The organism is Streptomyces sp. NPDC013317 (assembly GCF_055563155.1).
Genome location: NZ_JBVHDX010000022.1, coordinates 1 through 57,671, shown reverse-complemented (window position 1 = coordinate 57,671; position 57,671 = coordinate 1). Strand labels below are relative to the sequence as shown.

The following is a 57,671-nucleotide window of genomic DNA, read 5'->3' as shown; positions in this document are numbered from 1 at the left end:
TAGCGTGGCGGGCATGGACGAACAGCGCAGAGACGGGTCCGGCGGTCCGCCCCGGGAGCGGGGCGGGTCCGGCGGGCCGCCCTGGGCGCTGCGCTGGGCCGACCGCGATACGGGCACCGGTCTGCCCTGGCGGTCCACGCTCCTCATCGCCGTCTTCGTGATGGTCGGCTCCGGCTTCGCGGCGCGCAACCAGTCCGACCGGGAGGCGCTGGACGCCCTCGGCCGGTCGCTGCTCCTCCTCGGCTCCGCGCTGCTCCTCCTGCGCCACCGCCACCCCGTGCCCGTGGTCTTCGGCACGGCGGCGATCACCCTCGGCTACTTCGCCGCCGGATACCCGTACGGTCCGGTATTCCTCCTCATCGCCGTCGCCTGCTACGCGGCGATCGTCCACGGCCACCGGCGCGCCGCCTGGTGGGCGCTGGGGCTGCTCTGGCTGGGGCATCTGCTGTTCGCCCACTGGCTGTACGCCCACCTCCCCCCTGATGGCGACTCCGCCGCGCCGTGGGGGCAGGAGATCCCGGTCGCCTGCTTCGTCGTCGCGATCGTCGCCGCCTCCGAGATGGTCCGCGTCCGCCGTGAGCAGTGGGCGCAGCAGCGCGCCGAACGCGCCGCAGCCGAACGGCGCCGCGCCGACGAGGAGCGGTTGCGGATCGCCCGTGAACTGCACGACGTCCTCGCCCACTCGATCTCCGTCATCAACGTCCAGGCCGGCGTCGGTCTCGCGCTGCTCGACACCGACCCCGAGCAGGCCCGCACCGCGCTCACCACCATCAAGGCGGCCAGCAAGGAGGCGCTGGGCGAGGTGCGGCAGGTGCTCGACACCCTGCGCGCCCCGGGCGAGGCCCCGCGCACGCCCGCGCCCGGCCTCGACCGGCTCCCGGAGCTCGTCGACCAGGCGGCGTCCGCGGGTCTGACCGTGGAGACCTCGACCGAGGGCGAGCCCGTGGCGCTCCCGCCGGGCGCGGATCTCGCCGCCTTCCGGATCGTGCAGGAGGCGTTGACCAACGTGGTCCGCCACTCGGGTTCGCGCGCCGCGCGCGTCGTCGTCCGGTACCGGCTCGGCGCCGTGGAGCTGTGCGTCGACGACGACGGACCGGCGACCGGCGGCGACGCCGGCGGCAGCGGCAACGGACTCGCCGGAATGCGGGAGCGGGCTGGGGCGCTCGGTGGCACGATCGAGGCGGGCACCCGCCAGGACGGCGGATTCCGGGTACGCGCCGTCCTTCCCGCCCGGCTGAAGGAGACCCCGTGATCCGTGTGCTGCTCGCAGACGACCAGTCGCTGGTACGGGCGGGATTCCGCGCGCTCCTCGACGCCCAGCCGGACATCGAGGTGGCGGGCGAGGCCGCCGACGGCGAGGCGGCGGCGGCCATGACCCGTGAACTGCGCCCGGACGTCGTCCTCATGGATATCCGGATGCCCCTGCTCGACGGTCTGGCCGCCACCCGCAGGATCACGGGCGATCCCGGCCTCGGAGCGGTGAGGGTGGTCATGCTGACCACGTTCGAGCTCGACGAGTACGTCTTCGAAGCCATCCGCTCCGGTGCCTCAGGGTTTCTCGTCAAGGACACCGAACCGGAGGAGCTGCTGCGGGCCGTCCGGGCCGTCGTCCACGGCGACGCCCTGCTCTCACCGGGAGTGACGCGGCGGCTGATCGAGGAGTTCGCGGCCCGCTCGAAGCCTCCGGCGGCGGTCTCCGGGCTCGACGAACTCACCGAGCGGGAGCGGGAGGTGATGGCTCTGGTGGGCATCGGCCTGTCGAACGAGGAGATCGCCCGGCGCCTCGTGGTCAGCCCGCTGACCGCGAAGGCGCACGTGAGCCGCACCATGGTGAAGCTCGGTGCCCGCGACCGTGCCCAACTGGTCGTCCTCGCCTACGAGTCGGGTCTGGTGCGCCCCGGCTGGCTGGGCTGACCGCCCCGGCCCGACCCGCCCCGCCGCACCGGGGACGGACGCGTCGCGGCACGCGAGGAGCGCTGCCGTCACGGCCGGATGCCCGTCGCGGCTGGGTGCCCGTCACGGCCGGATGCCCGTCGCGGCCAGGTGCCCGCCGTGGCCAGGTGCCCGTCACGACCAGGTGATCGCCGACTTCTCGCGCCAGAGCCGAGCGAGCGACGGGTCGCCCGCCACGGTCACGTCCCCCTCGGGGAGACGGTTCCAGAGCGTCAGGTAGAGCCGCTCGGCGGGGCCGCTCAGCTCGCAGTCGGCGGTGGTCCCCGGATCCTCCTTGCCCCGCTCCGCGCGCGGCGGCTCCGGTGACAGCCGTACGGTCCACACGTCCCCGGTGTCCGTGGCCCGGACGCGCAGGATCCGCGGCTCCTGCGCGCGCACCCGGCTGTGCGCACGGGAGTGGAAGGAGAGCAGCAGCTCGTCGATCCCGTCCGCGGCCAGTGCGGGGTCCACCGTCCCGGGGCGCCCGGACGGGGTCAGGGCTGACTCGGCGTCCGCGCGGTGCACGGCCGTCTCGTGCGCCTGCCGCCGCGCCCAGAAGGCCAGCGGGGAGGGCGCGGGCAGGAAGGTCCAGCACTCCAGGGACCCGGGCGCCGCCCGCAGCGCGTCGACGAGACCGGCGTGGCCCTCACGGAAGTGGGCGAGGAGCGCCTCGCCGTCGAGATCGGGCTCGCCGCCGTCGGGGTGGTAGGCGGTGTGGCCCTCGGCGACGAAACCCGTCGCCCAGCGGTGCACCATCGTCGTGTGCCGCAGGAGGTCCCGTACCCGCCAGCCCGGACAGGTCGGCACCGCCGCGTCCGTCCCCGCCTCCGCCGCGGCGTCCGCCAGCATCCGGCCCGCCACGTCCACTGCCCTGATGTGCTCGTCGATCGTCATGATCCCCATAGGCGGATTCTGCCCCGTGCCACGGACTGGCGTCCCGTCAACCGGAGGTCGAGGCCTGGACGTTCCGGGCGGCGTAGCCGATCACCGCGGCGCCCGCGGCGAGGACGGCGACCGTGGTGAGCGCGACGGGCAGCGAGAACCAGTCGGCCAGGAAGCCGATCGACGGCGGGCCGAGCAGCATGCCGCCGTAGCCGAGCGTGGAGGCCGTGGCGACTCCGCTGGGACCGGCGAGCGCGCCCGCCCGAGCCACCGCGACGGGGAAGATGTTGGCCAGACCGAGCCCGGTCACCGCGAAGCCGAGCAGGGCGGCCCAGACGCTCGGGGCGAGGGCGCCGAGAAGCATGCCGGCGGCGGCCGTCGCCCCGCCCGCGACGAGGGTGCGGGTCTGCCCGAGCCGTTCGAGCAGCGCGGTGCCCGACAGCCGTCCGACGGTCATCGTCAGCGCGAAGAGCGCGTAGCCGGCGGCGGCGACGCCGGGGTGCGCGTCGAGGTCCTGCTCCAGGTGGAGCGCGCCCCAGTCGGCCAGGGCGCCCTCGCCGTACGCCGTGCAGAGCGCGATCACCCCGAAGACGACGACCAGCCCGCGCGAGCCGGCCCTGCTCCGGCTCCGGCCGGCGGCCGGGACCGCCTCCGGAGGGGCGGGGGACGGGTGCCGGAGCAGCACGGGACCGGCCGCGGCCGTCAGGAGAAGCCCGACGACCGTGAGCCCGAGGAGATGTGGCGTGGGGGACAGGCCCGCGGCCACGAGCCCGCCGAGACCCGCGCCGAGCATTCCGCCGAGGCTGAACGCCGCGTGGAAGGAGGGCATCACGGGGCGGCGCAGAGCGGCGACGAGGTCGACGGCGGCGCTGTTCATGGCCACGTTGATGCCGCCGTACGCCGCGCCGAAGACGAGCAGCACGAGACCCAGGGCGAGCGGGGAGCGGGTGAGCGCGGGCAGGGCGATGGAGAGCGAGAGCAGGACGGCGGTGGCGACGGTGACGGCGTGACTGCCGTGGCGCCGGCAGAGCCGCCCGGTCAGTGTCATGGTGACCACGGCTCCCGCGGACACGCCGAGTAGCGCGAGGCCGAGGTCGCTGGCGGAGGCGCCGGTCTGCTGCTTGATGGCCGGGATGCGGACCACCCAGCCGGCGAAGAGGAAGCCGTCGAGGGCGAAGAAGAGGGTGAGGGCGGTGCGGAGGCGGGACAGGGAGGGGGCGGTGTCTCCGCCAGGTCCCCCCGGAACGGCCGTCCGTACTTTGTTTAGTAGCGGCACAAACTCAGGATAGGGGTCCGCCGGTACGGATTTCAACCGGAGTCCAGGCGGCCCCGTCCCGCCCGGACCGCCTAGGGCGTGTTGCGAAAGTCCCGCCTGCCCCGCGACGCCTGGCACGCACGCTCGCTGCGTTGTCGGGATCGTCCGAGTACACCCGGTACGAGGACGACCCTCCGCCTTGCGGTCGCACGCACCAGACGCCGCGGGGCCCGCCCTTCGGGCGGACGGCGCTACTTTCGCAACACGCCCTAGGCGCGGACCTTGCCTGTCGAGGCGCGGACCAGGGCCGCCGCCACGGCCGGAAGCTCCTCACGGGGCACGAGCCGGGCGAGCGCGGCCGCGTCGGTGGGCAGACCGGTGCGGCGGGCGCCCTCCAGGACGCGATCGTCGAGGTAGGGGGCCAGTTCCGGCCAGATTCCCTGAGCCTCGCGGAGGAAGATGTCCGCGCCCGCCGGGCCGATGCCGGGCATCTCCTGGAGCGCCTCGCGCAGCGCGTCCGCGTCGCCCCGCGCCGACTCCCGCATCCGGCGCAGATCACCGCCGTACCTCTCCAGGACCAGCTCCGCCTCCTCGCCGAGCTGCGTCGCCGTCCGCTCGTCGTACCGGCGGTATCCGCCCTCGCCCAGGGCGTCCACCCGCTGCTGCCAGGTCGCCTCGAGCATCCTCCGCGGGGTGCGCATCCCGGCCTCGAACAGCGCCTCGGCCGCCGCGACGGCCGTCTCCGCGCGGATCCTGGCGCTCAGCAGATGGGCCAGGACCAGTAGCTGGTACAACGGCTGCGGGGTGTCCTTCAGTCGTATGCCGGCCTCCTGCGCGTACGTCCGGGAACTCTCGTCCTCCAGCAGCTCCCGTACACGGGCCGTCGTCGCGGTGCGCGTCATGACACCTCCCGATTCCGCCGCGCCGCTACCCGCCCTCGGACCGCGCAAACGGGTGCACCGCCCGATCATGGGAGACTCGCCCACATGAACGGCAAGGCGACCACCACCAAGACACGGCTGGACAGAGGGCGCGGGGCGCTCGGGCCCGCGCTGGAACTGGTGCACACCGGCCGTGCGCCGACCCGTGCCGTGCTCACCGCCGAACTGGGCGTCACCCGCGCCACGGCCGGTGCCGTCGCCGCCGAACTCGAGGCGCTCGGCCTCATCCGCGTCGACTCCAACCCCGGCGCCGCAGCCGGATCACAGGGCCGCCCCTCGCACCGGCTCGCCGTCGACGAGAAGGGCCCTGTCGCCCTCGCCGCCCAGGTCCACGCCGACGGCTTCCGCGCCGCGCTCGTCGGGCTCGGCGGCACGATCGTCGCCACGGCGCCCGGCTGCGTCACCGTCTCCGCCGACCCCGCGCAGGTCCTCGGCGCCGTCGTCGACGCGGGCGCCGCCCTGCTCCGCGAGAGCGGGCGGCGCTGCGTGGGAGCCGGACTCGCCGCCCCTTCGGCGGTCGCCGAGCCCGAGGGCACCGCCCTCAACCCGCTCCACCTCGCCTGGCCGGCCGGAGCGCCGGTACGGGAGATCTTCGCCGAGCGCGTACGGGCCGCAGGCATCGAAGGCCCCGCCCTCACCGGCAACGACGTCAACCTCGCCGCCCTCGCCGAACACCGGCACGGCGCCGGCCGAGGCGCCAGGGACCTGCTGTGCGTGGCCACCGGCCACCGGGGTGTCGGCGGCGCCCTCGTCCTCGACGGGCGCCTGCACACGGGCAGTTCGGGCCTCGCCCTGGAGGTCGGGCACGTCACGGTCAACCCCGAGGGCCGCCCCTGTCACTGCGGCAGCCGCGGCTGCCTCGACGTGGAGACCGACCCGCTCGCCTTCCTCACCGTGGCGGGCCGTGACCCCGGCCCGGAGGTGTCGCTGCTGCAGCAGTCCCGCGACCTGCTCCGCACCAGCCCCGACGACCCGGGGGTACGCGTCGCGACGGCGGAGCTGATCGACCGTCTGGGCCTCGGCCTCGCAGGCCTGGTGAACATCCTCAACCCCGACCGGATCATCCTCGGCGGCCTCCACCGCGAACTGCTCGACGCGGACCCGGACCGCCTGCGCGCGGTCGTCGCCGACCGCAGCCTGTGGGGGCGCAGCGGTGGTGTACCGATCCTCGCCTGCACCCTGGACCACAACAGCCTGGTGGGCGCGGCGGAACTGGCCTGGCAGCCGGTCCTGGACGACCCTCTGGCGGCCCTGGGCCGGCCGGCGATCTGATCACGCGGCCGGGCTCCGCCCGGCCATCCCGTCGCGCGCCCGTCCAGCCCGCCGATCCGATCGCGCGGCGGCCCCGCCCGGCCCTCAGTCCGGTCGGCCGGCCAGCGACGCCCGCTGCGGCGCGGACACGTGCAGCACCTGGAAACGGTCGCCCGCGCCCGCCGGCGGCTCGGCGTCCTCCGCCCACAGCGTGAAGAAGAGCAGCTCCCAGTGGCGCGGGTCGATCGCGAGCGCGCTCGCCACCACGCCGTCCCCGCCCGCCACGCGCGCGTGGCGGGCGCGCGCCTCGGCGACGGCGGCGCCCGGCGCGTCGAAGTCCCCCAGCCGCTCCTTGCGGCGCGTCGCGGTGTGCGGCACGGCCGGTGCCGCCGGCCCCTCCTCGTACGCGAGCCCTGTCCAGTGCTGCACGACGGGCCGGCCGAAGTCGTTCACGATGCCCTGGAGACCGGGACCCCAGAGGAAGGAGTCCATGCCTTCCGGCGTCGCCCACAGATAGAACGGCGCGTACTGGTTCACCGGAGATCCGTCCGCTCGCTCGCGGATCAGATACGCCTTGAGGCCGAGCCCGGGGAAGTCGTCCAGCAGATGTCCCCTGGTCGCCACCCGCCTGCGGATGATCTCCATGTCGTAGTCGGCGGGGAGGGTGATCTCGTACTGCATCGCATGCATCGGGAGTCTCCGGTCTCTGATGGTCCGAGGGCGCGCCTGCTCAGGCCGTACGGGGCGACAGCAGCGCCAGCAGGCCCCGTGTCGCCGCGTCGAAGGCGCCGGGGGAGCCGGAGGCGCGGGCCAGGACGTAGCCGCCCTGCACGGTCGCCACGATCGTGGCCGCCAGCTCGGCGGGGTCCAGGGGGCCCGTCAACTCCCCGCTGTCCAGGCCCTCCTGGACGATCCCCGCCAGTCGTCCTCGCAGCCAGTCGAGGGTCTCGTCGACCGGGGCGCGCAGCTCCTCGCTCCCCATGACGTCCGGGTCCATCGTCAGACGGCCGACCGGGCAGCCGCGCAACACCGCGCGCTCACGCAGCAGATACGCCTCCACGCGCGCGTACGCCGTTCCTCCGCCGCTCAGGACCGACTCGGCCGTCGCCCGCGTCTCCTCCGCCGTGCGGCGGATCGCGGCCAGCGCCAGATCCGGCTTCCCGGCGAAGTGGTGGTACATGCTGCCCTGGCCCGCGTCGGCGGCCTGCTGGATCGCCTTGGGGCTCGTCCCCACGTACCCGCGCTCCCAGAGCAGCTCCCTGGTGGCCTCGATCAGTCGCTCGGACGTCGTCATACGACGAGTGTACATACCAGTAGGTACAGAGGTGTGAGTGCGCGGCGGGAGGCTCCGTACTCCCCACGTCGTACGGACGGAGCCGCTGGCTGTACGACGACCCGGACCCCCCTCGCGGGCGACGCTCGAAGCATCGACTCGCGATACACACGCTCGAGGAGCTGAGAGCAATGAACACACTCGCCCACGCGGGCCCCGGCCCGTGGGTCCTGTTCTTCCCCTTCGTCTGGGCGGCCGTGATCCTCACCGTGGTCACCGTCGCGCGCCGCGCCGGATGGCGTGGCAGGCGTGGCTCCGGACCCCGCCCCGTCTACGACGAGCAGTCGCCGATCGCGCTCCTCGGCCACCGTTTCGCCGCGGGTGAGATCGACGAGGACGAGTACTGGCGCCGGCTGACGGTCCTCGAGGAGCAGTTCGGCCGCGCCGCCGGGCCCAAGGGGCGTGCGTCATGACGGGCACAGCCCGCGACACCCTCCCGCCCACCGCCCGTGCCGCCGCCCGGGTCGTGGACGCCGTCAAGGTCTACGGCGGCGGGGACACCGAGGTCAGGGCCCTGGACGGGGTGAGCGTCGACTTCCCGGTCGGCCGTTTCACCGCGATCATGGGCCCCTCGGGGTCCGGCAAGTCCACGCTCATGCACTGCGCCGCCGGCCTCGACACCCTCACCTCGGGCTCCGCGCTCATCGGCGACACCGATCTGTCCACGCTCGACGACCGTCGGCTGACACGGCTGCGCCGTGAACGGATCGGATTCGTCTTCCAGGCGTACAACCTGCTGCCCACGCTCACCGTCGCCGAGAACATCACCCTGCCTCTCGACCTCGCCGGAGCCGCCCCGGACCGGTCGTGGCTGGACGCGCTCGTCGACACCGTCGGGCTGCGCGACCGGCTGCACCACCGGCCCGGACAGCTCTCCGGAGGCCAGCAGCAGCGCGTCGCCGTGGCCCGGGCCTTCGCCGGCACCCCCGACGTCGTCTTCGCCGACGAGCCGACCGGCAACCTCGACTCCCGCTCCGGGGAGGAGGTGCTGCGGCTGCTCGGCCGCACCGTCCGGCAGACCGGCCGCACGGTCGTCATGGTCACTCACGACCCGGTCGCCGCGGCCCACGCCGACCAGGTGGTCTTCCTCGCCGACGGTCGGCTCGTCGACCGCATGGAGGAGCCGACCGCCGAACGCGTCCTCGACCGGATGAAGGCCTTCGACGGGAGGCAACGGACCGAAGGGCCGGTGCCGTCATGAACGCCTCCCTCAAGCTCAGTCTCTCTGGGCTGCGCGCACACAAGCGGCGGTTCGTCGGCACGTTCACCGCGATCCTGCTCGGGGTCGCCTTCCTGACCGGCACCCTCGTCATGGGCGACACCCTGCGATCGAGTTTCGACTCGCTCTTCGGCAACGCCACCAGTGGTACGGACGCCGTGGTGCGCAGTACGAGCGTCGTGACGGTCGAGGGGGAGAGCCAGGGCACCCGGCGCTCCGTCGAGGCCACGCTCGCCGAACGGATCGCCCAGGTGCCCGGCGTCGCGGCGGCCGTTCCCCGGATCGAGGGCGCGGGCCAGCTGGTCGGCGCCGACGGTGATCCGGTCGGAGGTCAGGGCCCGCCCACACTCGCCGGATATTGGATCCAGGATCCAGAACTCAATCCTTACACCCTGGCCGAAGGCAGGGCGCCGGAGAGGTCCGGCGAGGTCGTCGTGAACCGCGGCGCCGCGAAGACGGGCGATCTGGCGGTGGGCGACTCGACGGTGCTGCGCACCCCCGACCCGGTGAAGGTCACCGTCGTGGGTCTGGCCACCTTCGGCGGTGAGGACGGAATGGGCCAGATCACCTACACCGGCATGACCCGCGCCGACGCGGAGAAGTACCTGACGCCCGAGCCCGGCGACGCGTCCGCCGTCCTCGTGCGGGCCGGTCCCGGCACGTCGCAGCAGGAGCTCGTCGACGCGCTCGCGCCCGTCCTCCCCGACGGCACCGAGGCGATCACCGGAGAGCAGTCGGCCCAGGAGAACACCGACATGATCTCCGGTCGGTTCCTCACCCTCTTCACCACGTTCCTGCTGGTGTTCAGCGGGGTGGCGCTGCTGGTCTCCGTCTTCTCCATCCACAACACCTTCGCCATCGTCGTCGCCCAGCGCACGCGCGAGAACGCGCTGCTGCGCGCGCTCGGGGCCTCCCGCCGCCAGGTCGTCGGATCGACCCTCGTCGAGGCCGTGGCCGTCGGCATCGTCGCCTCCGCGGCCGGGCTCCTCGGCGGCATCGGCGTGGCGGCCGGACTCCAGGGGCTCTTCCCGGCGATCGGCTTCCCCTTCCCCGAAGGCGCCCTGGTCGTCAGCGGCCTCTCCCTGGCGCTGCCGTTCGCGGTCGGCCTGGTGGTCTGCGTCGGCTCCGCTCTGCTGCCCGCCGTGAAGGCGGGGCGGACCGCGCCGCTCGCCGCGCTGCGTGAGACCGCCGTGGACGAGTCGGGCGCCTCGCGCACCCGGGCGCTGTCCGGCGTCGGGCTGCTGCTCGCCGCCGTCGCCGTGGTGCTCACCGGAGTCCTCGCCGCCCCCTCCCTCTGGCTCGCCTCCGCCGGCGCCGTGCTCGCGCTCGCCGCGTTCGTCGTCCTCGGCCCGGTAGCCGCTTCGTACGCCGTACGGATCCTCGGAGGGCCGCTCCGCGGGGTCAACCGGGCGCTCGCCCGGCGCAACGCCCTCCGCAGCCCCAGGCGGACGGCCGCGACCGCCACCGCGCTGATGATCGGCGTCGCCGTCGTCTCGCTCTTCACGGTCTTCGGCGCCTCGCTGAAGGCGACCATGGACCAGACGGTCTCGCGGTCGTTCGCCGGTGACGTCGCCGTCAGCACGCCGGCCTTCGGCGCCGGCGGCAGTGGGCTCAGTCCGCGGCTCGCCCCGGCGCTCGCCGAACTGCCCGAGGTGGAGACGGCCGTCGGGCTCGGCCAGGGCGTGGCCGAGGTCGACGGCGAGGGACGGGCCCTGACCGTCACCGACCCCACCGCCCTCGCCCGCTCCTTCGACCTCGGGGACGTCCGGGGCTCGCTGGACGGACTCGGCACGGACGGCATCGCCGTCGCCGACACGGAGGCGGACAAAACCGGTCTCGCACCCGGCAGCAGGACCGAACTGGCCTTCACCGACGGCAGCCGGCACACCTTCACGGTCAAGGCCGTCTACGAGCAGTCCGAACTGGCGGGCGACTACGTCGTCACGCGGGAGGCCTGGGCGCCGCACCACACCCAGGACTCCGACACGCTCGTCGCCGTGACGTTCGCGGACGGTGTCGCCACGGAGGACGGCAGAGCGGCCGTGGAGAACGTCACCGGGAAGTACGGCAACCCGGAGGTGCAGACACGCGACGAGTACGCCGAGGCCTCGGCCGGGGGCATCGACATGATGCTCACCCTCGTCTACGCGCTGCTCGCCCTCGCCGTCCTGATCGCGCTGCTCGGGATCGCCAACACCCTGACCCTCGCGGTCCACGAGCGCACCCGCGAACTCGGGCTGCTGCGCGCGGTCGGACAGACCCGTGCCCAGCTCAGAGCCATGGTCCGATGGGAGTCCGTCCTGGTCGCCGCGTTCGGCACGGTCGGCGGCCTCGCGCTCGGGGGCTTCCTCGGCTGGGTCCTGGTCAAGGCCTCCGACGGGGCGAGCGACAGCGCGTTCGCCTTCGCCGTACCTCCGGTACAGCTCGTGATCGTCGCCCTGGTCGGCCTGGCGGCGGGCGTGGTGGCGGCCTGGCGCCCGGCGCGACGGGCGGCCCGCCTGGACGTGCTGCGGGCGATCGCGACCGAGTGACCCCGACATCGGATCCGGTGTGCCCGACCGCTCGAATCGGATCCGATATCCATGATCCAGGATCGGATATCCAGGATCCGATCTCCGCCCCGGCGGTCGTCCGCTCAGCCCGCCAGGGCCGAACGGGCGACCGCCGGGGTGCGGGCCGGTGCCTGGGGCGCGCCGAAGGGAACACCCTCCAGACTCGTGGCGTGCGCACCCCGGAAGCGGGTGTGGCCGACGAAGGGGCCGTCGGTGGTCGCGCCGTAGACGGCGTGCGAGCGCGTCGGCACGGTGACTGCGGGCAGGGGTGCCGGCAGGGTGAACCAGACGATCTTCCCGCTGTCGTGCGGACGGATGCCCCAGCTCTCGCTGACGGCCTCGATGATGGCCAGGCCACGCCCCGACGTGGCGAAGTCCTCGACGTTGTCGGGGTTCGTTCGCCCCGACCGGCAGTCGACGTCCGGTATCCGCGGGTCGTGGTCATGGACGGAGACGGTGAGACGATCGAGCAGCAGCTCGATCTCGACGGTGCACATCTTGTCCGGCTGTGCGTGCCGGTGAACATTGGTCAGCAGCTCGGTGACACCGAGCGCCGCATGGTCGATCAAGGCATCGAGATGCCAGTAGCGCAGATGCGCCGATACGATCCTGCGGACCTGACCGATCCGCGACGGCAGGGCCTGGAGCTCCACCGTGCAGTGCCTGCTTGGCTCGCTGATCACGGCTGCGACTCCCCGAAGTTGAGTTCCGGAAGAAGACGAAGATGCGGATCTGACATGCGTACAGCAGGGCGGCGGGCTGGGTCACAGCGTCACCACCGGTGAACCCTCAGTGAGGTGGTTCCAGGGTGAGCCAGCGGTGACCGGCCCGCAACTCGCGGAGACCTTGCGCAGGTCACCGGCGTCTCGGCGCCTCCAAGGCGCCGTCGTCAACGCCGGGCCGCCCGCTCCAGGGCTTCGAGGAAGCCCCCGGGCCCGGACACCCGGTCGCGCGGCCCGCGGGCGGGGCCGTCCATGGTCAGCCGGTAACGCGTGCCGTTCACGGTCGCGACAGTCTCGTCCGGCTTCGCGAACCAGGGGCGCCCTGCCCGCACCGAAGACACCGGGGCGCTGTCGATCTCGCTGCCGTAACTCGTCAAGAGGGAGAGTCGGCCGTCCTCGATGCGGACCTCGCCGGCCCGGGTCAACGACCGCGGCCAGCGCTCGATCCGTACGCCCGTGGCCGTGAACTCAGGCTTCGCCGTCCCGGGCTCCGTCGCCTCGGGCCAGGACCCCTCGCGCTCCGCCATCTCGATCCGCCCCCTTCGCACCGGTTGTTCCCTCCAGTGTGCCGGGCAGGCCGCGACGGCACCAGAGCCCCCTGCTGCAAGGGACTCCTATGGACCCCCAAAGCGAACGTTTGTGCAGGTGAGGGAGTTATCGTCGGCAGTGGGGGATCTGCCGGGCCGGACGAGGAGAGGCACCTATGAGCACCACGGAGAAGACGGCGCGAGCCTCGGTCGCGGTCGCGACCGTCGACATCGACCACAGCGACACGGCGTACCGCGCCTGGCTGAAAGAGGCGGTCCGGAAGGTCCAGGCCGACGCCAACCGCTCCGCCGACACCCACCTGCTGCGCTTTCCGCTGCCCGACTCGTGGGGCATCGACCTCTACCTCAAGGACGAGTCGACCCACCCCACGGGCAGCCTCAAGCACCGCCTCGCCCGCTCCCTCTTCCTCTACGGTCTGTGCAACGGCTGGATCCGGCCGGGCAAGCCCGTCATCGAGGCCTCCAGCGGCTCGACCGCCGTCTCCGAGGCGTACTTCGCCAAGCTGATCGGCGTGCCGTTCATCGCCGTGATGCCCCGGACGACGAGCGCCGAGAAGTGCCGGCTGATCGAGTTCCACGGCGGTCGGTGTCACTTCGTCGACGACTCGCGCACGATGTACGAGGAGTCCGCGGCCCTCGCCGAGCGGACCGGCGGGCACTACATGGACCAGTTCACGTACGCCGAGCGGGCCACCGACTGGCGAGGCAACAACAACATCGCCGAATCGATGTACCAGCAGCTGAGGCTGGAGCGGTACCCCGAGCCCGCGTGGATCGTCGCCACGGCCGGCACCGGCGGCACGTCCGCGACCATCGCCCGCTACGTGCACTACATGCAGCACGACACCCGTATCTGCGTCGCCGACCCGGAGAACTCCTGCTTCTTCGACGGCTGGACGAAGAACGACCCCGACGCGACCTCCGACTGCGGATCGCGCATCGAGGGCATCGGCAGACCCCGGATGGAGCCCAGCTTCGTGCCCGGCGCCATCGACCGGATGATGAAGGTCCCGGACGCCGCCAGCGTGGCCGCCGTCCGCGCCCTGGAGGGCGCCATCGGCCGCAAGGCGGGCGGCTCCACCGGTACGGGCCTGTGGAGCGCGCTGAAGATCGTGGCCGAGATGGTCGAACAGGGCCGCACCGGCAGCGTCGTGACGCTGCTCTGCGACCCGGGCGACCGCTACCTCGACAAGTACTACTCCGACGCCTGGCTGGCCGAACAGGGCCTGGACATCACGCCGTACGCCGCCGCTATCGACCGGTTCCTGGAGACGGGTGCCTGGCCGGAGTGAGCCGGAGGTCGAGGCGGCGCATCGCGTCGCGGAAGGACCTGCCCACGCCCGGGCGGGCCAGTCGCATCGCGAACAGGTACGGCGCCGTGCCGTCGACCGCCATCGTCCAGCGGACCCGGGTGCCGGAGCCGGCGGGGGAGAGGCTCCAGTCCTCCACCATGGCCGATACGCCCGGTGCGTTGGTCTCGTCTATGCGGTACGCGTAACGGGTGTCCGGATCGTGGGCGAGGATAGTCTCCCGGAACACGATCCCGCCCCGCAGCCGGACCGCGCGCCCCGCGCCGCCGCCGGTCGGGGCCGCGGAGGCGACCGCCCTGAACCAGGAGGGCATGGAGCCCAGTTCCACGGCGAGCGAGCGGAACACGGCTGCGGGCGGCGCCGCGAGCTCGGCCGTGAACGCCGGCCGTACCGGGGCGGTCGAGGCGAAGTCGAGCTCCACGAGCCTGAGTCGGTGCGTCATGGACCGTCCCTCCCGGAGCGGAGATCTGAGGCCCGCACACCCTAGCTGACGTACCGTCAGTTGCCCAGCAGTCCGTCCAGCGCCCGGCCGAACACCCGCCGCCCGGCCGCCGCCAGTACGGGATCCAGCGCGCCGGGGAGTCCCCGCAGGCGCAGCTCCTCCACCCACACCACGCGGGCGCCCCCGCCAGGGTTCTCGCACACCTCGATCGTCGCCCGGCCGAGCACCACACGCCCGCGCTTCTCCAGTCGGCACCGCCCGGGCCGGCCGGGTCCGGGGGGCTCCCAGGCCACGACCTCCATCGGGTCGTCGAACGAGAGACGTCCGATGCCGGTACGGGCGACGAACCGCGTCCCCACCCCCGTCGGTCCGGGGGACAGCACCCGGCTCCTGGTGAGCGGAACCAGCCGGCCGTGCGCCGCGAAGTCGGTGAGGCGCCGCCACGCCTCCTCCACCGGCAGCTCGGTCAGACGCTCGATTCGGAAGTCGCTCACGCCCGCCCGCCCGCCGTGTTCGCGCCCGCCGTGTTCCCGCCTTCGGCGCGCCCGTCGCCGGCGTTCTCGCCGCGGTGGTCCCCGTCCTCGTGTTCGTCCGGATCCTCGCCGGCCACCATCAGGTCCGGCAGATGCTCCGCCATCTCCGCCCGGGTCTGCGCCGACAGGCCCGCGTCCGTCACCAGCGTGCCCACCTCGTCGAGCCGCGCGAACGAACTCAGACCCACCGTCCCCCACTTCGTGTGGTCCGCGACCACCACCACCCTACGGGCCGAGCGCATCAGACGCCGGTTCGTCTCCGCCTCCGCGAGATTGGGCGTCGAGAGACCCGCCTCCACCGAGATGCCGTGCACGCCCAGGAACAGCACGTCGAAGTGGAGCGAGCGGATCGCCTGGTCGGCCACCGGCCCCACCAGCGCGTCCGACGGGGTCCGCACCCCGCCGGTGAGCACCACCGTCGCCGCGCCCGGCCGTGCCGCCTCACCTGCCGCGCCGGTCGGCCGCGCGGTGTGGAAGACGTCGGCGACCCGGACCGAGTTGGTCACGACCGTCAGATCCGGGACGTCGAGCAGGTGCTGGGCCAGCGCGAACGTCGTCGTACCGCCCGAGAGCGCGATCGCCGAACCCGGCGCCACCATCCGCGCCGCCGTCCGGGCGATCTCCTCCTTCGCCCCCAGTTCGAGCGCCGACTTGGCCTCGAACCCCGGCTCGTGCGAACTGGTCTCGACCAACGGCACCGCACCGCCGTGCACCTTCTCGACCACACCCTGGCGGGCCAGCGCGTCCAGGTCCCGGCGGATCGTCATGTCCGAGACGTTGAGCCGCCGCGTCAGCTCATTGACGCGTACACCGCCGCGCCGCCGCACCTCGTCCAGAATGAGTGCGCGCCGCTGCTCAGCGAGAAGATTCTGATGGTCGCTCACCACAGGGGCCGGTCCTTCCGAAGGGAACTGGGGGATGGCGGGCGGATTCCGTGAGAGCCCGTGCCCGGCGCACGGCCTTCCGCGATCCTGGTTGCCTGCCGTCGAATCCTCCCACCCAGAGAGTGAGACACCGAAGTGCCCCCTGCCACACCCGCCCCGAAGAGCGGTGGCGCGGCGCTCGAACTCCTCGTCCACGGGGTCGGCGGAGCCACGCCCCAGGACATGCTGGGCGATCCGCGTACGGTACGGGTGACCGGCGACACGACCGCCGCCGTGCACCGCCGCACCGACGACGCCGACGCGGAGGACCACCCCGAGCGCTACGCCGAACGGCCGGTCGCGGAGGCGTACGTCTGGTCCAACCTCACCTCCGGCAACGGCGCGCGCGCCCTGTGGCTGCTGCTCCTGCCGTTCATGGTCGCCAACCTCGCGCACTGGATGCGCCCGCCTGCGAAGGGCCACCCCCGGCTGGTGCGGGCGTACGGGATGCTGGTGCGGCTCGTGGCGCTCACCCTCACGGTGCTGCTCACGGCCGCCGCCTGCGAGGTCGCGCTCGATCTGACCGCCTGGCAGTGCGCGGGCTCTGCCGTCTGCGCGGAGGACCGCTCGTGGCTCGGCTTTCTCTCGGCCGAGCGGGGCGGCTGGTGGTCGCAGCCCGGCCGCAGGCTCGCGCTCGCCGCCGTGATCCCGGCCGCGCTGGTCGGACTGCTCTGGTACCTCTCCAACCGGACGTGGAGCGCGTACGAGGCCCAGCGCCCGCCCACCGGCTACGACGAGGACGCGTACCAGGACCCGGCCGAGGCGCCCGGGCCCGACGACGCGGAAGCGGGGCCCGAGGACACGGACGTCGAGCCCCAGGACGTGGGCGTCGGCGTTCCCGCCCCCGAGGTCCGGCCCGCACTCGGCCGGCCCGGGTTCTGGTTCGGCCGGCGCCTCGTCGCCCGGCTCCGTGCCGCGCACACCGCCGCCGGGTTCCTGACCGTCGCCGCCGCCGTCACCGGAGCCGCCGCCCGCCACGACCGCGAAACCACCGGCGTCCTGCTCGACGCCTTCGGCCGGTCCCTCCAGACGGCCTACGTCGTCCTCGCCGCCGTCGTCCTCTGGGTCGTCTGCCGCCGGGGCCGCAGCGAGAAACGCCTCGACCTGCGCCTCGAACGGGCGTTGGTCTCCTGGCTCCCCTGCACGTCGTTACTCCTGCTCGCCCTCGCCTTCGTGCACGCCGGCTGGTCCCGGCCCGGCTGGCGCTCCAGCGGCACGCTGCCCGGCAACGCCACCTTCGGCGTCCTGACCCTCGCCCAGGGCGGACTGGTCGTGGCGCTGGGCGCGGTCGCCCTCCTCCTGCACCGCCGCCGCCACGATCCGCGCACCGCGCTGCACGGCCTGGGCGGCCCCGCGGTCGCGATGCTCGCCTGCGCACTGGGCGGCGTGATGTCGGGCGGCGTCGCCCAGCGCGTCGCCGACTGGCTGGACGGCAAGCCCACCCCCGGGATGGGCGCGGGCTCGACCGTCGCCCCGCCCGTGCTCCTCAGCTGGCAGGCGTCCGTCATCCCCGTCCTGCTCCTGCTGCTCCTCGCCCCCGTCGTCCTCCTGGTCCTACGGACCGCCCGCGCCGCCCGCCGCCTCGGACCCGTCGTCGAGGCCGAGTACGGCACGCAGGATCCGGACCCGGTCCGTACCGGACGGATCGCCGCCACCCGTGCCACCGCCTCCCTCACCGACGCCGCCCCCGCGCTCGTCGGGACGGTGTCCGGTGCCACCCTGCTCCTCGGAGCGGGTTCCGTCGCGGGGGCGTGGGCCAGCGGCAACGTCCCCGGACGGGCGTTCGACGGCGCCCATCCCGTCCTCGCCTCCACCGCCGCCACCGCCCAGGCACTCGGCTCCTGGATGATCGGCTTCGGTTTCCTCCTCTTCGTCACCTGGGGCCGCCGCGCGTACAAGGACGCCTCCGCCCGCCGTACGATCGGCATCCTCTGGGACGTCGGCACCTTCTGGCCGCGCGCCGCCCACCCCTTCGCCCCACCCTGCTACGCCGAACGGGCCGTCCCCGACCTCACCTGGCGCATGAGCTCCTGGACCCGGCACACCGGCGGCCGGCTCGTCATCTCCGGCCACTCCCAGGGCAGTGTGCTCGCCGCGGCCGCCGTCTGGCAGCTGCCGCCCGCGACCCGGAGCCGCGTCGCGCTGCTGACGTACGGATCGCCGCTGGAACGGCTGTACGGGCGCTGGTTCCCCGCCTACTTCGGCCCCGGCCCGCTGCGCGCCCTGTACGGGACGATCCACTGCTGGAGCAACCTCTACCGGGCCACCGACCCCATAGGCGGGCCCGTACGGGTACCCGCCTCCGGGGACAAACCGGCCGTGGACAACCCTCCGCTGCTCGACCCGGTCGCCTACGGCCGGACCCCTCAACACCCGCTGCCCGAACCGATTCTGGGGCACTCCGACTATCAGGCCGACCCCGTGTTCGCCGCGCAGCGCTCCCTCCTCCTCGACCGGTTGCCGCCCGCACTGCCGCGCCAGCGCGGCGGCGAAGGGCGGGACGACGCGAACGCGCAGGCGGATCAGGGAAGTTCCGGCAGGTCCTCCGGATAGAGGAGCGTCAGGTCGTCCGTGCTCGCGTCGGCGAGCACGGCGACCCGGCCCGCGTGCCGCTCCACCATCGACTCGAACGTCTGCCGGGCCGTGCGGCCGTTGCCGAACGCCGGTCCCTTCGGCAGCTCGGTGAAGTACTTCCGCAGAGCCTCGCCCGTGCCGTCGGCGAGCCGGTACTCGTGCTCGTCCGCCTGCTGCTCCACGATCCGCAGCAGCTCGTCCGGTACGTAGTCGCTGAAGGTGATGGTCCGTGAGAACCGGGACGCGACGCCGGGGTTGACCGTCAGGAAGCGTTCCATCTCCGCGGTGTACCCAGCGACGATGACCACCACCGCGTCCCGGTGGTCCTCCATCAGCTTCACCAGCGTGTCGATCGCCTCGCGCCCGAAGTCCCGCCCGGAGTCCTCCGGCGACAGCGCGTACGCCTCGTCGACGAAGAGCACGCCCCCGCGCGCCCGGTCGAAGGCCTCCTGCGTACGGATCGCGGTCGAGCCGATGTGCTCGCCGACCAGGTCCACCCGGGAGACCTCGACCAGATGACCCCGCTCAAGGACCCCGAGCGAGGCGAGGATCTCACCGTACAGCCGGGCCACCGTCGTCTTGCCCGTGCCCGGATTGCCGGTGAAGACCAGATGGCGGCGGACCGAGGCCGCCTTCAGGCCGGCCTCCTGGCGTCTGCGCCCGACCTCGATCATGTTCGTGAGCGTCCGCACCTCGTGCTTGACGCTCTCCAGGCCCACCAGCGCGTCCAGTTCGCCGAGCACGTCCTGCGAGGAGCGTGCCTCGGGGCCCGGCTCGGGTGCCGGCGCGACCGGCGGGACGACCGGCGAGCGCGGCGGGGGAACCGTGCCGAGCAGCCCCGGCGACTGCGTCGCCGTCAGCACGGTGCCGGTGTCGGCGGGCGGAGGCGTACGCACCGCGCTCTCGTCGCTGGTGCAGTCCTCCGCGACCGGGCCGTCCTCCGGCAACTCGTACCCGCCGCGCGCGCACCGCTCCGTACGGCACGTGCGCAGGCTGGTGCGGCAGCCGTCCATCACATGGAAGCCGTAGCCGCCGCTCCCGGTCACCCGGCAGCCGTGGAAGGAGCCCCGCCCCTCCGCGGACACGTAGAAGCCGGCCTCGGCGGGCGAGGTGACCGTGCACCGCTCGATCGTCGGGTCCGCGCCCTTGGTGACGATCACGCCGGTCTGCACGGAGTCGATCGTGCACCCCCCGAGCGTGCCGCCGCTGCCGTGGTCCCGGAACCAGGCGCCGGTCGAGGCCTCGCGGATCCGGCAGTCGTCGAGTTGCGCCGTCGCGCCGTCGCTGACCGACACCGCCGTGTTCCGCACCTGCGACAGATCGCTGTCGACGACGTCCACGCGCGAGCCGCGGTCGAGGACGAACAGCGCGTCCGGCACGTCGTGCACCCGGCACGCGTCGAGGACGCCGGTCGCGCCGTCGCTGATCCAGACCGCCGGATAGTCGCCCGTACTGTCGTGGATCTCGCACTGGTTGGCGTCCACGCGCGTCCCCGGGTCCCACACCGAGAGCCCGTTGCGGCCGAAGCGGCGCACGGTCGAGCGGGTCAGCGTCAGCACGGAGCGGGAGCGCAGATCGACCGCGTTCTCGGGAATGTCGTGGATGTCGCAGTCGGAGAGGGTGAGCACGGCATCCGTGTCGAGCGTGATGCCGTCGGCCGACGTGCGGTGCACCGAGGAGTCGGTGAGGTGCGCGGTGGCGCGCGACGCGATCTGGAGGCCGGCGCCCTTGATCTCGTACACCTCGCAGCCGATGCCCTCCAGGCCGCTGCCCTCACCGGTCACGGAGATGCCCGCGCCGGAGGCGTGGTGGACCCGGCAGCGCTCCAGGCGCGGATGGGCGCCGCCGCGTACGGAGACCCCGGACTGACCCGCCGCGACGATCTCGCACTCCTCGAACACCCCGCCCGCGCCGTCGAGCACGGCGATGCCCACGCCCGCCGGGTTGTCGACCGTGCAGCGGCGGACCGTGGGACGGGCCGCGCCGCGGACCTCCAGGCCGGCGGCCGAGCGGGTCACGATCCGCAGATCGAGCAGCTCGGGGGTGCCGTCCTCGACCAGCAGCGCGGGCGCGGCGGAGTCCTGCCCCTCCACATGCAGATCCTGGACCGTCGCCGACGCCCGGACCGTCAGCGGTACGCCGTCCACGGGCGCGATCCGGACCGAGCCGATCCCGCCCTCGGGGCCCCGCAGGGTGACGGCCCGTTGGATGACGAGGTTCTCCCGGTACGTGCCGGGGGCGACGGTGAGGACGTCGCCGTCGCCGGCCGCCTCCAGGGCCGCGGCGAGGGAGGCGTACTCGCCCGTGCGGCGTCGCCACCGCGATGTGCCGGTGTGCGTCACCTGGACCGTGCCCTGTGCCATGGGTGTGTTCTGCCCCCGCCTCATGCGTGCTGCTGATCCGATGCCCCACCGTAGCGCGCGCGGCGCCGCCGGGTTGACGGGTCAGCTGCCCGCGCCCGTACGGCCCCAGTCGGGACCGGCCTTGGCCCACGCGCGGTCGAGACGCCGGTACCGCCGGTGTGTGAGGCGGCGTACGACCAGTCTCCTCGCCGCCTCCACGAAGACCGCCGCAAGGGCGGCCGCGAGCAGTCCGACGATGGTCGCGTGGGCGCGGGCGGTCTCGGGCCGCATCGGCGTGGTCACCGGCCGCCCGTCGAGGTCGGTCCAGAGCCGGAAGGTGTCGCCCGGATCGGACAGTTCACGCCGGGTGGCCACCGTGCCCGTACGGGTCGTGCCGTCCGGGGCGGTCCAGGTCGCGACCACGGCGCGGCGGGCGGGCTGTTCGCCCGCGGACTCGGGGCTCTGCATGTCCGGGGTTGGAGCCTCGGCGAGCCGTACCACCCGGGCCGTCGTGACGGGCCGCTGCCGGGTCTGGGCCTGGACCGCGCGCTGGAGGGAGGCGTCGGTCCGGGTGCCGGAGATCCAGCCCGCGGCGGGGACCGCGAGCACGAGGAGCGCGACCGCGACGAGCGCGACCCAGGCCTCCACGAGGTCCGTGGTGCGGCGCAGGGGGTTGCGCCGCCAGCGCCAGACTCCGATGGCTGCCCGCATGCCACACCCCCTCGTCGTTCCCGGTCTCCCAACGAGTCTGCCCCCGGGGCGGGTTCCCCGCCTGCCGGGACGCGGAAGTGTGACGCGATCGCGCATGCGTACGTGTCCGTGACGCTGTGTGAGTGAGGTCGGCGGTGCGGGGCGCGGGGCGCCGGGCGGGGGTGCTCAGTCGAGGAACTTGACCTCGTCGCCGACGCGGATCGTGCCGGGGTGTTCCGGGACGAGGTTCTGGCCGAAGACCAGCTTGCTTCCCTGCCTGCGGTGCTCCGCGAGCGTCCGCAGGGGCTCCTTGCCGCGCTCGCCGGTGAGCTGGTCGGTCGTGGTCACGACGCAGCGGCCGGAGGCCTTGGCCGCCCGGAACATGACCTCGCCGATCGCCAGCAGGGTCCAGCCGTCCTCGGCCCACGGCGCGGTCCCCTCGATGACCACGTTCGGCCGGAAGCGGTTCATCGGCAGCGGACCCTCGTCGGCGTGATCCCCCTGGGCGATCAGCGAGTTGAGGGCGTCGAGCGAGGAGGTGGTGGTGGCGAGGAGCGGATAGCCGTCCGCGAAGCTCACCGTCTCGCCGGGCAGGGCGTGGTCCGGGTCGATCGGACGCCGGCTCGCCGGGTCGTCCATGTGGACGAGACGGACCTCCGTCTCCAGGAACGCGCTGAACCACGCGTCGGCCTCCGGCCCGGCCGGGACCGCCTCCACCGGAGTGTCGAAGACCTCCACACGGATCGTGGAGGCCGGCCGTGGCACCTCGACCGCCAGCGCGGCCAGCCCGGGTGCGGTCACCGTGATGCCACCGCCGGGCAGCGGCTCGGCCGAGGCCAACGTCATCCGTGCGTGACGGCGTTGGGTCACGACCTTGCCGGACGCGTCCACGACGGTCCAGCGGCGGTCACCGGCCAGTCCCCATGGCTCGACCTCCGCCTCGGCGGGCGCGATGCCGCGCAGCGCCTTGACCGGGTGGATGTGGACGGAGCGCAGGCGAGGATTCGGCATGTGGCCATCCTGCCAGTCGCTCCGCGCACGCGTCTGTCAGTACCCCTGGCCCTGGTAGGGACGGTTGTAGGGGTCCTGGTACGGCGCGGGGGACGGGGCGGGCCGGGCGGCCGCCGGGCGCATCGCCTCGTACCCGGTGGACATCGGCCGCTGCGGCTGCGGCTGCTGCATCCCCGGGTAGCCGCGCGGCGCGGCGGGCTGCTGCGGGATGTACGGAGCGGGGGCGTGCTGCAGCGGCACGGGGGCCATCTGCGGCGCCGGCTGGGGGTAGCCGTACGAACCGCCGCCGCCGTAGGTGGGGGAGGGGCTGGGTGCCGCCGGAAGGGCGGGCAGAGCAGCGGGCAGGGCCGGCAGGTAGCTGTTGCCGGTGTCGTACGCGGCAGGCACTCGGATCGGGGCGATCTGAGGCGTGCCCCGCTCCGCGACCAGGGAGTCGTAGATCGGGGTGTCGGGGAACGACGGCGCGGTGTAGTAACCGCCTCCGTAGGTGGAGCGGGGGGAGGTCATGGCCATAAGTTAAGCCCACGATGTGCTGGTTGGGGAGACCGATAAGAGGGTTGTTTGACGGGTTCTGAGTGACTGCCGATCCACAATGCGAGCGAACGTGACAAAAACGGTCGCGCCCAGAAGGCCCGAAGGACCGTCGATCTTGAAAACGCGAGCTGGGGAGGGGGTTACCCACGGGTCGCCCCGACGGGTCGACGTGTCCGGCATTAGCTTGACGTAAAGAAATCTTGATACGCGGAACCCAGGTTGGGGGGCGAGCATGTTCATGCTTAAAGGGGCCAATGTTCCGGTGTCGGCGCGCGGGGTGCGCGTGGAATTGGGCTGGCGTTCAGGGAACGGAGTGCCGGACGTGGACGCGTCGGCGCTACTCCTTGTGTCGGGGAAAGTGCGCTCCGACGCCGACTTCGTTTTCTACAACCAGCAGACGCATGCCTCGGGCGCGGTACGGCACGAGGGGAAGACCTCCGCGGCGGGCCCCGACGGCCTCGTCACGGACGTGCTCGCCGTGGACCTGGACGCCGTGGAGTCGGAGGTCGAGCGGATAGTCGTCGCGGCCTCGGCGGACGGCGGCGACTTCGGACGCGTGCCCGGACTGTTCGTCCGGTTGCTGGACGCGGACGGCGGGGCAGAGCTGGCCCGCTACGACAGTACGGACGCGACCGTCGAGACCGCGTTCGTCCTTGGGGACCTCTACCGCCGCGACGGCGGCTGGAAGTTCCGGGCGGTGGGGCAGGGCTACGACTCCGGCCTCGCGGGCCTGGCCACGGACTACGGGATATCGGTCGACGAGACGGAGAACGTGGAACCCGCCGTCACGGCACCGGCACCGGCACCGGCCGCGGTGGTCGTGGCACCGGCCGCCGCGACTCCGACGGCGCCCGCACCCGTCGCCGCCGGGCAGCCGGTACGGCTCACCAAGGTCACCCTCACGAAGGACTCGCCGACGGTCTCCCTCACGAAGGGCACCGGCACGACCGGCGGCGTGATGCGGGTGAACCTCAACTGGGAGCTGCGCGCGGACGCGGAGAAGACGGACGACGCTCCCGCCCGGCGCTGGGGCCTCGGCCGCCGCCGGGCGGCGGGGGTGCCGGCCGCGGGCGGCCTCGATCTCGACCTGTGCGTGCTCTACGAGTTGGCGGACGGCAGGAAGGGCGTCGTGCAGGCGCTCGAAGGGTTCGGCGCGCTCCATGAGCCTCCGTACATCCAGCTCGACGCGGACGACCGCACGGGCGCCCGCGCCGAGGGCGAGAACCTCACCGTCAACCTCGACCACAAGGACCAGTTCCGCAGGCTCCTCTTCTTCGTCGTCATCTACCAGGGCGCGAGCGACTTCGGCGGCCTGCACGCGACCGTGACCCTCCAGCCGCACGAAGGCGCTCCCATCGAGTTCGCGCTCGACGAGTGCACCGTCCCCGCGCGGACATGCGCCCTCGCGCTCATCACCCGGGAGGACGGCGACCTGGTCGTGCGGCGCGAGGCCCGTTTCCTGGTCCACGCGCCGGGGATCTCCATGCAGCAGACCGCGGACGAGGCCTACGGCTGGGGCCTCACCTGGACCCCCGCCGTCAAGTGAGCCATCCGCCCCCGGGCGTCGGTGGTGAAGGCGTCCGCCTCCCGACCGTCAGCCGGTGGAGACGTCGGCTCGCCGCGCCTCAGCGGTCGGGTGCCGCCTCGGGGCGGGCATAGGTCCGCCCCTTCCAGGCGGCGCCCCGGCCCCGGTAGTGCTGCACCGCCGAGTCCACGGTCATGAAGAGGTAGAGCAGGGCGGTGAGGGGGAGCGTGGGCGCGAGCCAGAGGGGCTGCCGGTAGTAACGGAGCATGGGGAGGTACGTCCCGGTCATCACCGCCCACGCGATCCCGCCCGCCCAGCCTGCGGCCGCGTCCCCACCGGACAGCCCGACCGCCAGGGCGAGCGGGGGGACCAGATAGACGACGGCGAGCCCCACGACCGTTCCGGCGAGCACGAGGGGGTTGTGCCGGAGCTGGGCGTACGCGCTGCGCGAGACCATCCGCCAGAGGTCGGAGAGGTGCGGATAGGGGCGGACGGAGTCCACGCGCTCGGCGAGCCCCAGCCAGATGCGGCCGCCCGCCCGCCGTACGGCACGGGCCAGGGACACGTCGTCGATCACGGCCTGCCGGATCGACTCGGGCACCCGCGCCCGCTCGGCCGCCCCGGTGCGCAGCAGCACACAGCCTCCGGCCGCGGCGGTGGCGCGCGGGCGGTGACGGCGGTTGATCCAGCGGAACGGATAGAGCTGGGCGAAGAAGTAGACGAAGGCGGGCACGACGAGCCGCTCCCATGCGCTCGCGACCCGGAGCCTGGCCATCTGGGACACCAGATCCAGCTCGCACGCCAGCGCCGCCTCCACCAATCGGCGCAGACTGTCCGGCTCGTGAGCGATGTCCGCGTCCGTCAGGAGCAGGAACTCCGGCCGGCACGGCCCGGCCGGATGCCCCCCTTCCGTGCCGCCGGCCGCGGGGAGACCGGTGCCGTCGTCGCCGTGATCCGGACGTCTCCGCCCCGGGGTCGCCGGGGCGGAGACGTCCGGATCACGGGGGTCCGGGCCGCGGGTGCGGGCCAGGGTGATGCCGTGGCGAAGGGCCCAGAGCTTGCCCGTCCAGCCCGGCTCCGGCTCGCCCGGGGACGTGACCGTCAGCGGCAGCCCGCCGTAGCGCTGGGCCAGCTCCTCGGCCAGTTTCCCCGTCCCGTCGGTGCTGCCGTCGTCCACGAGCAGGATCTCCGCCTCACCCGGATAGTCCTGCGCGAGGAGAGACGGCAGGCTCAGGGGGAGCACCTCCGCCTCGTCCCGCGCCGGTACGACGACGGCGACCCGGGGCCACACGTCCGGCTCCACGCGCGCGTGGCCGGGCGGTGACGGCAGCCGCTGGTCGGTACGCCAGAAGAACCCCTGACCCAGCAGCAGCCACCCCCAGGCGGCCAGCGAACCCATGGCGATCCAGGCAATGGCGCTCATTCGCCGCAGTCTGCCCCAGATCGGCGGGGACGCAAGGGTGGTCGGCTAGGGTGACCGGGTGAAGATCGCGCTCATGGACTCCGGAATCGGCCTGCTCCCGGCAGCGGCCGCGGTTCGCCGGCTGCGGCCGGACGCGGATCTGGTCCTCTCCAGCGACCCCGACGGGATGCCCTGGGGCCCCCGTACTCCCGAGGACCTCACCGGGCGTGCCCTGGCCGTCGCCCGCGCGGCCGCCGCCCTGGAGCCCGACGCGCTGATCGTCGGCTGCAACACCGCCACCGTGCACGCCCTCCCCGCCCTGCGCGCCGCGCTCGAGCCCCGTATCCCGGTCATCGGCACCGTGCCCGCGATCAAGCCCGCCGCCACGGGCGGCGGCAAGGTCGCCATCTGGGCGACCCCGGCCACCACCGGGAGCCCGTACCAGCGCGGACTGATCCGCGACTTCGCCGACGGCGCCGAGGTCACCGAGGTGCCCTGCCCCGGTCTGGCCGACGCGGTGGAGCACGCGGACGCGGACGCCGTGCGGCGTGCCGTGGAGGCCGCCGCGAAGCTCACCCCGCGCGATGTACGTGCCCTGGTCCTCGGGTGCACCCATTACGAACTCGTCGCCGAGCAGATCCGCGCGGCCGTGCAGGCCGCCGACCTGCCGCCGGTGGTTTTCCACGGCTCCGCAGGGGCAGTCGCAGCACAGGCGCTGCGTCGAATCGGTGCCGAGCCCAAGCCCGACGCGGCCCCGTCCGGCGGTCTGACGGTCCTGCTCAGCGGGCGGACCGGGGAACTGACGGCCGCCGCTCTGGAGTACGCCGAAGGGCGACTTCTCCGGGCCGCGGCCGCCGCCCGCTGACGGCGTCCGGGACGGCGCCGAAGAGGCGCCGTACGAGCGGATCGTGAGTAGGCTGCGACCCATGAGGGACGATTCCCGACATCCACGGCATCACCGACACCATCGGCACCCGGACACGGGTGCCCCGGTACCGAAGGTGTGGATCGGCCGCGCCACCAACCGCATGCAGTGGGTCGCGGCCGTCGCGGGCGCCGCCTGCATGGCCCTGGGCATCACCATCGCGGTCGACTCGGCGTGGACCTCCGGCATCGCCGCGCTGCTCATGGCCGTGATCGGCTGTGTGGCGGCGGGGCTGCTGGTGCTCTTCGGCACGCTCGCCTTCGTCCATGTCGAGGTGAAGGTGGACGACGAGGCCATGGAGGTCCGCTGTGGCCACATCGGCGTCCCGCGGTGTCGCATCCTCCTCGCCCAGGTGGTCGGCGCCGACTACATCCCGAGAGTCACCCCGCACGAGTGGGGCGGCTGGGGGTACCGCTGGCGGCCCGAGAAGGGCAAGGGGGTCATCGTCCGCCGCGGCGAGGCCCTGATCCTCCGGATGGCGGACGGCCGTACGTTCACGGTGACCGTAGACGACGCCGAGTTCGGCGTACGCGTCATCCGCGACCGGCTCCTCCACCCCGGCGCGCCGACGGAGCCGACGAGCGCCTGAGGCCGACCCGCCGGACGTCAGTCCCTCGGTCCGTCCTGCTCCGCGGGAGCCTGGGACGGGGTGGCCCGGGCCGCGGCGAGACCCGCGAGGAGCCCCGCGCCCGCCGTCACCGGTGTGAAGCTCAGCGCGTTGCCGACCGTGGCCACCGCGGCGAGCGCGGCCAGGCCGGCACCCGCCGTGAGCGCGATCGCCGTCGTGCGGGGCGAGGACCACAGGCCCCAGAGCAGCCAGCCGTACGCCGCCCCCAGGAGGACGACCCCCGGCACCCCCTGCTCGGCCGCCTGCTGGAGCACCGCCGAGTGGGGCTTGCCGTCGGAGGAGAACGTCTCCCGCGCCGTGGGGCTCAGCGCTCCGAACCGGTCGGGACCGACCCCCAGCACGGGGTTCTCCTCCGCGAGCGCGACCGCGTCCCGCCACAAGTGGACCCGGTGCGGGGTCAGCTGCCCCTCCAACGAGACCGCGAGCCCTTCGGGCAGCCTCTCCTCCGCCACGGCCCACGCGGCGCCCACGGCCAGACCGGTCGCCAGGGCGAGCCCCGCGATCCCCAGGAGCCGGCGCCGCATCCGTACCGCCGCGAGCGAGCAGAGCAGTACGCCGATCGCGGCCACGAAACCGGCCAGAGAACCCAGCACCAGCGCCGAACCCGCGACGGTCAGGGCGAGAGCCCTGAGCGCGAGCCGGCCCGGGCCGGGCCGGGCCGCCGAGGCCGCGCAGCAGGCCGCGCCGGCGGCGAGCACGAGCAGGGCCACGGTCGCTCCCGTGTCTCCGGGGCGTACGGAGCCGAACGGCGTGGCGCCCGGGACACCGGGCCCGGAGGCCAGCGCGAGGCAGAGGGCGGCGAGGGACGCCACCGCGGCGGCGGAGACCGGAAGCAGCGTGCCGGAGATCCGCCCGCAGGCGTACCCGGCACTGAGCGCCAGGACGGCGAGCAGCACGCCCTCGGGGCGCGCGTCCCGCCCCGTGGCGCTGACGAGCGACCAGAGCACGCAGGCGCCGAGGACCAGAACTCCGGCCACGTCCGCGGCGCGGCCGCGCTCGCGCACGACGGCCACCTGAGCCGCAGTTGCCGCCATCCCCCTGGACCCCCGCTCCGTCTTGCGGACACGCTAACGGCGGGGCGGCGATTTGGGGAGCACATGCGCAGAAACGTTGCGGCAGAAGTGAAGAACACGTGAGGGCCGCAGGTGCGGGCGTGGATGACGGAGGAGCCCCACGGACGCCCCGCCACGCCGTACGCGCCGCGCCGCCCGGGCCTCCGCCCGGCATGCTGGGGGCGTGGGCGCGCGCCGTAGACTCCGCAACGTGAGCACCACCATGACGCCCGTCGACGCCTTCGGCCCCGCCGCCACCCCTGAGCCCGGCCCCGCCCGGCTGCGACGCCTGGTGCGGCCCGGCGCCGCCGTGCTGGCCGGAGTCCTGCTCTTCCTGAGCTTCCCGCCCCGCCCGCTGTGGTGGCTCGCGCTGCCGGGCTTCGCCCTCCTCGGCTGGACCCTGCGCGACCGCCGGGCGCGCGCCGGCTTCGGCCTCGGCTACCTCGCCGGGCTCGGCTTCCTGCTGCCGCTGCTGATCTGGACCGGAGCCGAGGTCGGCCGGTTCCCGTGGATCGCCCTGTCGGCCGTCGAGGCGCTGTTCGTCGCCGCGGCCGGGCTCGGGATCGCGGCCGTCTCCCGGCTGCCCGCGTGGCCGGTGTTCGCCGCGGCGGTGTGGATCCTCGCCGAGGCGGCACGCGCGCGTGTCCCCTTCGGCGGCTTCCCATGGGGCAAGATCGCCTTCGGGCAGGCCGACGGCGTCTTCCTGCCCCTCGCCGCGGTCGGCGGCACCCCGGTGCTCGGCTTCGCCGTCGCCCTCTGCGGCTTCGGACTGTACGAGGTGATCCGACAGGTCCGCGCCTACCGCGCGACCGGCACCGTCCCGCGCGGCCCGCTCGCCGCGGCGGCCCTCGCCGTCCTCGTCCCGGTCACCGGCGCCCTCGCCGCCCTGCCGCTCGTCGACGACTCCGCCGAGGACGGCACGGCGACCGTCGCCGCCGTCCAGGGGAACGTGCCGCGTCTCGGACTCGACTTCAACGCGCAGCGGCGGGCGGTCCTCGACAACCACGTCGCCCGTACGGAGGAGCTGGCCGAGGCGGTCAGGCAGAAGAAGGAGCCGCAGCCGGACTTCGTCCTGTGGCCGGAGAACTCCTCGGACATCGACCCGTACGCGAACCCGGACGCCGCGGACGCCATCGACCGGGCCGTGAAGAAGATCGGCGTGCCGACCGTGATCGGCGCCGTCGTCGCTCCTCCGACGGGCAAGCTGCGCAACACCCTCATCGAGTGGGACCCGCAGAACGGCCCCGTCACGACCTACGACAAGCGGCACGTCCAGCCGTTCGGCGAGTACATCCCGATGCGGTCCTTCGTACGGATCTTCAACAGCAACGTGGACCGTGTCAGCCGCGACTTCGGCCCCGGCGACAAGATCGGTGTCTTCGACCTCGCCGGTACGAAGGTCGGCCTCGCCACCTGCTACGAGGCGGCCTTCGACTGGGCCGTGCGCGACACCGTCACCCACGGCGCCCAGCTGATCTCCGTCCCCAGCAACAACGCCACCTTCGGCCGCAGCGAGATGACGTACCAGCAGCTCGCCATGTCCCGGGTACGCGCGGTCGAGCACAGCCGCGCCGTGGTCGTGCCGGTGACCAGCGGGGTCAGCGCGATCATCGCGCCGGACGGCCGGATCGTGGAGCAGACGCGGATGTTCACCCCGGACGTCCTCGTCGAGAAGGTGCCGCTGCGCTCCTCCCTCACTCCCGCGACGCGTGTGGGCACGCTGCCCGAGGCACTCCTGGTGGCCGTGGCGGCGGCGGGGCTGGGCTGGTCACTGCTGCGTACGGTCCGCGCCCGCCGGAGCCGCGAAGCCTGAGTCCGCCTGCCCGGGAGCCGCGACGTCCGAGTCAGGCTGCCCGGACGGCGAAGCCGCGGTCCGCCGGCCGGGAGCCGCTGACGACCCGACGCCGGCGACCGTCGGAGCTTGATCCACCGGGACATAGGGTCGTGGCATGGGTACTCCTGACTTCATCCGCGAACTCCGGGTCGACATCGGCCACCGGCTGCTCTTCCTCCCGGGCGCGAGTGCCGTCGTCTTCGACGACCGGGGCCGGGTGCTGCTCGGCAGGCGCGCCGACAACGGCCTCTGGTCCGTCATCGGCGGCATCGTGGAGCCGGGAGAGCAGCCGGCCGCCTGCGCCGTGCGCGAGGTGTACGAGGAGACCGGCGTGCGCTGCGAGGTCGAGCGCGTCGTGATCGTCCAGACGCTTCGGAGGCCCGTCGTCTACCCCAACGGCGACCGGTGCCAGTTCATGGACGTCTCCTTCCGTTGCCGCGCCGTCGGCGGGGAGGCGCGGGTCAACGACGAGGAGTCGACCGAGGTCGCCTGGTTCGACGTGGACGACCTGCCCCAGATGAAGCGGTTCGCGCACTTCCGGATCGAACAGGCACTCCTCGACGAACCCACATGGTTCGACCCCATGCCCAGCAGCTGAAGTGTGGGTTCGGAACACATCGGTTGAGGGTGAGACGCTTCATAAGGTGCGGAGCATGAGCGCCCCCACCACATCAGGGCCCGTACCGGCGCAGGTACCGGCACCACCCGTCCAGGCTCCTGCGCAGGGCCCCGCAGCGGTCCCCGCGCCCGGTTCCGTGCTGCTCGACCTCGCCGGCCGCACGGCGCTCGTCACCGGCGCCGCCGGAGGCATCGGCCGGGCCTGCGCGCTCCGGCTCGCGGCGGCGGGGGCCCGGGTCAGAGCCGTCGACCGGGCCGCCGAAGGGCTGGAGGAGCTCGCCGCGGCGGCCGACGGACTGCCCGGCGCGGTCGAGCCGCGGACCCTGGACCTGACGGACCTCGACGCAGCCGAACAGGCGGCCGCCGGCACCGACATCCTCGTCAACAACGCCGGGATCCAGCTCGTCCGCCCCATCGAGGAGTTCCCGCCGGACGTCTTCCACACCGTCCTGACCGTGATGCTGGAGGCGCCCTTCCGGCTGATCAGGGGCGCCCTGCCGCACATGTACGCCCAGGGCTGGGGCCGGATCGTCAACCTCTCCTCCGTCCACGGACTGCGCGCCTCCGCCTTCAAGTCCGCGTACGTGGCCGCCAAGCACGGCCTCGAAGGGCTCTCCAAGACCGCCGCCCTCGAGGGCGCCCCGCACGGAGTCACCTCCAACTGCGTCAACCCCGGCTATGTGCGTACCCCTCTCGTCGAGCGCCAGATCACCGACCAGGCCACCGCTCACGGCATCCCCGCTGAGCGGGTCCTGACCGAGGTCCTCCTCAAGGACTCCGCACTCAAGCGGCTGATCGAGCCGGAGGAGGTCGCCGAGGCGGTGCTCTACCTCTGCACCCCACAGGCCTCCTTCATCACCGGCACGTCCCTGACCCTCGACGGCGGCTGGACCGCGCACTGAGGGTTTTCCACAGGGGTGGTGCTCCCACCCGTTCGGCAGGTATCCCTGTGTCCATGTCCCAAGAACAGGTCTCCTACCTGGAGCTCCTCGCACGAGGCGCCGCGGCGGAGGCGTACGACCGGCCCGTGCTGCTCGCCCGTGCGAGCGGCGCGGGCCCGGAGGCGCTGGCCGAACTGGAGCGGGCCAAGCAGCACGCCCTGCGCGTCCGCGCCGAGCTGGAGGGGCGGCGGCGGCGCGAGGCGGAGCTCTCCGCCCTCTTCGAGACCGCCCACGACCTCGCGGGACTGCGCGACCTCGACGCGGTGCTCCGGGCCATCGTCCAGCGGGCCCGCTCCCTCCTCGGCACCGAGGTCGCCTACCTCAGCCTCAACGACCCGGGCGCGGGGGACACGTACATGCGCGTCACCGAGGGCTCGGTCTCGGCGCGCTTCCAGCAGGTCCGGCTCGGCATGGGCGAGGGGCTCGGCGGTCTCGTCGCCCAGACCGCCAGGCCGTACGTCACCGAGAACTACTTCGACGACCCCCGCTTCCAGCACACGGCCACCATCGACTCCGCCGTGCGCGACGAGGGCCTCGTCGCCATCCTCGGCGTGCCGCTCAGCCTCGGCAGCCAGGTGATCGGCGTCCTGTTCGCCGCGGACCGGCGCGCCAGGGTCTTCGAGCGGGAACAGGTCGCGCTGCTCGCCTCCCTCGCCGCGCACGCCGCCGTCGCCATCGACACCGCGAACCTGCTCGCCGAGACGCGCTCGGCCCTCGCCGAGCTGGAGCGGGCCAACGACATCATCCGGGAGCACAGCGGCGTCATCGAACGGGCCTCCGACGTCCACGACCGGCTCACCGAACTGGTGCTGCACGGCGGCGGCGTCCACGACGTGGCGGAGGCAGTCTCCGAAGTCCTCGGAGGGAGAGTCGAGTTCGTCGACGGCGGCCTCGAAGCGGGCCGGCTCGCCGACGGCCACGCCCTGCGTGACGGCGACCGCTGGGTGGCGGCCGTGTCGGCCGGCGGCGAATCCTTCGGCGCCCTCGTCCTGCACGGGCAGCCCGACCTCGACCCCGTCGACCAGCGCACTCTGGAGCGCGCCGCCCTGGTGACCTCGCTCCTGCTTCTCGCCCGCCGCTCGGCCGGCGAGGCCGAACAGCGCGTACGGGGCGAGCTGCTCGACGACCTCCTCGACGCCCCCGACCGCGACCGCGGGCTGCTGCGCGAGCGCGCCGCCCGACTCCGTACCGACGTCGACGCGCCCCATGTCGTCCTCGCCGCGCGGATGGACCGCGGCGGGACCGGGGAAGAGACGGACCACGCCGGCGTACGGGAGAGCGCCGACCGGCAGCGCCTCTGGTCGGCGGCCTCGCACCTGGCCGCCACCCGGCAGGGCCTGGCCTCCGCCCGCGACGGCGGAACGGTCCTGCTGCTTCCCCTCGGCCCCGGCGAGGACGCCGCCGAGGTGGCCCGGCAGACCGCCAAGCACCTCGGCGGCGCTCTGCGCGAGCCCGTCACCGTGGGCGCCTCCGCCCCCGTGGCCTCCCCCCTCGCCCAGCCCGGCCAGGTCGCCACCGCGTACGAGGAGGCCCGCCGCTGCCTGGACGCCCTGCGCCTGCTGCACCGCTCTGGCGAGGGCGCGGCGGCCGAGGACCTGGGATTCCTCGGCCTGCTCCTCGCCGACACCCGGGACATCGAGGGGTTCGTCGACCGCACGATCGGCCAGGTCGTGGCGTACGACCGCCGCCGCGGCACGGAGCTGGTGCGGACGATGGACGCGTACTTCGCGAGCGGGATGAGCCCGGCGCGTACGAAGGACGACCTCCACGTCCACGTGAACACGGTGGCTCAGCGCATCGAGCGGATCGGTCGCCTCCTCGGCACCGACTGGCAGTCCCCGTCCCGCGCCCTGGAGGTCCAGCTGGCCCTGCGGCTCCACGCGATGTCGGCGGCGGTCGCCCGCTGAACACGCCGAAGGCGCCGGCCCCCTTCCGGGACCGGCGCCTTCGGCGTGTGGTGCGCCGCGGGGATCAGGCGTCGGCGCGCACGGGTGCCGGGGCCTGGGCGGAGTCCTCGACTTCCGACAGATCGCGGTTCCGGGTCTCGCGGGCGCACGCGATCGCGACGACCGTGAGAAGCGCGGCGCCGATCACGTAGAGGGAGATCGGGGTGGAGGAGCCGTAGTCGGAGAGCAGCGCGGTCGCGATCAGCGGGGCGGGCGCACCGGCGGCGACCGAGGAGAACTGCGCGCCGATGGAGGCTCCCGAGTAGCGCATCCGGGTCGCGAACATCTCGGAGAAGAACGCGGCCTGCGGCGCGTACATCGCCCCGTGCAGGACCAGGCCGACGGTGACGGCGAGGAGCAGCGCACCGAAGGTGCCGGAGTCGATGAGCATGAAGAACGGGAACATCCAGGCGCCGACACCGACGGCGCCGATCAGGTAGACCGGCCGGCGGCCGATCCGGTCCGAGAGCGCGCCCCAGGCGGGGATCACGGCGAAGTGGACGGCGGAGGCGATGAGGACGGCGTTGAGCGCGGTCTGCTTGGAGAGGCCGACCTGGGTCGTCGCGTAGACGAGGATGAACGCGGTGATCACGTAGTACGAGATGTTCTCGGCCATGCGGGCGCCCATCGCGATCAGCACGTCCCGCCAGTGGTGCTTCAACACGGCGACCAGCGGCATCTTCTCGACCTGGGCGGCGGCCGCCTTGCGCTCCTCGGCGGCGGCCAGGGCGGCCTTGAACACGGGCGACTCGTCGACGGAGAGCCGGATCCACAGGCCGACGATCACCAGCACACCGGACAGCAGGAACGGTATGCGCCAGCCCCATGACAGGAACGCGGCGTCGGAGAGCAGCGCGGTCAGGGCGGACAGCACACCGGTCGCGAGCAGCTGCCCGGCGGGCGCCCCGGTCTGCGGCCACGAGGCCCAGAACCCGCGCCGCCGCGCGTCCCCGTGCTCCGAGACGAGGAGCACGGCCCCGCCCCACTCACCGCCGAGCGCGAAGCCCTGCACCAGCCGGAGCGCGGTGAGCAGCAGGGGAGCGGCCGATCCGACGGTCGCGTGCGTCGGCAGCAGACCGATCGCGAAGGTCGCCCCGCCCATCAGCAGCAGGCTGAGGACGAGCAGCTTCTTCCGCCCGAGGCGGTCGCCGTAGTGGCCGAACACCAGCGCGCCGAGCGGCCGCGCGGCGAACCCGACGGCGTAGGTGAGGAAGGAGAGGAGGGTGCCGACGAGCGGGTCGGAGTCGGGGAAGAAGAGCTTGTTGAAGACCAGCGCGGCGGCGGAGCCGTAGAGGAAGAAGTCGTACCACTCGATGGTGGTGCCGATGAGGCTCGCGGCGACGATGCGCCTGAGATTCGACTCGGCGGGTGGAGCGGTCGCGGGGGAGGACATCGGCACCACTTCCTGGCGTGTGACGGGGACGTGTTCGTGTCGCCACACCGTAGAAACATGCAGGTCAGTGGCGTATGTGGTGGGACACCATAGTTCAGGGGTCTGGCATGCGCGCGGCCACCATGAGGACGGCTTCGGGGGATCCGTGACGGGCTCTGCGCGGCCGGGACGAAGACTGTCCGAGTTGGCGCGGACCCCGGCCGTACGGCGGACGGCTCCTCGGCCGCGGACGGCTCGGCCGAGGGCGAGGAGGGGAGCGAGCGGATCACCGGCGCCACCTGCCTGTACGTGATCTACGACCCCGCCGACGGCCGCTGCCTCATGGCCGGGGCCGGCCATCCTGGAGGTCGGCGGATCCGGCACCGTCACAGCCGAGTTCGCCACCCAGTACGCCGCGGTCGTCACCCTCCTCCTGGAGGTGCACGGCAAGACCGTGGTCGCCGTCGGCGGCGCGGCGGTCGGCTTCACCACCACGGCCAACAACTTCCGGCAGGCGGACGCGGCGACCCACCCGCTCAACCCACCCTTCACACCACAGTCGCCGCCGCAGGTCATCAGCGCCCCGCCGGCGTACTCGGCCCCGCCACCCTTCGGCGTGCGCGACGGCAACCCCGTCGACGACTTCGCCGACGTCTTCGACGGCGACATCCCCGGTTCCCTGATGCGCACCGTGATCGAGGAGGCCCTGCGGGCGGGCCGCGCACTGGAGATCCTGCCGCTCCCGAACTACCTCAGGGTCAACGAGCTCTCACAGGCCTGGCTGCCGTACCAGACGAACATCGGCACCATCCAGGGACAGCTCACCGGCACGATCGACGCCATCACGGACAATGCCAACGGGGACTGGCTGGGGGCGATGCTTCAGTTCGTGTCGTCGCTCTGGGGCACGACCGCCTGGGGCAAGAACACGGCCGGCTACGAGTGGGCCCACAAGCCGCCGACGGGCGCGGGCACGAGCCTCCCGGTCTTCGGCGTCCTCAGCACCACGGCCCAGATCCTGGCCCAGGCCATCCGCTCGTACGCGGAGGCCGCGGAAAAGGTCCGTAGCGAGCTGCGCGAGATCCTGTACAAGGCCATCAAGGACGCGCTGGCCATCCTCGACGTCACCGACATCAAGAGCTTGGGGGACTTCGTCGAGCGCCTCAAGAAGGCGTGGAAGGGCCTGGGCGCGGCGGTGCTCGTCGCCATCGACACGGACGCCGTCAACGCGGCGGTCGACACCTACGAGACCGAGCTGCGGACGCAGATCCAGAAGGTGAAGGCCCTGCTGGACCCCCTGCGCGAGGCCTCGCGCGCGGTGCCGACGTTCCAGTCGCAGTCGGCGAGGGCAGAGGCGTTCGGGGCACGCTCGCTCTTCGAGTTCGACCGCTCGATCGTTCCGCTCAACGAGCAGTCACGGGACCCGAACAGCCGGTTCGGCATTGACCTCGCCTCGATGGAATGGGAGCGCAACGACTTCCAGCCCCAGCCTCCCGAGGCCCTGAGGCCGGGGAAGGAGGCCCACACGATCGACAAGCACATCGGACTCACCCCGGAGCAGCTGATGCACCGGCTGCGTGACCAGGGCGGCGCCGACGCGTCGACGTTCCGTGACCTTCCGTCCGCCGAGCAGTACGTGCAGACCGCGGTGAACGACCCCGCAAAGAGGAACGAGCTGGAGACCTGGATGCGCAACCAGGAACAGAAGGTCGCCAACGGCACCTTCAAGCCCGGCTCCGTCAAGGCCTGGGACTTCCCTGTCACGGACGCGAACGGGCAGCCGGTGGCCGTCGGGACCTCGGTGAGCCAGGCGGACTTCTCCGCGTCGGGCTTCTCGGCCCAGCCCAAGAACCTGCACACGGTGCATGTGGTCCTCGCCTACTCGCCGGAGTCGAAGTCCTTCTACGTGCTGACCGCCTATCCGAAGGCCCCATAGCATGCCTCAGGTGACCGAACCGACTGACGCCGTCCTCACCAGCGGAGTGCTCGCCCGCCTCGTCTCCCTCGCCTTGGCCTCACGGAACCCGGGGGCCGCCCCCTTGGAGGACGAACTCCAGCGCTTCTCCCGGCTGATGCAGGACTCTCACACGATCGCCTGGGTCATGCCCTTCGACGCGGTGGCCTCGCTCCTCGACGGACTGGCGGACGAGTACGGCACGGAGCGGTTCGCCACGCGGCCCGCCGTGTTCCGTGATCGGCTCGCCCGGGCGGCCGGCGACGAACCCGTCGACGCCTTTCTGCGCTCCCTGGCGGAACTCGTCCGCGACCCCTGGTTCGGTGTCGTTCCGGGCTACGACGAACTCCCGTTCTCGCAGTGGGAGGCACTGGCCCGATTCGACGTCGTCAACGAGTTCGCGTCACAGCTGCCCGCCGGTGAGTACGGCAGTGACCCGGAGGCCGAGGCACGTGACCTGGTCTCCATGGACCACCCCGACTGCCACGGCAGAATCGCCGACCTCGCAGGCCAGCTCCAGCGCGTGCTGTACATGTTCCGCTCGCCCGCCGAGCTCGACGAGGCCTTCGCGCCCGTCATGCCGTCAGTGACGTACTCCCGGCTGCGCCTCCTCCTCGACGCCGTCCACGCCCACTTCGCCGAGCAGCACTGACCCACCCCGATCCCGGAAGGAGCCGCCGTCATGCCCATCGAGCCCACCCTCGCCGTGTCGGAGGAGGACCTGAAGCGTCTTGCCGACGACCTGGACGCCATGCGGGAGCACATCGACGGGGTGGTGCGCCGGATGGACGCGCTCGTGGACCGGGCCGAGGCGCGGTGGCGCAGTGAGGCGGCGACGGAGTACCGGAAGCTGCATCGCGAGGCCGGGGCCGACGCCGTGCGGGTCCGGGAGATCCTGGGCGTGCTGGCGAGCGCCGTCCGGATGAGCCGGGACGGGTTCACGCGCCAGGAGCTGGACGTCCTGCGGGGGTTCCGGGCCGAGATGGGGAAGGTCGACATCGACGCCGAGGTACGCGAACTGTCCGGTGAGGGACGGAGCGGCGCGGGCCCGGCCGGCGCAGCGGCGCCGACCAGCAGGATCAACGACATCTGAACGCGTACCTGAAACAGACGTACGGCAGGGGGAAACGTGAACGACGACGGCTCGATATCCGTCGACGTGGTCGCGCTGCGCGAGATAGCGGGCGACCTCGAGGACATCGTGAAGAAGCTCAACGAGCGACTGAGCGCGCTGTACGACCGTACGGTGCCGGTCGTCCTCACCTGGGAGGGGGAGGCCCGCGAGGTGTTCGTGGACGAACTCGACCGCTGGGACCGGCGGATGGAGGACCTGCAGGCCGCGCAGAAGTGGCTGCACGCCGTCGTCACCACCGGCCAGGCCAACTACTCCGCCGCCCAACGGGCCACGCTGCGCGGCTGGGGCGGGGCCTGACATGACGACGCCTCCCGCACCTCCCGTACCCCCCGCGTCGCCCGTCCCGGCCCGCGCCGACCGCGCCGCGACGTACCCGGACCGGGTGACCGCCCAGTGGGCCACCCAGCAGGTGATCGCGCTGAACGAGCAGGTCATCCACCGCTGGCTCGCCCAGTCCACGCGGCAGCGGCTCGTGATCGAGGCCGCCTGGCCCTCGCGGCCCGATCCGGTGGGCACGCTGCTCACCACCGGGATGGCGCTGGCCGGCCAGGAGCCGATCCCGGTGCGCGCCGCCCGGGTCGTGCTCCGCCGGACCGTGTCCGGCGAGCCCGGCGCGTACCCCTTCACCGTGCACTCCTCGCTGCCCGTCGACCTGTAAGAGGCCCGCGTGTCCCTGAACCCTGCCGAGCACGACCGCAAGTACGGCGAGCTCGACCAGGTCGTCCGCGCCCACCTGGGCCTCGGTCCGCACGCTCCCGAGGCGGTGGACGGCTATCTGAGGCAGACCTGGCGCACCCGGCCCTGGGCCGTCGCCGTCGCGTCCGAGCAGCTCCGCGTCTACGCCGCCAATCCGCCGGGGCGGCTGCGTTTGAGGCTCGGCGAGTACTACCGGCTGCCCGACGTGGGACTGCCGCCAGAGGAGATCCGGGACTGGCTCACCGGCATCGCCGACCGGCTCGACGAGAGCCTGGCAACCGGCCAGGCGCCGACGCCTGCCGCGCCCACGACGCCCTGGGAGTGGCGGGCCCGCTTCCCCGAGCTGGCGCAACTGCTCGGCGGCTGGTTCACGCAGGACCTGCCGGACGAGTTCGGCGACCACGAGGCCGCGCTCGCCGACTACCTGGAGGGCACCGACACGGGGCTCGTCGCCCAGCTGACGGGGGAGTTGCACGACCTCCTCGCCCTGGGCCTCGACGAGGACGGCCTGGCCCTCGCGCTGGTGACGCTCGGCGCGGAGGTCGAACCCCCCGCACCCTTCACCCCGGGCGCCTGGCTCGCCGCCCTCGCCGTACACCTGCGCGGCTGACCCTCCGGAGGCGTACGGCGGTCGAGCCGGCCCGGCCCGGCCAGCGTCGTGCCGCTGTCTCGCCTGCTCGGCCGGCCCGGCTTCGGGTCCCGTCTCCGGTTGCCCGGTGGACCGCCGGACCGGCTCCTGTTCGACGGCGCTGACCGGACCCGTCTCGTAGGCGACGATGACGGCCCGGTTACGCGCGGTCCGCGAGGACGGCATCGAGTCGCGTCATCGAGTCGACGCAGCCGGCTGGTGGAAGCGGGTCGTCGCCGTGCCTGCCACCCCGCGTGCAACAGTCGCCTCATGACCGCAGACTTCCCCCGCCCGGCCCGCATGACGGTGCTGGGCGTCCTGCCTGGCAACCCGCCCTTCCGTCCCGTCGAAGTCGACGGGGAGCTCGTCGGCATGGCGACGTCGTTGGCGGACGTGGTGCTGATCGCCAGGGATGTGGGGATCGCCGTCCAGGATTTCGACGACCCGGCCGAGGTCCGGTGGGTCGGGGGAGACCAGCACACCTGGACCGTGCGCTGACGACCGGCGCGCTGGTACGCGGTGTTCACGCCGGACGACGTGAAGGCGGTCCAGCCGGTGCGCCTTGGCGTTACCCCGATGGGCTAGGCCGAAAAGGCCTGTGAAGACATTCCGTGCGTTCCTGGTGGAGGTCTGTTCATCCCGATTTCGAGGAGCGTCACATGTCCGGTTCGAAGGACAAGGCCAAGGGTCTCGCCAACGAGGCGATCGGCAACGTCAAGCGGGGTGTCGGCAAGGTCACCGACAACGACAAGCTGCGTACCGAGGGGAAGGAGCAGGAACTCAAGGGCGAAGCACAGCAGGTCAAGGGCAACGTCAAGGACGCCGCGAAGAAGCGCTAGCGGCGGATCCTGAAAGGACGCCACCCGATGGTGGCGTCCTTTCCCGTGCGTGCGACGTGAGCGAGCCGTCGCCGAACGTCTAGCTGTGGCCGTGCCTTGCCCTGGCGTGCTGGGGCAGAAACTCTCCACCCGTGAGTCGTTCGCCGCCTGGCGCCGGCTCCCGTGCGGCTACGGCCAGACACCGCGCGGCACGGTGCCGGCCGGCATGCGCATCCCGGGCGCCCGCCCCGCGGCCACCGGACGCTGATCCCGTCCTGGGAGTGGCACCGGGTGGGGTCGACGACAAGCGTGCATCGATGACCCTGCCTGCCTGCCCCCTGCGCGGGGTGTGGTCGAACAAGGATCCCTGGACCCCATGCGACGACTTCCCCCGTGCACCGGATATCCGCCGGAGGCGGAGGGGGCGCGGTGCGGGGCGCGGTGCCGTTCCGCCTTCCGACGGCCGCGGCGAGGCCCCCTAGGGCGTGTTGCGAAAGTAGCGCCGTCCGCCCGAAGGGCGGGCCCCGCGGCGTCTGGTGCGTGCGATCGCAAGGCGGAGGGTTGTCCTCGTACCGGGTGTACTCGGACGATCCCGACAACGCAGCGAGCGTGCGTGCCAGGCGTCGCGGGGCAGGCGGGACTTTCGCAACACGCCCTAGGGGCTGTCCGGGTTGCGCTGTGCGGGCAGTTCCGGCGTTCCCGATGCCCGCACCGGCCGCGTCGCCGCCCACGGCATCGGCTGGTGTGGCGACGTGGACGGACCCGCCGAAAGCCCTGGTAGAGCCGCTGCGACGACGGCCGGACGCTTCGCGACCCTCCGTACCGGCCCACCTCGCCGGCGGGCCGACATCGCCGGGCGGGGCAGCAGCCGCCCGCGCCTTCGTTCTGCGGGGTCGGCCAAGGCTCCTTAGTGTCATGGGGTGGAGGACACCGACGGTGCCCGGCCCATCGACCCGGAGGTGCGCGATGCCGGAACTGTTCATCGGAGGCACGTGGGCCGCCGCTGCCGACGGTCGCACGCGGGAGATCCGCTGCCCGGCAGACGGCACCCTGGTCGCCACCGTGGACGAGGCCGGTCCCAAGGACGCGTCAGCGGCCGTCGCCGCCGCCCGCGAGGCGTTCGACCGGGGGCCGTGGCCCGCCACGCCGGCCGCGGAGCGGGGACGGCTGCTGGTGCGCGTCGCCGATCTGCTGGAACGTGACAAGGCGACCTTCGCCCGGGCCGAGTCCCTGGACACCGGCAAGCGGCTCGTCGAGTCCGAGTACGACATGGACGACATCGCGGCCTGCTTCCGCTACTTCGGCAACCTGACCGCGTCGGGCGGCAACGACCGGATCGTCGCCACCGGCAACCCGGAGGCGGACAGCCGGGTGGTGCACGAACCGGTCGGGGTGTGCGCACTGATCACCCCTTGGAACTATCCGCTGCTGCAGACCGCGTGGAAGGTCGCCCCGGCGCTCGGGGCGGGCAACACGTTCGTGCTGAAGCCGAGCGAACTGACCCCGCACACCGCGATCCTGCTGATGCGGCTGCTCACCGAGGCGGGGCTGCCGCCAGGGGTCGGAAACCTGATCCTGGGGACGGGCGCCGAGGCCGGCGCGCCGCTCACCGAGGATCCCCGCGTGGATCTGGTGTCCTTCACCGGTGGCCTGGCCACCGGACGCCGGATCATGGCGGCAGCGGCGCCCACGGTGAAGAAGGTCGCCCTGGAGCTCGGCGGCAAGAACCCGAACATCGTCTTCGCGGACGCGGACTTCGAGGCGGCTGTCGACCACGCGCTGATGGCCGTCTTCCTGCACTCCGGACAGGTCTGCTCGGCAGGCGCCCGGCTCCTCGTGGAGGACTCCCTGCACGACGCCTTCGTCGACGAGATCGTGGCCCGGGCGCGAGCCATCCCGATGGGCGGCCCGTTCGACGAGAACGCGCGGACCGGGCCGCTGATCTCGGCGGCCCACCGCGACAAGGTGGAGGCCTACGTGGCCGCGGGCCTGGCCGAGGGCGCGGTGCTGCGCTGTGGCGGTGCACGGCCCACGGACCCGGCACTCGCCGAGGGCTACTACTATCCGCCGACCGTACTGGACGACTGCACGCCCGGGATGTCGGTGGTCCGGGACGAGTCGTTCGGCCCGGTGCTCACGGTCGAGCGGTTCGGCAGCGAGGCCGAGGCCGTCGCGGTCGCCAACGACACCATGTACGGCCTCGCGGGTGCGGTCTGGTCGCAGGACACCGGCCGCGCACACCGGGTCGCGTCCCGGCTCCGGGCGGGCACGGTATGGATCAACGACTTTCACCCCTACGTACCGCAGGCGGAATGGGGCGGCATGAAGCAATCCGGTTTCGGCCGTGAGCTGGGCCCGGCGGGACTCGCCGAATACCAGGAGACCAAGCACATCTGGCGCAATCTCGCCCCCAAGGCGCAGAGGTGGTTCGAGTGACCGCCCAGCCGACGGGCCAGGAGCGGCCCGGCGCCGGCGACGGCGCCGCGCACGACGACGACTCGGTGACCGAACTCGGCTACCGGCCCGAACTGAAGCGCACGCTGGGCAACTTCCACACGTTCGCCGCGGGGATCAGCTACATCTCGATCCTCACCGGCACGTTCCAGCTGTTCTACTTCGGCGTCGCCTTCGGCGGTCCGGCGTACTGGTGGTCGTGGCCGATGGTGTTCGTGGGCCAGCTGATGGTGGCCCTGTGCTTCTGCGAGCTGGCGGCGCGCTACCCGGTCGCGGGCTCCGTCTACAACTGGGCGAAGAAGATGGGCGGCCCGCACGTGGGCTGGCTCGGCGGCTGGATGATGATGACGGCCACCATGGTCACCCTGTCGGCCGTGGCCCTGGCGTACCAGATCACGCTGCCGCAGATCGACCCCTGGTTCCAGTTCGTCGGCGACGGCAGCGGCAAGAACGACGCCGCGGCCAACGCGGTCCTGCTGGGCTCGGTGCTGATCCTCTTCTCCACGCTGGTCAACGCCTTCGGCGTACAGCTGATGGCGCGGATCAACTCGGCGGGTGTCTTCATCGAGCTCATCGCCGCCGTCGCTCTGATCATCTTCTTCGCCGCGCACATCACCCGTGGACCCGCCACGGTGCTCACCGACACGTACGGTCTGGGCAGCGGGGACCCGCTCGGCTACTTCGGGGCGTTCCTCACCGCGTCACTCGCGTCGGCGTACGTGATGTACGGCTTCGACACGGCCTCCTCGCTCGGCGAGGAGTCCCACAACCCGAGCCGGAACGCGCCGCGCGCGATTCTGCGGGCACTCGTCGCGTCCTTCGTCCTCGGTGGTCTCATCCTGCTGTTCGCGCTGATGGCGGTGCCGGATCTGCAGGCCAAGGAGCTGAGCACGGGCGGCCTGCAGTACGTGGTGCTGGAGACGCTCGGGGCGACGATCGGCGAGATCTTCCTCTGGTGCGTGGTCGTGGCGATCACCGTGTGCGTGCTGGCCGTCCAGGCTGCGGGCATCCGCCTGATGTTCGCGATGGCACGGGACAACAACCTGCCCGCCGGATCGGTTCTCGCCAAGGTGAGCCCGCGCTTCCGGACCCCGGTGATCCCCGCCGTCGTGATCGGCGTGGTGGGTGTCGTCATCCTGGTCATCAACATCAACCAGCCGCAGATCTTCTCGGTGATCACCAGCATCGCGATCATCATGATCTATGTGGCGTACCTACTGGTCACCGTCCCGATGCTGATCCAGCGCCTGCGGGGGAAGTGGAAGCCCCGTGAGGGAGCCTTCTCGCTCGGCCGCTTCGGACTGCCGATCAACATCCTGGCGGTGCTGTGGGGTGCCGCCATGTCCCTGAACCTGGCCTGGCCCCGTGCCGACGTCTACAACGCGACCGGGCCCCAGCACTGGTACCTGCGCTGGGGTGCGTTCCTGTTCGTCGGCATCGTGGCGCTCGGCGGCTTCGCCTACTACTGGTTCGTGCAGCGGCACCGCACCGGCGTGCTGGCCGAACACCGCGCAGACGTCTCCTGACCCGCGCTCCCTCCCCCCACGGGGACATCTCGTACTGGAGAGACCATGCCCGCACAGCCCTCTGAGCCCGAGTTCGACTATGTGGTGGTCGGCGGCGGCACCGCCGGGGCCGTCGTCGCGGCCCGCCTGTCGGAGGATCCCGGCGTGAGCGTCTGCGTGCTGGAGGCGGGCCCCTCCGACGAGGGCGACGAGAACATCCTGAAGCTGGACCGGTGGATGGCGCTGCTGGAGTCGGGCTACGACTGGGACTACCCGGTGGAGCCACAGGAGAACGGCAACAGCTTCATGCGACACGCCCGGGCCAAGGTGCTCGGCGGTTGCTCGTCCCACAACTCGTGCATCGCCTTCTGGGCGCCGGCCGAGGACCTCGACGAGTGGGGCGCGATGGGGTGCTCGGGCTGGAGCGCGGCCGACTGCTTCCCGCTGTACCAGCGGCTGGAGACCAACGACGGCCCCGGCGAGCACCACGGCCGCTCCGGTCCCGTGACGATCCGCTCGGTGCCGCCCCGGGACCCGTGCGGCCGGGCGCTGCTGGAGGCCTGTGCGGCGAGCGGCATCCCGACGACGCCGTTCAACTCCGGCCGCACGGTCGTGCGCGGCGCGAACTGGTTCCAGATCAACTGCCGCGAGGACGGGACCCGTTCGTCCGCCTCGGTGTCGTACCTGCATCCCGTGATGGGCAAGCGGCCCCAGCTGGAGGTGCGCACCGGGGTGCAGGCGAGGCGGTTGCTCTTCGACGGCGCGCGCTGCACGGGTGTGGAGTACCTGCGGCCGGACGCCCTGCATGTCGACTCCGTACGGGCACGGCGCGAGGTGATCGTCTCCTGCGGCGCGATCGACTCGCCGAAGCTGCTGATGCTCTCGGGAATCGGGCCCGCCGCCCATCTGCGCGAGAACGGCGTGGACGTACGGGTGGACTCACCCGGCGTCGGCTCGCACCTCCAGGACCATCCCGAAGGGGTGATCATGTGGGAGGCGAAGCAGCCCATGGTCACCTCGTCCACGCAGTGGTGGGAGATCGGGATCTTCGCGGACACCGAACCGGGTCTCGACCGGCCGGATCTTATGTTCCACTACGGTTCGGTCCCGTTCGACATGAACACCTACCGTCGTGGCTATCCCACCACCGACAACGCCTTCTGTCTCACGCCGAACGTCACGCGCGCCCGCTCGGAGGGCACGGTCCGGCTGCGCAGCCGGGACTTCCGGGACAAGCCGAAGGTCGACCCGCGCTACTTCACCCACGAGCACGACGTCAGGGTGATGATCCACGGGCTGCGGCTCGCGCGGGAGATCGCGGCGCAGGCGCCGCTCGCCGACTGGAAGGGTGCGGAGCTGGCGCCCGGACCGGACGCCACGACCGACGAGGAGCTGTTCTCCTACATCCGCCAGACGCACAACACGGTCTACCACCCGGCCGGCACCGTGCGGATGGGGGCCGAGCACGACTCCGCCTCCCCCCTCGACCCGCAGCTGCGGGTCAAGGGGGTGCAGGGGCTACGCGTGGCGGACGCCTCGGTCATGCCGTTCCTGCCCGCGGTCAACCCGTGCATCACCACGATGATGATCGGCGAGAAGTGCTCGGACATGATCCGGGCCGGACGGTGACCGTGCTGGGGTGCTCCCCCTTCTGACGGGCTGCTATTCGGGGCGGTCGAGGAGTGCGAAGAGCTCCTCGTCGGTGGCGTCGTCGAGGTCCGTCATGGGGTGGGTTTCCGGGGCGGTGCGCTGTTCCGTGGCGTGGAGGAGCTGTTTGAGGTGCTCCGCGACGGTGGCGCGGGCGGGGCTGTCGGGGGCGAGGGCGTCGATGAGCGCCCTGGTGTCGTCGAGGGTCGTGAGGAGGGGTTCCAGCGAGGGTGTCGCGGGCGTCGTGCCGGGTTCCGGCTCCGGCACGATCAGGGTGGTCAGATGGCGGGCGAGAGCCTGCGGGTTGGGGTGGTCGAAGACGAGCGTGGTGGGCAGGCGCAGACCGGTGGCGACATTGAGCTTGTTGCGGAGCTCGACCGCGGTCAGCGAGTCGAAGCCGAGGTCCTGGAAGGACTTTTCGGGATCGATCGTGGTCTGGGCGTCGTGGCCCAGGACGTCGGCGACGTGGGTGTGGATCAGGCCGGCCAGTGCCTGTTCGCGCGCCACGGGGTCGAGAGCGGCGAGTCGCCGGGGCAGGTCGGTCGTCTGCTGCGCGTCACCGGCGGTCCTGCGCTGCCGGGGGACGGGCGCGAGGCCGCGGAGCAGGGGATGGGTCTGGTCGGCCTTGCGGCGCAGTGCCGCGGCGTCGACCCCGGTGGCGGCGAGCAGCGGCTGCCCGTCGGCCAGGGCCGCGTCGAAGAGGGTCATGGCGTGGTCGGTGGGCAGCGGGGTGAGACCCAGACCGGCGAGGCGGCGGAGGTCGTTGGCGTCGAGCTCCCCGCTGATGGTGCTCGACTCCTCCCAGAGCCCCCAGGCGAGGGACGTGCCGGGCAGTCCCTCGGCCTGGCGGTGCGCGGCGAGTGCGTCGAGGAAGGTGTTGCCCGCGGCGTAGTTGGCCTGCCCGGCGTTGCCGATCAGCCCGGCGATCGATGAGTACATGACGAACGCGGTCAGATCGGTGCCACGGGTGAGCTCATGGAGGTTCCACGCGGCGTCGATCTTCGGGCGGACGACGGCGTCGAGCCGCTCGGGGGTGAGCCTGCCGATGACGGTGTCGTCGAGCACGCCCGCCGTGTGGACCACGGCCCGCAGGGGTGTGCTGAGGCTCGCCAGCGTACGGGTCAGTGCCTGGCGGTCGGCGGCGTCGCAGGCCGCGAAGGTGACCGTGGCGCCCAGTTCCTCCAGCTCATTACGGAGTTCGGCGGCCCCCGGGGCCTGTTCGCCGCGCCGGCTGAGCAGCAGCAGCGTGCGGGCCCGGTGCTCGGTGACCAGATGACGGGCCAGGATCCGGCCGAGGGTGCCCGTCGCGCCGGTGATCAGCACGGTGCCGTCGTCCCAGCGCCCGGGCCCTTCATCCGTCACCGTTCCGGCACCGTCAGGGGTGGGCGTACGTGTGAGGAGGGGCGTGAGGATCCGTCCGGCGCGCAGAGCGGCCTGGTGCTCACCGGTACCGACCACCTGGGACAGCAGCCGCGTGTGCGCCGGGTCCTCGGGGGCGAGGTCGGTGTCCACGAGGACGATCCGCCCCGGGTTCTCGGTCTGTGCCACGCGCAGCAGGCCCCAGAGCGCCGCGTGCACCAGGTCCGGCACCCCTTCGCCCTCTCCGGCCGCCACGGCACCGCGCGTGACGACCACCAGCCGCGAGGAGGCCAGCCGGTCGTCGCCCAGGAACTGCTGGACGCGCTCCAGCACCCGGCACAGCTCGACCCTGGCCAGCGCGGCGATGGCCTCCCCGTGAGCCTGCCCCGGTTCGGCGCTCAGCGACCACGCCACGGTCCGCGCACCGGAGCGGGCCAGCCCGTCCAGATCGGCATGAGCCTGGATCCGCCCGGCGGGCCACGTTCCCCAGGCGGCCCACCCCGAGAAGTCCTCCACGGTGCTGTCCGGGGCGAGGTCACGAGCCGGGATCTCGGACCAGGTGACGGAGAACAGCCCGTCACGGCCCGTATCGGCCGCCCGCAGGGCCTCCGGCGACAGCGGTCGCAGCGCCAGGGACTCCACCGACATGACCGGTGCGCCCTGCTGGTCCGCCACCGTCAGCGACACCACGTCAGGCTCGTTCCCGGAGCGCGCGATGCGCACGCGCAGGACCGACGCGCCCACGGCGTGCAGCCGTACGTTCGACCAGGAGAACGGGAGGACGGCCGCGCCCTCGTCGTCGACGACCCCTGGCAGCAGCGGGTGCAGCGCCGCGTCCAGCAGCGCCGGGTGGAGGAGGAACCGGCCCGCCTGATCGGCCATGCCGTCGGGCAGCGCCACCTCGGCGAAGAGCTCGCCCGTGCCGCGCCACAGCCGGCGCAGCCCCCGGAACGCGGGTCCGTAGGCGTACTCCCCGGCCGCCAGCCGCTCGTACACGCCGTCGAGACCGACCTCCGTCGCGCCCGTCGGCGGCCAGATCGGCAGCCCCGCCTCCGCGTCACCGAGGTCGGTGCCGTCGGTGGCGTCGTCCGGTTCCGGAGCCATGGTGCCGTGGGCGTGGAGCAGCCAGTCACCGTCGTCGACGCGGGAGTGGATCTCGACGGCGCGCCGTCCCGCGGGGTCGGGCGCCGCGGCGATCACCTGCAGCTGTACGGCTCCTGTCCGGGGCAGCGTCAGGGGCGCGGTGAGCGTCACCTCCTCCAGAACGGAGGCGCCCGTCTGCTCGCCCGCCCGGATGCACAGTTCGAGCAGTCCGGTCGCGGGCAGGAGCACCGTTCCGGCGACCGCGTGGTCGGCGAGCCACGGATGCGTACGCAGGGACAGCCGCCCCGTGAGTACCGTCTCGTCGCGGCCGGCCATGGTGACGGCGGCACCGAGGAGCGGATGCCGCACCGCGCTCAGCCCCAGCCCGCCTGCGTCCGACGCGGAGGCCGGCGTGTCGAGCCAGTACCGCCGGTGCTGGAAGGCGTACGAGGGAAGCGGAACGCGCCGGGCGGAGGGGAGGGCGGCGCCCCAGTCCGGTCGGGCGCCGGCGAGGTGGAGCCGGGCGAGTGCGCCGGTGACGGTCTCGGTCTCGGACCGGCCCTTGCGCAGCGCAGGTACGACGACGGCGGCCCCTCCGGCTTCGGTGGCCTCGCTCGACTCGCCTTCCTCGTCCGCCAGCGTGTTCCGCACCAGAGAGGTCAGGACGCCGTCGGGGCCGAGCTCGACGAACCGGGTGACCCCCTGGGCGGCGAGATGTCGTACACCGTCGTGGAAGCGCACGGCCTGGCGGATGTGACGGGCCCAGTAGTCGGGCGAGGTCAGTTCCTCGTCCGTCGCCAGGGTGCCGGTCACGTTGGACACGACGGGGATCCGCGGCGGGTGGAACGTCAGCCCGGCGGCGATCTCCCGGAACTCCTCCAGCACCCCGTCCATGTGGGCGGAGTGGAAGGCGTGGCTGACGGTCAGCCGCCTGGTCCGCACACCCCTTTCGCGCCAGAGCGCCACCTGCTCCTCGACCGCTGCGGCATCGCCGGAGACGACGACGGCCCGGGGCCCGTTGACGCCCGCGATGTCGACCGTGCCGGTGCTGCCGTCCGGGCGGGCGAGCAGCGCTTCGCGCACGTCCTCCTCGCGCGCCTCGATCGCGGCCATCGCACCGCCCTCGGGGGCGGACTGCATCAGGCGTCCCCGTTCGGCGACCAGCACGGCCGCGTCGGCGAGGTCCAGGACGCCGGCGACGTGCGCCGCCGTCACCTCGCCGATCGAGTGGCCCAGGAGGTGGTCGGGGCGCACTCCGTGGTGCTCGAACCAGCGGAACAGCGCCACCTCGACGGCGAACAGCGCTGCCTGTGTGAAGGCGGTCTGATCGATGAGCGCGGCGTCCGCCGTGTTCTCGCGCGCGAACAGCACGTCCTTGACCGGGCGCGTCAGTTCGGCGTCGAGGTGCGCGGCCACATCGTCGAGGGCTGCGGCGAACACCGGGGACGAAGCGTACAACTCACGTCCCATGGAGAGGCGTTGACTGCCCTGCCCGGTGAAGAGGAACGCCGTCTTCCCGTCGGCCTCACGGCCGCGCACGATACGGGGCGAGGACCCGCCCTCGGCGAGGACGTCCAGCCCTTCGAGGAGCGCCCCGCGCCCGGCGCCGACGACGGCGGCGCCGAGTCCCATGGCGGCCCGGGTGCCGACGAGCGAGACTGCCACGTCGGCGGGGCCGAGTTCGGGATGCCGGGTCAGGTGGCCGTGCAGACGGCGCGCCTGGGCCCTCAGCGCGTCCTCACCGCGCGCCGTCAGGATCCACGGCACCACGGTGTCGGGGTCGGTGTCGGTGTCGGCGGCGACAGGTGCACTCACCGGCACTGGCACCGGCGACGTCGGCGGGGCCTGCTCGATGATCACGTGGGCGTTGGTGCCGCTGATCCCGAAGGACGAGACGCCGGCACGGCGAGGCCGGCCGGGGTGGGGCCAGGAGCGGGCCTCGGTGAGCAGTTCCACCGAACCCGACTCCCAGTCGACGTGCCGCGACGGCTCGTCCACGTGCAGGGTGCGGGGCAGCACCTCGTGACGCATCGCCTCGATCATCTTGATGATCCCCCCGACCCCGGCCGCCGCCTGGGCGTGACCGATGTTCGACTTCAGGGAGCCGAGCCAGAGGGGACGGTCGTCGCCCGCACGCTCCTGCCCGTAGGTGTTGAGCAGCGCCTGCGCCTCGATGGGGTCGCCCAGGGTGGTGCCCGTGCCATGCGCCTCGACCGCGTCCACGTCGGCCGGACCGAGCCCCGCGTTGGCCAGGGCCTGACGTATCACCCGCTCCTGCGAGGGACCGTTGGGCGCGGTCAGGCCGTTGCTCGCGCCGTCCTGGTTGACCGCCGTACCCCGTACGACGGCCAGCACCTGGTGGCCCTTGCGACGGGCGTCGGACAGCCGCTCCACGAGCATGACGCCGACGCCCTCGGACCAGCCGGTGCCGTCGGCCGAAGCGGCGAACGCCTTGCACCGCCCGTCCGCCGACAGACCGCGCTGACGTGAGAACTCCACGAACGTCGTCGGCTGCGCCATCACCGTCACACCGCCGGCCAGGGCGAGATCGCACTCGCCGGAGCGCAGCGCGTTCGCGGCCAGGTGCAGCGCGACCAGGGACGACGAGCACGCGGTGTCGACCGTGACGGCGGGACCCTCCAGGCCGTAGGTGTACGCGACCCGGCCCGACAGCACACTGGAGAGGTTCCCCGCCAGGAGGAAGCCCTCGAACTCGCCGGGCGCCGCGTTGGCACGCACCGGATAGTCGTCGTACATCGCACCCGTGAAGACCCCCGTGGAGCTGCCGCGCACGCTGCCCGGGTCGATGCCCGCGCTCTCGAAGGCCTCCCAGGTCGTCTCGAGAAGCAGGCGCTGCTGGGGGTCGGTGGCGGTGGCCTCGCGCGGCGACATCCCGAAGAACCCGGCGTCGAACAGGCCGGCGTCGTACAGGAATCCGCCGTTGCGGGTGTAGCTCGTGCCGGCCTGCTCCGGATCGGGGTCGTACAGGCCCTCCACGTCCCAGCCCCGGTTCGTCGGGAACTCGCCGACCGCGTCGACGCCCTCGGAGACGAGGCGCCACAGGTCCTCCGGCGAGGACACCCCGCCGGGATAGCGGCACGCCATGCCCACGATCGCGATCGGCTCGTCCGCCCGGCTCGTGGTCCGGGCCGGTGCGACCGCGGCCACGGGTGCCTTCTCGGCCACGACCCGGCTGAGCAGGTACGAGGCGAGTGCGCTGGGCGCGGGGTGGTCGAAGACGAGGGTGGACGGCAGGCGCAGGCCCGTGGCCGCGTTGAGCCGGTTGCGGAGTTCGACCGCGGCCATCGAGTCGAAGCCGATGTCGTTGAAGGCCCGGTCGGGGGCGATGGATCCGGCCCCCGCATGACCGAGCACGGCGGCGACCTCGCCGCGCACGAGGTCGAGTACGGCTTCCTGCTGCTTGTCGGTGCTCAGCGCGGAGATCCGGCCCGCCCAGGCCGACTGCTCGGTCCCGGCCTTCGCGGCCTTCTCGGCGCCGACGGTCCGGCGGGCGCGCGCGGGAACCAGCCCACGCAGGACCGCCGGTACCGGCCCGGCGGTGAGGCGAGCGGGCCGCAGGGCCAGGGGGGCGAGCAGCGGCTCCGGGCGCCGCAGCGCCGCGTCGAACAGGGCCAGTCCCTGCTCGGGGGTGAGGGGCGGCAGACCGGCGCGCTCCCAACGGGCCACCTCGGCCTCGGTGAGGGTCGAGCCCATGCCGTGGGTCGCGTCCCACAGCCCCCACGCCAGCGACGTCGCCGGCAGGCCGATCGCGTGACGGTGCTGGGCGAGTGCGTCCAGATAGGCGTTGGCGGCGGCGTAGTTGGCCTGGCCGGCGGTGCCGATGAGGCCGGAGACGGAGGAGAAGAGCACGAAGGCCCGCAGGTCGAGCCCCTGGGTGAGTTCGTGCAGGTGACGCGCGGCGTCAGCCTTCGGCCGCAGTACGCCCTCCAGCCGGTCCTCGGTCAGCGACAGCGCGGTCGCGTCGTCGAGGACGCCGGCCGTGTGGACGACGGCGGTCAGCGGACGGGCCGCGTCGATTCCGTCGAGCAGTGCCGCCACAGCCGCCCGGTCGGAGACGTCGGCGGCCTCGATCCGTACCGTGGCACCCGCCTCGGCGAGTTGGTCGGCCAGTTCGGTCGCGCCCGGAGCCGCTGCTCCTCGACGGCTCGTCAGAAGCAGGTGACGTACGCCGTGTTCTGCGACCAGATGGCGGGCGAGCAGTGCGCCGAGACCACCGGTGCCGCCGGTGACGAGGACCGTACCCTCCGGGTCGAGCGCGGTCGGCGCCTGCTCCGGCGCCCGGCCGCCGACCGGCGTGAGCCGGGGAACCCGCAAGGCGCCTTCACGTACGGCCAGTTGAGGCTCGTCGGTGGCGAACGCGGTGGCGAGTGCGGCGGCGAGCAGATCGTCGACGTCGGTGTCGCTCGCCCGGTCGCTTTCCCTGCCGCTCTCCCGGTGGCTCTCTCCGTCGACGAGTACGAGACGGTCGGGATGCTCGGACTGCACCGACCGGATCAGACCCCAGACGAGGGCGGACTCGGGGTCGGCGACGTCCTTGCCGGGCAGGGCGGCGACGGCCTGTGAGGTGACCACGGCCAGTCGCGCCTCCGCGAACCGCTCGTCGGCCAGGAACTCCTGCACGAGGCGCAGAACACGCGCGCCTGCCGAGTGCCGCGCGTCCGCCGTCTCCGGGCCGCCCCCGGAAGAGGAGGCCGGGCAGCGTACGACGATCACGTCGGCCGGCTCCACGTCGGCGAGACTCTCGCCGGCCTCGGCCAGGGCGATCTCCCTCCCCGGCCCCGAAGCGGCGAGTACGGGCCAGCGCAGCTCGTACAGAGCGCCGCCCCGTGCCCGCGTTCCCCTCGCCAGCTTCTCCCTCTCCACCGGGCGCAGGGCCAGCGACTCGACCACGGCGACCGGCGCGCCCGCGGCGTCCGCGAGCGTCAGGCCGTAGGTGCCGGAGCCGGGCGCGTGCGGGTGGATGCCGACGCGCAGCTCGAAGGCTCCGGCGGTGTGCAGGGTGACGCCCGAGACGGAGAAGGGCAGCCGGATGGTCCCGTCGTCGTCGCCGTCGGGTGCGGCGTCCAGGACGAGCGGGTGCAGGGCCGCGTCGAGCAACGCCGGATGCAGGGCGAAGCCCGCCGCGTCGTCCGCCCCTGCGGGCAGCGAGACCTCGGCGTACAGGTCCTCGCCCGCGCGCCAGAGCGCGGTCAGGCCCTGGAAGGCGGGCCCGTAGCCGTAGCCGAGCGAGGCAAGCCGCTCGTACACGTCCTCGATCGGGACGGCGGTCGCCCCGGCGGGCGGCCACTCGGTCGGGTACGCCGACGCGTCGGCGTCCGTGGTGGCCGGAGCGAGCGCGCCGACGGCGTGCCGTGTCCACGCGCGCGTAGCCTCGCCGTCGCCCTCGGGGCCGGCGTGGACGGTGACAGGGCGCACACCGCCTTCCTCGGCGGCGCCGACGGTCACCTGGACGCGGACCGCCTCGCCCTGGGTGAGGACGAGCGGCGCCTCCAGGGTGAGATCCTCCACCCGGGGCAGCCCGAGGTGCTCGCCTGCGGCGGCGGCCAGTTCGAGGAACGCCGTCGCCGGCAGCAGGACGGAGCCGCCGATGGTGTGGTCGGCCAGCCACGGCTGACCGTTCAGCGAAAGCCGGCCCGCGAGCACGGTGTCGTCGCGTTCGGCGAGGTCGACGGCGGTGGCGAGCAGCGGATGACCGGCGGCGTCGAGTCCCAGGCCGCGCGCGTCGGTCTGCGGACGCGGGGCCAGCCAGAAGCGCTCGCGGCCGAACGCGTACGTCGGCAGGTCGACGAGGTCCCCGCCGGGGAAGAACGTCGCCGCGTCCAGCGCCGCACCCGTGGTGTGCGCGCGGGCCACTCCCTCGGCCACGGTCTCCGCCTCGGGCCGCCCGGAGCGCATCAGCGCCACCGCGGTGGCCCCGTCGAGGGTCTGGTGGGTGAGCGAGGTGAGGACGGCGTCGGGGCCGACCTCGACGTACGTGGTGACGCCCTGACTGTCGAGCGTGCGGAGGGCGTCGGTGAAGCGGACGGTGGTGCGGATGTGGTGGGTCCAGTAGTCGGCGGAGGTGAGTTGGTCGGTCGTGGCGAGCTCGCCGGTGGCCGTGGACACGACGGGGACGGTCGGAGGCCGGTAGGTGAGCGAGGCGGCGACCTGGCGGAAGTCGTCGAGGATGCCGTCCATATGGGGGGAGTGGAAGGCATGGCTGACGGTGAGCCGGGTGGTCTTCCGCCCTTGCCCGGCCAGGCGCCGGGCGATGGCGGTGACGGTGTCCTCGTCGCCGGAGATCACGGTGGAGGTGGGGGAGTTGAGCGCGGCGACGGCCGCCCTGTCCTGCAGGCCGACGAGGAGCGGGGTGACCTCGTCCTCGCCCGCCTGGACGGCGATCATGGCGCCGCCGGGTGTGGCCGCCTCCATGAGACGGGCCCGGGCGGCGACGAGGGTGGCCGCGTCGGCGAGGCCGAGGACTCCCGCCACATGCGCGGCGGTGAGTTCGCCGATGGAGTGGCCGGCCAGGACGTCGGGGGCGAGCCCGTGGTGGGCGAGGAAGCGGTACAGGGCCGTTTCGACGGCGAAGAGGGCGGGCTGTGTGTACGCGGTCCGATGGAGGAGCCCGGCGCGCGCGGTGTCCGGCTCGGCGAACAGGACGCTCTTGAGCGGGTGATCGAGGTGCGCGGTGAAGGCGTCGCAGACCGCGTCCAGCGCGGCGGCGAAGACGGGTGAGGAGCCGTACAGTTCCCGGCCCATACCCAGCCGCTGCGACCCCTGGCCGGTGAAGAGGAACGCCGTACGGCCCGCGTTCGCCGCGCTCCCGGTGATCACCTTCTGGTGATCGCGGGCCTCCGCCAGTGCTTCCAGTGCTTCGAGACGGTCCTCGACGCCCCGGCCGAGGACCGCGGCCCGCTCCTCGAAGACCGTCCGCGTCACCGCCAGGGACCGCCCCACGGCGGCGGGGTCCGCCTCACCGGCACGCAGCTGGTCCCGCAGCCGCGCCGCCTGCGCGCGCAACGCCCGCCCGTCCCGCCCTGACAGGACCCACGGCGCGGGGAACACGGACGCCGTGCGGGCGGCGACGCCCTGCCCGGCCGGGGAGTCCGGCGCCGCGGCCGTCCTCGGGTCGTACTCGACGACGACATGGGCGTTGGTGCCGCTGATCCCGAACGAGGAGACGGCCGCGCGCCGCGGCCGGTCGACATCCGGCCACTGCCGCTCCTCGGTGAGGAGTTCGACCGCCCCCGCCGACCAGTCGACCATCGGCGTCGGCTCGTCGACATGGAGCGTCCTGGGCAGGACGCCGTGCCGCATCGCCTCGATCATCTTGATGACACCACCGACACCCGCGGCCGCCTGCGCGTGCCCGATGTTGGACTTCAGCGACCCCAGATAGACGGGATCCCCCTCCCCACGCCCGGTGCCGTACGTCGCCATCAGCGCCTCGGCCTCGATCGGGTCACCGAGCCGCGTGCCCGTGCCGTGAGCCTCCACGGCGTCGACATCGGTCGGGGCGAGGCCCGCGTCGGCCAGCGCCTGCCGGATGACGCTCTGCTGGGCGAGACCGCTCGGCGCGGTCAGGCCGTTGCTGGCGCCGTCCTGGTTGATCGCCGAGCCGCGCAGCACGGCCAGTACCGTGTGCCCGTTGCGTCGGGCGTCCGACAGGCGTTCCAGGAGGAGCAGTCCGACGCCCTCGGACCAGCCGGTACCGTCCGCGCCGGCCGCGAAGGACTTGCAGCGGCCGTCCGGCGCGAGACCGCGCTGACGCGAGAACTCCACGAACATTCCGGGCGACGACATCACCGTGACGCCCCCGGCCAGGGCGAGGTTCGTCTCGCCGCTGCGCAGCGAGCGGATCGCCAGATGCAGGGCGACCAGGGACGACGAGCAGGCCGTGTCGGCGGTCACCGCCGGCCCGAGCAGCCCCAGCTGGTACGCGATCCGCCCCGACAGCACGCTCGTGGTGGAGCCGGTGAGCACGTTGCCCTGCACGGACGCGGGCGCGTCCTGCATCCGGGGCCCGTACTCCAGTGCGGTGGCGCCGACGAAGACTCCGGTGCGTGTGCCCCGCAGCGACTCGGGCAGGAGCCGCGCGCGTTCCACGGCCTCCCACGACGTCTCCAGGAGCAGCCGCTGCTGGGGGTCCATGGCGAGAGCCTCACGCGGTGAGATCCCGAAGAACGCCGGGTCGAACTCGCCCGCATCGTGCAGGAATCCGCCGTGCCGGACCGAGCTCTTGCCCTGGCGCTCGGAATCCGGGTCGTACAGGTCGTCGGCCCAGCCACGGTTCGTCGGGAACGCGGAGATGGCATCGCCTCCCTCCGACACCAGGCGCCACAGGGACTCGGGCGAGGCCACACCGCCGGGGAAGCGGCAGGCCATGGAGATGACGGCGATGGGATCGCCGCCGTCGGCCGGCGCGGCAGTGTCGTCGTCGACCACGCCCGCGCCGAGCAGCTCGCTCTCCACGAACCGGGTCAGCGCCTCGGGCGTCGGGTGGTCGAAGAGCAGCCCGGTCGGCAGCCGCAGCCCGGTGGCGGCCGCCAGGGCGGACCGCAGCTCGGTGGCCATCAGGGAGCTGAAACCGAGCTTCTGGAACGCCGTGTGCCGCTCGACGCGCTCTCCGGGCCCGTACTCCAGTACGGCGGCGATGTGCTCGTCGACCAGCTCGGCCACGGCGTGCCTGCGAGCCGGCTCCGACAGCTCCCCGAGCCGCGCCCGCCAGGCGCCACGCGGATCCGCGGCTGCCTGGCCGACGGTCTCGGCGGGGGACTCGTCCATGCCCGTGTGCCGTACCTCGGGCGGCTGGGCTGCCCGCGTCTTGGGCGCACGTGCGGTGTTGTCCAGCCAGTACCGCTTGCGTTGGAAGGCGTACGTCGGTAGATCGACGCGCCGCGCGCCCATGCCCCCGTACAGGGTCGTCCAGTCGACGTCGGCGCCGCGCACGTACGCGGTCGCCAGCGCGGTGAGCAGAGCCCGGGGCTCGTCCCGCCCGCGGCGCATGGCCGGCACGCTCGTGACCTCGGGATCGTCGAGGGTGTCACGGACGAGTGCGGTGAGGGTGGTGTCGGGGCCGATTTCGAGGTAGGTGGTGGTGTTGTGGTTGTGGAGGGTGGTGAGGGTGTCGGTGAAGCGGACGGTGCCGCGGA

Annotated in this window: 45 protein-coding genes; 27 read left to right on the top strand and 18 right to left on the bottom strand. The window is 73.0% G+C overall.

From position 1 onward, the window contains the following. Window positions 1-13 precede the first annotated feature (13 nt). Both ACZ3IJ_RS34535 and ACZ3IJ_RS34530 read left to right on the top strand, forming a co-directional pair. The gene (locus tag ACZ3IJ_RS34535; RefSeq protein WP_467474904.1) at window positions 14-1,252 is read left to right on the top strand and encodes a sensor histidine kinase; all 1,239 of its coding nucleotides are present in this window, start codon (window positions 14-16) and stop codon (window positions 1,250-1,252) included. Next, a complete protein-coding gene (locus ACZ3IJ_RS34530; protein ID WP_467474902.1) occupies window positions 1,249-1,914 on the top strand; it encodes a response regulator in 666 nt (221 codons plus the stop codon). The genes ACZ3IJ_RS34535 and ACZ3IJ_RS34530 overlap by 4 nt, the downstream gene beginning before the upstream one ends. Before the next feature lie 153 nt (window positions 1,915-2,067). Here ACZ3IJ_RS34530 and ACZ3IJ_RS34525 read toward each other — a convergent pair whose 3' ends face one another. The 3 genes from ACZ3IJ_RS34525 to ACZ3IJ_RS34515 all read right to left on the bottom strand — a co-directional run bounded on the left by ACZ3IJ_RS34525 (window position 2,068) and on the right by ACZ3IJ_RS34515 (window position 4,971). Beyond that, the gene (locus ACZ3IJ_RS34525) at window positions 2,068-2,826 is read right to left on the bottom strand and encodes a maleylpyruvate isomerase family mycothiol-dependent enzyme (protein WP_467474920.1); all 759 of its coding nucleotides are present in this window, start codon (window positions 2,824-2,826) and stop codon (window positions 2,068-2,070) included. Between the two features lie 46 nt (window positions 2,827-2,872). Next, on the bottom strand, window positions 2,873-4,090 hold the full coding sequence (locus tag ACZ3IJ_RS34520) for an MFS transporter (RefSeq protein WP_467474900.1): 1,218 nt from the start codon (window positions 4,088-4,090) through the stop codon (window positions 2,873-2,875). A 248-nt stretch (window positions 4,091-4,338) separates the two neighbouring features. Beyond that, window positions 4,339-4,971, bottom strand: a complete 633-nt coding sequence (locus tag ACZ3IJ_RS34515) for an HhH-GDP family DNA glycosylase (RefSeq protein WP_467474898.1) — start codon at window positions 4,969-4,971, stop codon at window positions 4,339-4,341. Between the two features lie 84 nt (window positions 4,972-5,055). Between ACZ3IJ_RS34515 and ACZ3IJ_RS34510 the strand changes: the two genes are divergently transcribed. Further along, window positions 5,056-6,282, top strand: coding sequence for an ROK family protein (locus tag ACZ3IJ_RS34510; RefSeq protein WP_467474896.1), 1,227 nt, complete (start codon window positions 5,056-5,058; stop codon window positions 6,280-6,282). Between the two features lie 84 nt (window positions 6,283-6,366). Here the strand turns inward: ACZ3IJ_RS34510 and ACZ3IJ_RS34505 are convergent, their stop codons facing one another. After that, window positions 6,367-6,951 (bottom strand): DUF4865 family protein, encoded by a 585-nt coding sequence (locus tag ACZ3IJ_RS34505; protein WP_467474894.1) that lies wholly within the window; start codon window positions 6,949-6,951, stop codon window positions 6,367-6,369. 40 nt (window positions 6,952-6,991) lie between these two features. Next, complete coding sequence (locus ACZ3IJ_RS34500; RefSeq protein ID WP_467474892.1) at window positions 6,992-7,555, bottom strand: TetR/AcrR family transcriptional regulator; 564 nt, start codon at window positions 7,553-7,555, stop codon at window positions 6,992-6,994. Between the two features lie 170 nt (window positions 7,556-7,725). Here ACZ3IJ_RS34500 and ACZ3IJ_RS34495 point away from each other — a divergent pair, with 170 nt between their 5' ends. From ACZ3IJ_RS34495 to ACZ3IJ_RS34485, 3 genes are read left to right on the top strand one after another with little or no spacing between them, the layout of a single operon-like run. Then, window positions 7,726-8,007 (top strand): SHOCT domain-containing protein, encoded by a 282-nt coding sequence (locus ACZ3IJ_RS34495; RefSeq protein ID WP_467474890.1) that lies wholly within the window; start codon window positions 7,726-7,728, stop codon window positions 8,005-8,007. Continuing rightward, window positions 8,004-8,795 (top strand): ABC transporter ATP-binding protein, encoded by a 792-nt coding sequence (locus tag ACZ3IJ_RS34490; RefSeq protein ID WP_467474888.1) that lies wholly within the window; start codon window positions 8,004-8,006, stop codon window positions 8,793-8,795. Before ACZ3IJ_RS34495 ends, ACZ3IJ_RS34490 begins: the two co-directional genes overlap by 4 nt. Next, a complete protein-coding gene (locus tag ACZ3IJ_RS34485) occupies window positions 8,792-11,344 on the top strand; it encodes an ABC transporter permease (RefSeq protein ID WP_467474886.1) in 2,553 nt (850 codons plus the stop codon). The genes ACZ3IJ_RS34490 and ACZ3IJ_RS34485 overlap by 4 nt, the downstream gene beginning before the upstream one ends. 104 nt (window positions 11,345-11,448) lie before the next feature. Here ACZ3IJ_RS34485 and ACZ3IJ_RS34480 read toward each other — a convergent pair whose 3' ends face one another. Continuing rightward, the gene (locus ACZ3IJ_RS34480; protein ID WP_467474884.1) at window positions 11,449-12,048 is read right to left on the bottom strand and encodes an ATP-binding protein; all 600 of its coding nucleotides are present in this window, start codon (window positions 12,046-12,048) and stop codon (window positions 11,449-11,451) included. A 206-nt stretch (window positions 12,049-12,254) separates the two neighbouring features. Continuing rightward, window positions 12,255-12,614 (bottom strand): hypothetical protein, encoded by a 360-nt coding sequence (locus tag ACZ3IJ_RS34475; RefSeq protein ID WP_467474882.1) that lies wholly within the window; start codon window positions 12,612-12,614, stop codon window positions 12,255-12,257. Window positions 12,615-12,790: 176 nt separating this feature from the next. Here ACZ3IJ_RS34475 and cds1 point away from each other — a divergent pair, with 176 nt between their 5' ends. After that, complete coding sequence (cds1, locus tag ACZ3IJ_RS34470) at window positions 12,791-13,927, top strand: L-cysteine desulfhydrase Cds1 (RefSeq protein ID WP_467474880.1); 1,137 nt, start codon at window positions 12,791-12,793, stop codon at window positions 13,925-13,927. Here the strand turns inward: cds1 and ACZ3IJ_RS34465 are convergent. From ACZ3IJ_RS34465 to ACZ3IJ_RS34455, 3 genes are read right to left on the bottom strand one after another with little or no spacing between them, the layout of a single operon-like run. Continuing rightward, the gene (locus tag ACZ3IJ_RS34465) at window positions 13,887-14,387 is read right to left on the bottom strand and encodes an SRPBCC family protein (protein WP_467474878.1); all 501 of its coding nucleotides are present in this window, start codon (window positions 14,385-14,387) and stop codon (window positions 13,887-13,889) included. The genes cds1 and ACZ3IJ_RS34465 overlap by 41 nt on opposite strands. Before the next feature lie 56 nt (window positions 14,388-14,443). Then, entirely contained in the window at window positions 14,444-14,881 is a 438-nt protein-coding gene (locus ACZ3IJ_RS34460) for an SRPBCC family protein (protein ID WP_467474876.1), read from the bottom strand. Next, entirely contained in the window at window positions 14,878-15,804 is a 927-nt protein-coding gene (locus ACZ3IJ_RS34455) for a DeoR/GlpR family DNA-binding transcription regulator (protein ID WP_467474874.1), read from the bottom strand. Before ACZ3IJ_RS34455 ends, ACZ3IJ_RS34460 begins: the two co-directional genes overlap by 4 nt. Before the next feature lie 135 nt (window positions 15,805-15,939). Here ACZ3IJ_RS34455 and ACZ3IJ_RS34450 point away from each other — a divergent pair, with 135 nt between their 5' ends. Then, a complete protein-coding gene (locus ACZ3IJ_RS34450; RefSeq protein WP_467474872.1) occupies window positions 15,940-18,396 on the top strand; it encodes a hypothetical protein in 2,457 nt (818 codons plus the stop codon). On the opposite strand, the gene ACZ3IJ_RS34445 is transcribed toward ACZ3IJ_RS34450, so the two are convergent. The 4 genes from ACZ3IJ_RS34445 to ACZ3IJ_RS34430 all read right to left on the bottom strand — a co-directional run bounded on the left by ACZ3IJ_RS34445 (window position 18,366) and on the right by ACZ3IJ_RS34430 (window position 22,967). After that, window positions 18,366-20,780, bottom strand: a complete 2,415-nt coding sequence (locus tag ACZ3IJ_RS34445; RefSeq protein ID WP_467474870.1) for a right-handed parallel beta-helix repeat-containing protein — start codon at window positions 20,778-20,780, stop codon at window positions 18,366-18,368. The genes ACZ3IJ_RS34450 and ACZ3IJ_RS34445 overlap by 31 nt on opposite strands. Before the next feature lie 81 nt (window positions 20,781-20,861). Continuing rightward, window positions 20,862-21,470 (bottom strand): Rv1733c family protein, encoded by a 609-nt coding sequence (locus ACZ3IJ_RS34440; RefSeq protein WP_467474868.1) that lies wholly within the window; start codon window positions 21,468-21,470, stop codon window positions 20,862-20,864. 165 nt (window positions 21,471-21,635) lie between these two features. Next, complete coding sequence (locus ACZ3IJ_RS34435) at window positions 21,636-22,460, bottom strand: MOSC domain-containing protein (RefSeq protein ID WP_467474866.1); 825 nt, start codon at window positions 22,458-22,460, stop codon at window positions 21,636-21,638. A 36-nt stretch (window positions 22,461-22,496) separates the two neighbouring features. Then, window positions 22,497-22,967: a DUF6643 family protein gene (locus tag ACZ3IJ_RS34430; protein WP_391800796.1), complete on the bottom strand. Its 471-nt coding sequence runs from the start codon at window positions 22,965-22,967 to the stop codon at window positions 22,497-22,499. Between the two features lie 259 nt (window positions 22,968-23,226). Between ACZ3IJ_RS34430 and ACZ3IJ_RS34425 the strand changes: the two genes are divergently transcribed. Beyond that, the gene (locus ACZ3IJ_RS34425) at window positions 23,227-24,540 is read left to right on the top strand and encodes a TerD family protein (RefSeq protein WP_467474863.1); all 1,314 of its coding nucleotides are present in this window, start codon (window positions 23,227-23,229) and stop codon (window positions 24,538-24,540) included. A gap of 79 nt (window positions 24,541-24,619) precedes the next feature. Here ACZ3IJ_RS34425 and ACZ3IJ_RS34420 read toward each other — a convergent pair whose 3' ends face one another. Next, window positions 24,620-25,942 (bottom strand): glycosyltransferase, encoded by a 1,323-nt coding sequence (locus tag ACZ3IJ_RS34420; protein ID WP_467474861.1) that lies wholly within the window; start codon window positions 25,940-25,942, stop codon window positions 24,620-24,622. Between the two features lie 58 nt (window positions 25,943-26,000). On the opposite strand from ACZ3IJ_RS34420, the gene ACZ3IJ_RS34415 reads away from it, so the two are divergent. Then, on the top strand, window positions 26,001-26,786 hold the full coding sequence (locus tag ACZ3IJ_RS34415; protein ID WP_467474859.1) for a glutamate racemase: 786 nt from the start codon (window positions 26,001-26,003) through the stop codon (window positions 26,784-26,786). A 61-nt stretch (window positions 26,787-26,847) separates the two neighbouring features. Continuing rightward, window positions 26,848-27,435: a hypothetical protein gene (locus tag ACZ3IJ_RS34410; protein WP_467474857.1), complete on the top strand. Its 588-nt coding sequence runs from the start codon at window positions 26,848-26,850 to the stop codon at window positions 27,433-27,435. A 17-nt stretch (window positions 27,436-27,452) separates the two neighbouring features. Here the strand turns inward: ACZ3IJ_RS34410 and ACZ3IJ_RS34405 are convergent, their stop codons facing one another. Beyond that, window positions 27,453-28,508 (bottom strand): O-antigen ligase family protein, encoded by a 1,056-nt coding sequence (locus tag ACZ3IJ_RS34405; protein WP_467474855.1) that lies wholly within the window; start codon window positions 28,506-28,508, stop codon window positions 27,453-27,455. 229 nt (window positions 28,509-28,737) lie between these two features. Here ACZ3IJ_RS34405 and lnt point away from each other — a divergent pair, with 229 nt between their 5' ends. The 4 genes from lnt (at window position 28,738) to ACZ3IJ_RS34385 (ending at window position 33,826) form a co-directional block, all read left to right on the top strand. Then, window positions 28,738-30,339, top strand: a complete 1,602-nt coding sequence (lnt, locus tag ACZ3IJ_RS34400) for an apolipoprotein N-acyltransferase (RefSeq protein WP_467474853.1) — start codon at window positions 28,738-28,740, stop codon at window positions 30,337-30,339. 136 nt (window positions 30,340-30,475) lie between these two features. Further along, a complete protein-coding gene (locus ACZ3IJ_RS34395; RefSeq protein ID WP_467474851.1) occupies window positions 30,476-30,958 on the top strand; it encodes an NUDIX hydrolase in 483 nt (160 codons plus the stop codon). A gap of 55 nt (window positions 30,959-31,013) precedes the next feature. Further along, the gene (locus tag ACZ3IJ_RS34390; RefSeq protein WP_467474849.1) at window positions 31,014-31,880 is read left to right on the top strand and encodes a 3-hydroxybutyrate dehydrogenase; all 867 of its coding nucleotides are present in this window, start codon (window positions 31,014-31,016) and stop codon (window positions 31,878-31,880) included. A gap of 53 nt (window positions 31,881-31,933) precedes the next feature. Beyond that, the gene (locus ACZ3IJ_RS34385) at window positions 31,934-33,826 is read left to right on the top strand and encodes a helix-turn-helix domain-containing protein (protein ID WP_467474847.1); all 1,893 of its coding nucleotides are present in this window, start codon (window positions 31,934-31,936) and stop codon (window positions 33,824-33,826) included. A 64-nt stretch (window positions 33,827-33,890) separates the two neighbouring features. On the opposite strand, the gene ACZ3IJ_RS34380 is transcribed toward ACZ3IJ_RS34385, so the two are convergent. Next, window positions 33,891-35,258: an MFS transporter gene (locus ACZ3IJ_RS34380; protein WP_467474845.1), complete on the bottom strand. Its 1,368-nt coding sequence runs from the start codon at window positions 35,256-35,258 to the stop codon at window positions 33,891-33,893. A gap of 418 nt (window positions 35,259-35,676) precedes the next feature. On the opposite strand from ACZ3IJ_RS34380, the gene ACZ3IJ_RS34375 reads away from it, so the two are divergent. From ACZ3IJ_RS34375 to ACZ3IJ_RS34320, 12 genes are all read left to right on the top strand, one after another. Further along, window positions 35,677-37,173 carry an RNase A-like domain-containing protein gene (locus ACZ3IJ_RS34375; protein ID WP_467474843.1) on the top strand — a complete coding sequence of 499 codons (1,497 nt, stop codon included), beginning with the start codon at window positions 35,677-35,679 and terminating at the stop codon, window positions 37,171-37,173. Between the two features lie 10 nt (window positions 37,174-37,183). Beyond that, a complete protein-coding gene (locus ACZ3IJ_RS34370; RefSeq protein WP_467474841.1) occupies window positions 37,184-37,843 on the top strand; it encodes a hypothetical protein in 660 nt (219 codons plus the stop codon). A gap of 30 nt (window positions 37,844-37,873) precedes the next feature. Next, a complete protein-coding gene (locus ACZ3IJ_RS34365) occupies window positions 37,874-38,284 on the top strand; it encodes a WXG100 family type VII secretion target (RefSeq protein ID WP_467474839.1) in 411 nt (136 codons plus the stop codon). Window positions 38,285-38,320: 36 nt separating this feature from the next. Then, window positions 38,321-38,623, top strand: a complete 303-nt coding sequence (locus tag ACZ3IJ_RS34360) for a WXG100 family type VII secretion target (RefSeq protein WP_467474837.1) — start codon at window positions 38,321-38,323, stop codon at window positions 38,621-38,623. A gap of 1 nt (window position 38,624) precedes the next feature. After that, window positions 38,625-38,984 (top strand): RNase A-like domain-containing protein, encoded by a 360-nt coding sequence (locus ACZ3IJ_RS34355; protein WP_467474835.1) that lies wholly within the window; start codon window positions 38,625-38,627, stop codon window positions 38,982-38,984. Between the two features lie 9 nt (window positions 38,985-38,993). Continuing rightward, entirely contained in the window at window positions 38,994-39,632 is a 639-nt protein-coding gene (locus ACZ3IJ_RS34350; RefSeq protein ID WP_467474833.1) for a contact-dependent growth inhibition system immunity protein, read from the top strand. Window positions 39,633-39,920: 288 nt separating this feature from the next. Next, the gene (locus ACZ3IJ_RS34345; protein WP_467474831.1) at window positions 39,921-40,148 is read left to right on the top strand and encodes a hypothetical protein; all 228 of its coding nucleotides are present in this window, start codon (window positions 39,921-39,923) and stop codon (window positions 40,146-40,148) included. Between the two features lie 161 nt (window positions 40,149-40,309). Beyond that, window positions 40,310-40,489, top strand: a complete 180-nt coding sequence (locus ACZ3IJ_RS34340; RefSeq protein WP_467474829.1) for a CsbD family protein — start codon at window positions 40,310-40,312, stop codon at window positions 40,487-40,489. 106 nt (window positions 40,490-40,595) lie between these two features. Continuing rightward, window positions 40,596-40,736 (top strand): hypothetical protein, encoded by a 141-nt coding sequence (locus ACZ3IJ_RS34335; RefSeq protein ID WP_467474827.1) that lies wholly within the window; start codon window positions 40,596-40,598, stop codon window positions 40,734-40,736. A gap of 698 nt (window positions 40,737-41,434) precedes the next feature. After that, window positions 41,435-42,904, top strand: a complete 1,470-nt coding sequence (locus ACZ3IJ_RS34330) for an aldehyde dehydrogenase family protein (protein WP_467474825.1) — start codon at window positions 41,435-41,437, stop codon at window positions 42,902-42,904. After that, on the top strand, window positions 42,892-44,448 hold the full coding sequence (locus tag ACZ3IJ_RS34325; RefSeq protein WP_467474823.1) for an APC family permease: 1,557 nt from the start codon (window positions 42,892-42,894) through the stop codon (window positions 44,446-44,448). The genes ACZ3IJ_RS34330 and ACZ3IJ_RS34325 overlap by 13 nt, the downstream gene beginning before the upstream one ends. 45 nt (window positions 44,449-44,493) lie before the next feature. After that, a complete protein-coding gene (locus ACZ3IJ_RS34320; RefSeq protein WP_467474821.1) occupies window positions 44,494-46,056 on the top strand; it encodes a GMC family oxidoreductase in 1,563 nt (520 codons plus the stop codon). A 33-nt stretch (window positions 46,057-46,089) separates the two neighbouring features. On the opposite strand, the gene ACZ3IJ_RS34315 is transcribed toward ACZ3IJ_RS34320, so the two are convergent. Then, a partial coding sequence (locus ACZ3IJ_RS34315) for a type I polyketide synthase (protein WP_467474819.1) occupies window positions 46,090-57,671 on the bottom strand: 11,582 nt, incomplete at its 5' end.

What these genes read in the sequence shown, in the direction of transcription:
- ACZ3IJ_RS34535 (WP_467474904.1), top strand. Translation starts at nt 14, where the DNA reads ATGGACGAACAGCGCAGAGACGGGTCCGGCGGTCCGCCCCGGGAGCGG.
- ACZ3IJ_RS34525 (WP_467474920.1), bottom strand. Translation starts at nt 2,826, where the DNA reads ATGACGATCGACGAGCACATCAGGGCAGTGGACGTGGCGGGCCGGATG.
- ACZ3IJ_RS34515 (WP_467474898.1), bottom strand. Translation starts at nt 4,971, where the DNA reads ATGACGCGCACCGCGACGACGGCCCGTGTACGGGAGCTGCTGGAGGAC.
- ACZ3IJ_RS34510 (WP_467474896.1), top strand. Translation starts at nt 5,056, where the DNA reads ATGAACGGCAAGGCGACCACCACCAAGACACGGCTGGACAGAGGGCGC.
- ACZ3IJ_RS34505 (WP_467474894.1), bottom strand. Translation starts at nt 6,951, where the DNA reads ATGCATGCGATGCAGTACGAGATCACCCTCCCCGCCGACTACGACATG.
- ACZ3IJ_RS34500 (WP_467474892.1), bottom strand. Translation starts at nt 7,555, where the DNA reads ATGACGACGTCCGAGCGACTGATCGAGGCCACCAGGGAGCTGCTCTGG.
- ACZ3IJ_RS34495 (WP_467474890.1), top strand. Translation starts at nt 7,726, where the DNA reads ATGAACACACTCGCCCACGCGGGCCCCGGCCCGTGGGTCCTGTTCTTC.
- ACZ3IJ_RS34490 (WP_467474888.1), top strand. Translation starts at nt 8,004, where the DNA reads ATGACGGGCACAGCCCGCGACACCCTCCCGCCCACCGCCCGTGCCGCC.
- ACZ3IJ_RS34485 (WP_467474886.1), top strand. Translation starts at nt 8,792, where the DNA reads ATGAACGCCTCCCTCAAGCTCAGTCTCTCTGGGCTGCGCGCACACAAG.
- ACZ3IJ_RS34475 (WP_467474882.1), bottom strand. Translation starts at nt 12,614, where the DNA reads ATGGCGGAGCGCGAGGGGTCCTGGCCCGAGGCGACGGAGCCCGGGACG.
- cds1 (WP_467474880.1), top strand. Translation starts at nt 12,791, where the DNA reads ATGAGCACCACGGAGAAGACGGCGCGAGCCTCGGTCGCGGTCGCGACC.
- ACZ3IJ_RS34465 (WP_467474878.1), bottom strand. Translation starts at nt 14,387, where the DNA reads ATGACGCACCGACTCAGGCTCGTGGAGCTCGACTTCGCCTCGACCGCC.
- ACZ3IJ_RS34445 (WP_467474870.1), bottom strand. Translation starts at nt 20,780, where the DNA reads ATGGCACAGGGCACGGTCCAGGTGACGCACACCGGCACATCGCGGTGG.
- ACZ3IJ_RS34440 (WP_467474868.1), bottom strand. Translation starts at nt 21,470, where the DNA reads ATGCGGGCAGCCATCGGAGTCTGGCGCTGGCGGCGCAACCCCCTGCGC.
- ACZ3IJ_RS34435 (WP_467474866.1), bottom strand. Translation starts at nt 22,460, where the DNA reads ATGCCGAATCCTCGCCTGCGCTCCGTCCACATCCACCCGGTCAAGGCG.
- ACZ3IJ_RS34430 (WP_391800796.1), bottom strand. Translation starts at nt 22,967, where the DNA reads ATGACCTCCCCCCGCTCCACCTACGGAGGCGGTTACTACACCGCGCCG.
- ACZ3IJ_RS34425 (WP_467474863.1), top strand. Translation starts at nt 23,227, where the DNA reads ATGTTCATGCTTAAAGGGGCCAATGTTCCGGTGTCGGCGCGCGGGGTG.
- ACZ3IJ_RS34420 (WP_467474861.1), bottom strand. Translation starts at nt 25,942, where the DNA reads ATGAGCGCCATTGCCTGGATCGCCATGGGTTCGCTGGCCGCCTGGGGG.
- ACZ3IJ_RS34410 (WP_467474857.1), top strand. Translation starts at nt 26,848, where the DNA reads ATGAGGGACGATTCCCGACATCCACGGCATCACCGACACCATCGGCAC.
- ACZ3IJ_RS34405 (WP_467474855.1), bottom strand. Translation starts at nt 28,508, where the DNA reads ATGGCGGCAACTGCGGCTCAGGTGGCCGTCGTGCGCGAGCGCGGCCGC.
- ACZ3IJ_RS34395 (WP_467474851.1), top strand. Translation starts at nt 30,476, where the DNA reads ATGGGTACTCCTGACTTCATCCGCGAACTCCGGGTCGACATCGGCCAC.
- ACZ3IJ_RS34390 (WP_467474849.1), top strand. Translation starts at nt 31,014, where the DNA reads ATGAGCGCCCCCACCACATCAGGGCCCGTACCGGCGCAGGTACCGGCA.
- ACZ3IJ_RS34385 (WP_467474847.1), top strand. Translation starts at nt 31,934, where the DNA reads ATGTCCCAAGAACAGGTCTCCTACCTGGAGCTCCTCGCACGAGGCGCC.
- ACZ3IJ_RS34380 (WP_467474845.1), bottom strand. Translation starts at nt 35,258, where the DNA reads ATGTCCTCCCCCGCGACCGCTCCACCCGCCGAGTCGAATCTCAGGCGC.
- ACZ3IJ_RS34365 (WP_467474839.1), top strand. Translation starts at nt 37,874, where the DNA reads ATGCCCATCGAGCCCACCCTCGCCGTGTCGGAGGAGGACCTGAAGCGT.
- ACZ3IJ_RS34355 (WP_467474835.1), top strand. Translation starts at nt 38,625, where the DNA reads ATGACGACGCCTCCCGCACCTCCCGTACCCCCCGCGTCGCCCGTCCCG.
- ACZ3IJ_RS34345 (WP_467474831.1), top strand. Translation starts at nt 39,921, where the DNA reads ATGACCGCAGACTTCCCCCGCCCGGCCCGCATGACGGTGCTGGGCGTC.
- ACZ3IJ_RS34340 (WP_467474829.1), top strand. Translation starts at nt 40,310, where the DNA reads ATGTCCGGTTCGAAGGACAAGGCCAAGGGTCTCGCCAACGAGGCGATC.
- ACZ3IJ_RS34330 (WP_467474825.1), top strand. Translation starts at nt 41,435, where the DNA reads ATGCCGGAACTGTTCATCGGAGGCACGTGGGCCGCCGCTGCCGACGGT.
- ACZ3IJ_RS34320 (WP_467474821.1), top strand. Translation starts at nt 44,494, where the DNA reads ATGCCCGCACAGCCCTCTGAGCCCGAGTTCGACTATGTGGTGGTCGGC.